Source organism: Streptomyces sp. NPDC000151 (assembly GCF_040301705.1).
Taxonomy (GTDB): Bacteria; Actinomycetota; Actinomycetes; order Streptomycetales; family Streptomycetaceae; genus Streptomyces.
The window spans coordinates 1-55,858 of sequence record NZ_JBEPFC010000024.1 but is presented as its reverse complement, the minus strand read 5'-3'; the positions used below and the strand labels follow the sequence as shown (position 1 = coordinate 55,858).

Here is a 55,858-nt window from a genome sequence, read left to right as displayed (position 1 = left end):
CATCGTGCGCAAGGTGCTCATCGCCAACCGTGGCGAAATCGCTGTCCGCGTGGCCCGGGCATGCCGGGACGCCGGGATCGGGAGCGTAGCCGTCTACGCCGACCCTGACCGGGATGCCCTGCACGTCCGTGCGGCGGATGAGGCTTACGCCCTGGGCGGTGACACTCCTGCCACCAGCTACCTGGACATCGCCAAGGTCCTTGCCGCGGCCGCCGATTCGGGCGCGGATGCCATCCACCCCGGCTACGGCTTCCTCTCCGAGAACGCCGAGTTCGCCCAGGCCGTGCTGGACGCCGGGCTGATCTGGATCGGCCCGCCGCCGCAGGCCATCCGCGACCTGGGCGACAAGGTCGCAGCGAGGCACATCGCCCAGCGCGCCGGCGCCCCGCTGGTGGCCGGCACCTCCGACCCGGTCTCCGGCTCGGACGAGGTCGTCGCCTTCGCCGAGCAGCACGGGCTGCCGATCGCCATCAAGGCGGCCTTCGGCGGTGGCGGCCGCGGCCTGAAGGTCGCCCGCACCCTGGAGGAAGTTCCCGAGCTGTACGACTCCGCGGTGCGCGAGGCGGTCGCCGCCTTCGGCCGCGGGGAGTGCTTCGTGGAGCGCTACCTGGACCGGCCGCGCCACGTGGAGACCCAGTGCCTGGCCGACAAGCACGGCAACGTCGTGGTGGTCTCCACGCGTGACTGCTCGCTGCAGCGCCGCCACCAGAAGCTGGTGGAGGAGGCGCCCGCGCCGTTCCTGACGCAGGAGCAGAACGCCGAGCTGTACCGGGCGTCCAAGGCCATCCTCAAGGAGGCCGGCTACGAGGGCGCGGGCACCTGTGAGTTCCTGGTCGGCCAGGACGGCACGATCTCCTTCCTGGAGGTCAACACCCGTCTGCAGGTCGAGCACCCGGTCACCGAGGAGGTCACCGGGCTGGACCTGGTCCGCGAGATGTTCCGCATCGCGGACGGCGAGGAGCTGGGCTACGACGACCCGCCGGTGCGCGGCCACTCCTTCGAGTTCCGCATCAACGGCGAGGACCCCGGCCGCGGCTTCCTGCCGGCGCCCGGCACGGTCACCAAGTTCGAGGCCCCGGCCGGCCCGGGCGTGCGCCTGGACGCGGGCGTGGAGTCCGGCAGCGTCATCGGCCCGGCCTGGGACTCCCTGCTGGCCAAGCTGATCGTTACCGGTGCCACCCGCCAGCAGGCGCTGCAGCGCGCGGCCCGCGCCCTGGACGAGTTCACCGTGGAGGGCATGGCCACCGCCATCCCCTTCCACCGGACGGTCGTCAAGGACCCGGCGTTCGCGCCGGAGCTGACCGGCTCCACCGAGCCGTTCCAGGTCCACACCCGCTGGATCGAGACCGAGTTCGTCAACGACATCAAGCCGTTCGCGGCGCCCGGCGCCGACGAGGCCGAGACCGACACCCGCGAGACCGTCGTGGTCGAGGTCGGCGGCAAGCGCCTGGAGGTCTCCCTCCCGGCCTCGCTGGGCATGCCGCTGGCGCGCGCCGCGGTGGCCGGGGGCGCCAAGCCCAAGCGCAAGGCCGCCAAGAAGTCCGGCTCCGCCGCCTCCGGCGACGCGCTCGCCTCGCCGATGCAGGGCACCATCGTGAAGATCGCGGTGGAGGAGGGCCAGGAGGTCAAGGAGGGCGACCTGGTCGTCGTCCTGGAGGCCATGAAGATGGAACAGCCGCTGAACGCCCACCGCTCCGGCACCGTCAAGGGCCTGTCCGCCGAGGTCGGCGCCTCCGTCACCTCCGGCGCCGTGATCTGCGAGATCAAGGACTGATCCGCCGGATCGAGGACTGAGCGCGGACGGCAGGACCGTCGTACGCGAGTGAGGGGCGCCCGGCCGGCCGAGCCGGGCGCTCCTCGCGTCGTATGGGGCCCCTGCGGCAGCCCGGCCGGACACCACGGCCACCCGATACCGTTGAGGTGAGCCCTGCCTACGGACGGGCAGGTACAGGAAGGACGGCGATGGCCACCGAGACGGCGCACACCGATTCCGCACGCCCCATGCGTGCCGACGCGCGCCGGAACTACGACCGGCTGCTGGCGGAGGCGCGTACGGCCTTCACCGAGCGCGGCACGGACACCTCGCTGGAGGACATCGCGCGCCGTGCCGGCGTCGGCATCGGGACGCTCTACCGCCACTTCCCCAACCGCACCGCGCTGATGGGCGCCGTCTTCCAGGGGGAGGTGGACGCCCTGCTGACCCGCGCGCGGGAGCTGGGGGACGCGCCGCAGCCCTGCACGGCGCTCGTGGAGTGGCTGCGCGCGATCATCACGCACGCCAGTACCTACCGCGGCCTGTCGCGCGCGCTGATGGCGGCGCCGGCCGACGAGAGCTCCGGGCTGGCACGGTGCAGCCGGCCGATGCGGGAGGCGGGCGGCGTGCTGCTCACCCGCGCCCAGCGGTCCGGCGCCGTGCGGCCCGATGTGGACATCCGCGACCTGATGCAGCTGACCAACGGCATCGCGCTGGCCGCCGAGGAGTCGCCGGACGACCCGGAACTGGCCGACCGGCTGCTGACGCTCACGCTGACCGGCCTGAAGGCCGGCCGGTGAGCGACGGCGTACGAACCCGGCTGTGAGCGGCGTACAGCGACGTAAAGCGACGTACTGAAGCGCGTCCGAGCGGCTGGGACCCCGCGGTTCCCAGCGCTCAGCGCCGTCGCGGCGCCAGGTCGGCGACCCGGCCGCCCTGCGGATCGGCGGTCAGTGGGGCCGAGCGCAGCTGTGGCGCTGCGCCGGGGCCCGCCGTCGGATGACTGCGGCGCTGGCCGGGCAGTGGTACCTCCCTTCTCGGCCCCCGGCGGTCGGCCGCCGGGGTGCCCTCCGCGCCTCCTTGGCCCTGGGCGGCCGCGGCCGCGGCCCCGCCGGCGACCGTGATCTGTACGCCCTGGTCGGCCAGGGCCTGCAGTTCGGTCGCGGCACGGTCGTCGTGGCCGGGCGGCTCGTCGGTCACCAGGCGGGTGATGACGTCGGTCGGCACGGTCTGGAACATGGTGTCCGTGCCGAGCTTGGTGTGGTCGGCGAGGACGACCACCTCGGCCGCCGCCTGCACCAGCGCTCTGTCGACGCTGGCGGAGAGCATGTTGGAGGTGGAGAGTCCGCGCTCGGCGGTCAGGCCGCTGCCCGACAGGAAGGCACGGGAGACCCGCAGCCCCTGGAGGGACTGCTCGGCGCCGCTGCCGACCAGCGCGTAGTTGGAGCCCCGGAGCGTGCCGCCGGTCATCACGACTTCGACGCGGTTGGCGTGCGCCAGGGCCTGGGCGACCAGCAGGGAGTTGGTCACCACGGTGAGGCCCGGTACCCGGGCGAGCCGGCGGGCCAGCTCCTGTGTGGTCGTCCCCGCGCCGACGACGATCGCCTCGCCTTCTTCGACGAAGCCCGCGGCGAGATCGGCGATGGCCGTCTTCTCCGCGGTTGCTAGATGGGATTTCTGCGGAAAGCCGGATTCGCGGGTGAAGCCACCCGGCAGCACCGCACCGCCGTGCCGGCGGTCGAGCAGTCCTTCTGCCTCCAGTGCCCGCACGTCCCGCCGTACGGTCACTTCTGAGGTCTGGACGACGCGGGCGAGCTCACGGAGCGAAACCGCTCCGTTCGCTCGCACCATTTCAAGGATCAATTGGCGACGTTCTGCAGCGAACACGAAACTGACAGTAACGCCAACGACCGTCTGTTTTCAGCAGGTTGCACCAATTATCGGAAGTTGTTCGTCTGCGACACCCGCGAGTGATATAGGGCGGGCGTCCGTGCGAACGTGTTCGCAACGGACGCCCGGCGTCACTCCCCGGCGGTCTTGCGCGTGTGCAACTGCCGTGCGACCTCGGCTATCGAGCCGGACAGCGAGGGGTAGACCGTGAAGGCGCTGGCGATCTGCTCCACCGTCAGATTGTTGTCGACCGCGATCGATATCGGATGAATCAGTTCGCTCGCGCGCGGTGATACGACCACACCGCCCACGACAATGCCCGTGCCGGGGCGGCAGAAGAGCTTGACGAAGCCGTCGCGGATGCCCTGCATCTTCGCGCGCGGGTTGCGCAGCAGCGGCAGCTTCACGACCCGGGCGTCGATCCTGCCGTTGTCGACGTCGGCCTGGCTGTAACCGACCGTGGCGATCTCCGGGTCGGTGAAGACGTTCGCGGAGACCGTCTTGAGGTTCAGCGGGGCCACCGCGTCGCCGAGGAAGTGGTACATCGCGATCCGGCCCTGCATGGCCGCGACGGAGGCGAGCGCGAAGACGCCGGTGCAGTCGCCGGCCGCGTACACGCCGGGCGCCGAGGTGCGGGAGACCTTGTCGGTCCAGATGTGGCCGGACTCCTTGAGCTTGACGCCGGCCTCTTCCAGGCCGACGCCCTCGGTGTTCGGGATCGAGCCGACGGCCATCAGGCAGTGCGTGCCGGAGATCGTCCGACCATCCGAAAGAGTGACCTCGACCCGGTCGCCGACCCGCTTGGCGGAGGCGGCGCGGGAGCGGGACATGACGTTCATGCCGCGGCGGCGGAAGACGTCCTCCAGGACGGCGGCGGCGTCCGGGTCCTCGCCCGGGAGCACGCGGTCGCGGGAGGAGACGAGGGTGACGTTGGAGCCGAGGGCCTGGTACGCGCCGGCGAACTCGGCACCGGTGACACCCGAGCCGACCACGATGAGCTCCTCGGGGAGCTCGTCCAGGTCGTAGACCTGCGTCCAGTTCAGGATGCGCTCGCCGTCGGGCTGCGCGTCGGGGATCTCGCGCGGGTGGGCGCCGGTCGCGACCAGTACGGCGTCGGCGGTGAGCGTCTCCTCCGTACCGTCGGCGGCGGTCACCGTGACCTTGCGGGAGCCGTCCACGGCCTGGCCCGGCTCCAGCCGGCCGCGGCCGCGCAGGACCCGGCCGCCGGCGCGGGTGACGGAGGCGGTGATGTCGTGGGACTGGGCGAGCGCGAGGCGCTTCACGCGGCGGTTGACCTTGCCGAGGTCCACGCCGACGACGCGCGCGGGGCGGTCGATGTGCGGGGTGTCGTCCTCGACGATGATGCCGAGCTCTTCGTACGACGAGTCGAAGGTGGTCATCACCTCGGCCGTCGCGATCAGCGTCTTCGAAGGCACGCAGTCGGTGAGCACCGATGCGCCGCCGAGGCCGTCGCAGTCGACGACGGTCACCTCCGCGCCGAGCTGGGCGCCCACCAGCGCCGCTTCGTAGCCGCCGGGTCCGCCACCGATGATCACGATCCGGGTCAAGGGGATTACGCCTCGCGCTCTCGTTTCCGGCCCACCCGGCGCGGTACCGGCCGGGGGTCCGGGGGTCGCCCCCCGGGGGGATGCAGTACGTACTCCATTGTCCCGCACGCCGCTCGCGCGCTCAGCGCGGGGGCCGCCGTATGGACCGCGGGCCTCATGACCGCAGGCCGGACGCGGTGGCCCCGGCGGATCCACGGGACGCGGCCCGCGCTCCCGTACCCTCTGAGCCATGTCGCTCTACGCCGCCTACGCCGGCAACCTCGACGCGCGGCTGATGTCCCGCCGCGCTCCCCACTCACCACTGCGCGGCACCGGCTGGCTGAACGGCTGGCGGCTCACGTTCGGCGGGGAGCAGATGGGCTGGGAGGGAGCGCTCGCCACGCTGGTGGAGGCACCGCGCTCCCAGGTCTTCGTCGCGCTGTACGACATCGCCCCCATGGACGAGGAGTCGATGGACCGCTGGGAGGGCGTCGGGATGGACATATACCGCCGGATGCGGGTGCGCGTGCACACCCTGGACGGCGACGAGGCGGCCTGGCTGTACGTCCTGAACGGGTACGAGGGCGGGCTGCCCTCCGCCCGGTACCTCGGTGAGATCGCCGACGCCGCGGAGTCGGCGGGCGCACCCCACGACTACGTCATGGAGCTGCGGAAACGGCCGTGCTGAGGGGCCGGCCGACGGCCCTCTCATAGGAAGCCACAACCGCTGCGCCGGAGGTCCGTGACGAGACACATCTACGCGCGTAGGCGATTACCGGCTACCCTCGTCCGCGTGAACGCATCAGTTACCCCGGACCTGGCGAGCGACCCGCGTACCGCCGCCACCGACGCCGCCGACCGCCTGCGCGAGCTGACCGGCGCCGAGACCCACGACGTTGCCCTGGTCATGGGCTCGGGCTGGGCCCCGGCCGCCGAGGCGCTGGGCGAGCCCGAGCACGAATTCCTCGTCACCGAACTGCCGGGCTTCCCGCCCCCGGCCGTGGAGGGCCACGGCGGCAAGATCCGCTCGTACGCCCTCGGCGACAAGCGCGCGCTGGTCTTCCTCGGCCGCACGCACTACTACGAGGGCCGCGGAGTGGCCGCCGTCTCGCACGGCGTCCGTACCGCCGTGGCCGCCGGCTGCAAGACGATCGTGCTCACCAACGGGTGCGGCGGCCTGCGCGAGGGCATGCGCCCCGGCCAGCCGGTCCTCATCAGCGACCACCTGAACCTCACCGCCACCTCCCCCATCGTCGGCGCGAACTTCGTCGACCTGACCGACCTGTACTCGCCGCGGCTGCGCGCGCTGTGCAAGGAGGTCGACCCGACCCTGGAAGAGGGCGTGTACGCCCAGTTCCCCGGGCCGCACTACGAGACCCCCGCCGAGATCCGGATGATCCGCACGCTGGGCGCCGATCTGGTCGGCATGTCCACCGTCCTGGAGGCCATCGCCGCACGTGAGGCGGGTGCCGAGGTGCTGGGCCTGTCCCTGGTGACCAACCTCGCCGCGGGCATGACCGGCGAGCCGCTCAACCACGAAGAGGTGCTCCAGGCCGGCCGCGACTCCGCGACCCGCATGGGCAGCCTGCTCGGCCAGGTGCTGGGCAAGATCTGACCCGGCGGCACGGAACCGGCCAGGAAGCGGCCGGTTCCCGCCGTTCGCGCCGGGCGCGGGGTATGGGTTACGAGCCGGGACACGCGCCGTCCCCGTACCGCCTGGGCACGCGCCGTCCCCGTACACCGGGACACGCGCCGTCCCCGTGCACCCGGGCACGCGCCGCACGCGCGCGCCCGGGTCCGCAGCGTCCGGGAACCGGCACGTGCGCCCCGGGAAGGGAACCAGGGCGTACGCCGGCCCGTCCGTAAGGCACGCGCACGCCCCGGTCCCGTACCGCACCCGTACCGCACCCACAGGCACCCCTCACGCACCCACAGGCAGGAGCATCACCGTGGCAACCGTCCCCGAGGAGCTGGCCGGCCGGGCGAAGGTCTGGCTGGCCGAGGACCCCGACCCGGAGACCCGCGAAGAGCTGGCCAAGCTCATCGAGACCGAGGACACCGACGCGCTGGCGGAGCGGTTCGCCGGCACCCTGCAGTTCGGCACCGCGGGGCTCCGCGGCGAGCTGGGCGCGGGCCCGATGCGGATGAACCGCGCCGTCGTCATCCGCGCCGCGGCCGGGCTGGCCGCGTACCTCAAGGACCAGGGCCAGGGCGACGGCCTGGTCGTCATCGGCTACGACGCGCGCCACAAGAGCGCCGACTTCGCGCGGGACACCGCCGCGGTGATGGTCGGCGCGGGCCTGAAGGCCGCGCTGCTGCCCCGCCCGCTGCCCACGCCCGTGCTCGCCTTCGCGATCCGGCACCTGGGCGCCGTGGCCGGCGTCGAGGTCACCGCCAGCCACAACCCGCCCCGCGACAACGGCTACAAGGTCTACCTCGGCGACGGCTCGCAGATCGTGCCGCCCGCCGACGGCGAGATCGCCGCCCGCATCGCCGCGGTCGGCCCGCTCACCGGCGTGGCGCGCCCGGAGCGCGGCTGGGACGTGCTCGGCGAAAACGTCCTGGAGGCCTACCTGGCCCGTACGGAGGCGGTGCTGACCCCCGGCTCGCCCCGTGACACCCGCGTCGTCTACACGCCGATGCACGGCGTCGGCCGCGATGTCCTCGTGGCGGCGTTCGAGCGGGCCGGGTTCCCGGCGCCGGTCGTGGTGGCCGAGCAGGGCGACCCCGACCCGGACTTCCCGACGGTCGCGTTCCCCAACCCCGAGGAGCCGGGGGCGATGGACCTGGCCTTCGAGGCGGCCCGTACGGCCGCGCAGGCCCCCGACATCGTCATCGCCAACGACCCGGACGCGGACCGCTGCGCCGTCGCCGTACCGGCCCCGGGGACGCCCTCGGGCTGGCGGATGCTGCGCGGTGACGAGGTCGGCGCGCTGCTCGCCGCCCATGTGGTCGGCACGGGCGCGCAGGGCACGCTCGCCACGACGATCGTCTCCTCCTCGCTGCTCTCCCGAATCGCCGCGGCGGCCGGCCTGCCGTACACCGAGACGCTGACCGGCTTCAAGTGGCTGGCCCGCGTCGACGGCCTGCGGTACGCCTTCGAGGAGGCGCTGGGCTACGCGGTGGACCCGGCCGGGGTGCGGGACAAGGACGGCATCACGGCGGCGCTGCTGATCACCGAGCTCGCGGCCGTCCTCAAGCGGGACGGGCGCACGCTGACCGACCTGCTGGACGACCTGGCCGTGGAGCACGGGCTGCACGCCACGGACCAGCTCTCCGTACGCGTCGAGGACCTGTCCGTCATCGCCGACGCGATGCGCCGGCTGCGCGAGCAGCCGCCGGCCGCGCTCGGCGGGCTCGCGGTGGCCGCGGCCGAGGACCTGTCGCGGGGGACGGAGACGCTGCCGCCGACCGACGGCCTGCGGTACACGCTCTCCGGCGCGGGCTCCGTCGCCGCGGGGCGCGTCGTCGTCCGGCCCAGCGGCACCGAGCCGAAGCTGAAGTGCTACCTGGAGGCCGTGGTACCGGTCGCGTCGCGGGAGGGGCTCCCGGACGCGCGGGTCGCGGCGGATGCCGCGCTGGCCTCGGTGAAGGCCGACCTGTCGGCGGCCGCCGGCCTCTGATCGCCCTGGGGGCGGGCCTCCGGGCCCGCCCCATCAGGGGCGCGGGGAACTGCGCGACCAGCCACAACGGCGCGGCACCCGGCGTCCGGGCCGCACCGCCCACCCCCGGATCCGGCCCTCAGGCGCCGGACAGGCTGGATTTTCGCGCCTACAGCGCGACCAGCACCGCCAGCCCGACCCCGCCGACCACGATCGGCGCGATGACCTCGTAAGCCCAGCGGACCGTGACGGCCCCCTGCGCACCCTCGCCGGAGGCGTACCGCTCGCACAGCTCCCGCAGCTCGTCCAGCGACCGGTCCGCCGAAGCCCGCCGCACCTCGGCCGGCTCGGCGCCGGGCCCCGCGGCCCCGGCCTTCGCCGACGCGCGGTTCGCCCGCTTGCGCTGCCGCAGCGAGACCGGGATCGACCACAGCTGGTACTTCTTCTCGCCCGCGAGCACCTCGCAGGAGAAGGACGCGCGCAGGGCGTCCACCGCGGCCCAGGGCAGCACGATCGTGCGGAAGGGGTTCCGTACGGTGAGCCGGTCCTCGTTCGCGCGGACCACGGGACGCAGCGTGTACGCGGTCACCAGCGGCACGGCGAACAGCAGCCCGGCCACCGCCAGCAGGCGGGTGTGCGCGCTGCCGCGCACCAGCGCGTCGATGCCCAGCCAGGCGAGCAGCGCGAGCAGCAGGACGCCGCCGACCAGGGCAGCGGGCGACCGGTAGCTGCGGTCCGCGTAGGGCTGCGCGGGGGTTGTGGAGGAGTTGTCCGGGCTCGTCATAGGGGCGATTGTGCCCGAGAGTCCGGCATTCGGACGTTGCGGTCCGGCATCGATGCGCGGCTTCGGGCGGGGCGCCGGGAATTCCGCGGTTCCACCCGGAGGGGTGACGCATCACTACGCGCGTAGATATGCTCCCCTCGTGACCATGCCCACCACTGTTCCCGCATACGGCAAAGAGGCCGCGGGGCGTCTGGCGACGATGGCGGACGTGACCGCCGACGACCGGGCGCTGCGCCGCTTCCTGCACGGACTCCCGGGCGTCGACGCGGTAGGGCTCCAGGCCCGCGCCGCCGCGCTCGGCACCCGCTCGATCAAGAACACGGCGAAGGCGTACGCCATCGACCTCGCCATCTCGATGATCGACCTGACGACGCTCGAAGGAGCGGACACCCCGGGCAAGGTCCGGGCCCTGTGCGCCAAGGGCGTCAGCCCCGACCCCACGGACCGCACCGTGCCGCAGGTCGCCGCGATCTGCGTCTACCCGGACATGGTGGCGACGGCCAAGGACGCGCTCGGCGCCTCCGGTGTGCACGTCGCCTCCGTGGCCACCGCGTTCCCCGCGGGCCGCGCCGCGCTGCCGGTGAAGCTCGCCGACACCCGGGACGCGGTCGCGGCCGGCGCCGACGAGATCGACATGGTGATCGACCGGGGCGCGTTCCTCTCCGGCCGGTACCTGGACGTCTTCGAGGAGATCCGGGCCGTCAAGGAGGCGTGCGTCCGCGCGGACGGCAGCGCGGCGCACCTCAAGGTCATCTTCGAGACCGGCGAGCTCCAGACGTACGACAACGTCCGCCGCGTCTCCTGGCTCGCGATGCTCGCGGGCGCCGACTTCATCAAGACCTCCACCGGCAAGGTCGGCGTGAACGCCACTCCCCCGGTGACCCTGCTGATGCTGGAGGCCGTACGCGACTTCCACGCGCAGCTCGGGGTACAGGTCGGGGTGAAGCCGGCCGGCGGCATCCGCACGTCCAAGGACGCGATCAAGTACCTGGTCATGGTCAACGAGACGCTCGGCGAGGAGTGGCTGACCGCCGACTGGTTCCGCTTCGGCGCGTCCAGCCTCCTCAACGACCTGCTGATGCAGCGCCAGAAGCTCGGCACCGGCCGCTACTCCGGCCCCGACTACGTGACGGTGGACTGAGACCCCATGGCATTCGAAAAGCAGACTTTCGCGTACGCGCCGGCGCCGGAGTCGCGCGCGGTCGTCGACATCGCGCCGAGTTACGGCCTGTTCATCGACGGCGAGTTCACCGAGGCCGCCGACGGCAAGGTCTTCAAGACCGTCTCGCCCGCGAACGAGGAGGTGCTCTCCGAGGTCGCGCAGGCCGGGACCGCCGACGTCGAGCGCGCCGTGAAGGCGGCGCGCAAGGCGTTCGAGAAGTGGTCGGCACTGCCCGGCACCGAGCGCGCCAAGTACCTCTTCCGGATCGCGCGGCTGATCCAGGAGCGCTCGCGCGAGCTGGCGGTGCTGGAGTCGCTGGACAACGGCAAGCCGATCAAGGAGTCGCGCGACTCCGACCTGCCGCTGGTCGCCGCGCACTTCTTCTACTACGCGGGCTGGGCCGACAAGCTCGGCCACGCGGGCCTCGGCCCGGACCCGCGGCCGTTGGGCGTCGCGGGCCAGGTCATCCCCTGGAACTTCCCCCTGCTGATGCTGGCGTGGAAGATCGCCCCGGCGCTGGCCTGCGGCAACACGGTCGTGCTGAAGCCCGCCGAGACCACCCCGCTCTCCGCCCTGTTCTTCGCGGACATCTGCCGCCAGGCGGGCCTGCCCAAGGGCGTCGTCAACATCCTGACCGGCGACGGCTCGACCGGAGCCGAGCTGGTCGCCCACCCGGGCATCGGCAAGGTGGCCTTCACCGGCTCCACCGAGGTCGGCAAGGCCATCGCCCGCACGGTCGCGGGGACGGACAAGAAGCTCACCCTGGAGCTGGGCGGCAAGGCCGCGAACATCGTCTTCGACGACGCGCCGATCGACCAGGCCGTCGAGGGCATCGTCAACGGGATCTTCTTCAACCAGGGGCATGTGTGCTGCGCCGGGTCCCGGCTGCTGGTGCAGGAGTCCGTCCAGGACGAGGTGCTGGACGCGCTCAAGCGCCGGATGCAGACCCTGCGCGTCGGCGACCCGCTGGACAAGAACACCGACATCGGCGCGATCAACTCCGCCGAGCAGCTCGGCCGCATCAAGGAACTGGCCGCCGCGGGCGAGGCCGAGGGCGCCGAGCGCTGGGCGCCGGCCTGCGAACTGCCCGGTGAGGGGTACTGGTTCGCGCCGACCCTGTTCACCGGCGTCACGCAGGCACACCGCATCGCCCGCGAGGAGATCTTCGGCCCGGTACTGTCGGTACTGACCTTCCGTACGCCGGAGGAGGCCGTGGCCAAGGCGAACAACACGCCGTACGGCCTGTCGGCGGGCATCTGGACCGAGAAGGGCTCCCGCAGCCTGTGGACCGCGGGCAAGCTGCGCGCGGGCGTCGTCTGGTCCAACACGTTCAACAAGTTCGACCCGGCCTCGCCGTTCGGCGGCTACAAGGAGTCGGGCTTCGGCCGCGAGGGCGGCCGGCACGGTCTGGAGGCGTACCTCAATGTCTGATCGGCTGAGCGTCTTCAAGACCTACAAGCTGTACGTCGGGGGCAAGTTCCCCCGGTCCGAGAGCGGGCGGGTGTACGAGGTGACGGACGCAAAGGGGAAGTGGCTGGCCAACGCCCCGCTCGCCTCCCGCAAGGACGCCCGGGACGCGGTCGTCGCGGCGCGCAAGGCGTTCGGCGGCTGGTCGGGCGCCACCGCGTACAACCGCGGGCAAATCCTGTACCGGATCGCCGAGATGCTGGAGGGCCGCCGCGAGCAGTTCGTCGCGGAGGTCGCCGACGCCGAGGGCCTGTCGAAGTCCAAGGCGTCGGCGCAGGTGGACGCGGCCATCGACCGGTGGGTCTGGTACGCGGGCTGGTCCGACAAGATCGCCCAGGTCGCGGGCGGCGCCAACCCGGTCGCGGGCCCGTACTTCAACCTCTCCACGCCGGAGCCGACCGGCGTGGTGGCCGTACTGGCGCCGCAGGAGTCCTCGTTCCTGGGGCTGGTGTCGGTGCTCGCGCCGGCGATCGTCACCGGTAACACCGTCGTGGCGGTCGCGAGCGAGAAGGCGCCGCTGCCGGCCCTGTCGCTGGCCGAGGTGCTGGCCACCTCCGACCTGCCGGGCGGCGTGGTGAACGTACTGTCGGGCCGTACCGCGGAGATCGCCGGGCCGCTGGCCGCGCACCAGGACGTCAACGCGATCGACCTCGCGGGCGTGTCCGGCGACGCGGCGGAGGCGACCGCGCTGGAAACCGCCGCGGCCGACAACCTCAAGCGCGTCCTGCGTCCACAGGCTGTGGATTGGGCCGCCGACCCGGGCACCGGCCGGATGCTGGCCTTCCTGGAGACCAAGACGGTGTGGCACCCGATGGGCGTCTGAGGACGCCGCACGGCGCACGCGAGGGCGCCCGCAGCCGTACGTACGGACGGCTGCGGGCGCCCTGCGCGTATACGGGGCGTCCTACCCCGGCAGGGCCTGCGTCAGCGTGCCCACGACGGGCAGCTGGCCCAGCGAAGCGCCGCTGGTCAGCGGGGCGGTCAGCACCGCCGTGCTGATCGGCTTGAAGTCGGCGATCTGGGTGCCGACGGCGTTGTCCAGCGGGTCGGTGCCGGTGCCGGCGAGGGGGTTCAGGCGGAGGTTCTTGACCGTGCCCAGGCCGCTGCTGGTGGCCTGCTGCAGCGCGCCGACCGTGGAGCTCGTGGCCGCCCGGATGTCCTCCAGGCTCGCCGGGTCGGACTTCCCGTCGGCGGCGGAAGCGGTCGAGGCGCCGGCGGCGAGTGCGGCGCCCGCCACGGACACCGCCAGCCCGGCGCGCAGCAACAGCCCGCGCGCGGTGCGGACATGGTGGGGAGGACGTGCGTGAGAGGCCATGAGCACCTGCCTGTGGATCGCGTGGCGGCGGCGATGCCGACCGCCGCACCGCCGCCGGTGTCCTGATCGTGCGTAATGGGTCGGATGCGCAGCGTAGTTGACGGATGTGTCCACATTCCACCTTGTGCGGCTGGGGTAGCTCACACGGGCGAATGCGGGACAATGGGTGCCCGTGAGCTTTCTCCTCGGTGCACCGTACGCGCGCGTCGTCCTGCTGACCGGCCCCTCCGGCTCCGGAAAGTCCTCCCTCGCCGCCCGCACGGGACTGCCCGTGCTGCGCCTGGACGACTTCTACAAGGAGGCCACGGACGCCTCCCTGCCGCAGCTCCCGGACGGCGGCGGCGCCGACTGGGACTCGCCGCTGTCGTGGGACGCGGCCGCCGCGCTCGCGGCCGTCGAGGAGCTGTGCCGTACGGGCCGCACGGCCGTCCCCGACTACGACATCGCCAGCAGCTCCCGGGTCGGCGAGGGCAAGCTGGAGCTGGCGGGGGCGCCGCTCTTCATCGCCGAGGGCATCTTCGCCGCGGAGATCGTCGCGGACTGCCGGGCGGCGGGCGTACTGGCCGACGCGCTGTGTCTGCGCGGCAGGGCCACCACGACCTTCCGGCGGCGGCTGCTGCGGGACCTGCGCGAGGCCCGCAAGCCCGCGGGGTATCTGGTGCGCCGGGGGCTGCGGCTGCTGCGCGCCGAGCGGTCGGTGGTGGCGCGGCAGACCGCGCTGGGCGCGTACGCCTGCGCGAAGCCGGAGGCGCTGGCGCGGATAGCGGCGGCGGCCCCCGGCCCCCGTACGCCCGCGCCCCGGGAAACCGGCCGGACAGCATGAAGAAGCGGGAATCGGCAGACCCCCCGGCTGCCGGTTCCCGCTCCCTCTTCCCCCGTGCCTCCCCCGTTTTCCCGGCCCCCCTCGGGCCGGCCCCTCAGGCCACCAGCGCGCCGAAGGACTCCTCCTGGTCGCGGCCGAAGCTGAGGACGTCGTCCTCGCGCAGCCGCCGCAGCGAACGCCAGATGCTCGACTTCACCGTGCCGACGCTGATGTTCAGTATGTCGGCGATCTCCGGGTCCGTCCGGCCCTCGTAGTAGCGCAGGACGAGCATCGTGCGCTGGGTCTCGGGCAGCTTGGCCAGCGCCTGCCACAGCACGGCGCGCAGCTCGGTGCCGCGCATCGCGTCGTGGTCGCCGGCCGTCTCCGGCAGTTCCTCGGTGGGGTACTCGTTGAGCTTCCGCCGACGCCAGGCACTGATGTGCAGGTTGGTCATCGTGCGGCGCAGGTACCCGCCGACCGCCCCCTTGTCGCTGATCCGGTCCCACGCCCGGTAGGTCGAGAACAGCGCGCTCTGCAGCAGGTCCTCGGCCTCGAAGCGGTCACCGGTCAGGTGGTAGGCGGTGGCGTACAGGGAGGCGCGGCGCTCCTGGACGTAGGCGGTGAACTCGGCTTCGCTGTCCACGGCCTCCGACGCGGGGCTCCGTTCCCCCGTGGCCTCCCCGTACGCGTTTCCCCCGTCGCTTCCCCCGTTGGTTCCCCCCACGACGGTGTCAACGGCCTCGACCGGCGTCACGAAGAACGCGGCCTGGCGCTGACGCCCGGTGCCGCGAGCGCACCCCCGCCCGATCGCGGCACCGGACTTCTCCCCGGCCCTTACGACATCGTGAAGCCGCGTGATTACTGCGCTGTTGGCGGTGCTGTGCAGTGTGTTCATCTCGCGCCCCCCGTCGGTAGAGCCGGCTCGTTCAGCTGCTTGCCGGGCCGTCTTCCCCACCCGGTGACAGAAACTCTGCCGCGGCAGTTTCATCGCGGTGTCCGCCGACTGTCACAGCCCTGTCACAGGGGGCCGCGCGAGGTTCACAGCGCCCGCTTCGGGCGTACGCCGGGGCGGGTGGGGCGGCTGCGCGGAGGGGCGGGGGACGCCGCCGGTCGAAGTCCGGCCGCGCCATGCGCCAGAATGGCGCACGTGCCTTTCCTGTTGCTGATCGAGGACGACGACGCCATCCGCACGGCCCTCGAACTCTCGCTGTCGCGCCAGGGTCACCGTGTGGTGACCGCGGCGACGGGCGAGGACGGCCTGAAACTGCTGCGCGAGCAGCGCCCCGACCTGATCGTCCTGGACGTGATGCTGCCGGGGATCGACGGTTTCGAGGTGTGCCGGCGGATCCGCCGTACGGACCAACTGCCCATCATCCTGCTGACCGCGCGCAACGACGACATCGATGTGGTCGTCGGACTGGAGTCCGGTGCCGACGACTATGTCGTCAAGCCGGTGCAGGGGCGGGTGCTGGACGCCCGCATCCGGGCGGTGCTGCGCCGCGGCGAACGCGAGTCGAGCGACTCGGCGACGTTCGGGTCGCTGGTCATCGACCGTTCGGCGATGACCGTCACGAAGAACGGCGAGGACCTGCAACTGACGCCGACCGAGCTGCGGTTGCTGTTGGAGCTGAGCCGCCGGCCCGGGCAGGCGCTGTCCAGACAGCAGCTGCTCCGCCTGGTGTGGGAGCACGACTACCTCGGCGACTCGCGCCTGGTGGACGCGTGCGTGCAGCGGCTGCGCGCCAAGGTGGAGGACGTGCCGTCCTCGCCGACGCTGATCCGCACGGTCCGCGGGGTCGGTTACCGGCTGGACACCCCGCAGTGAGCGAACCGGCCCCGGGCCGGCTGCGCGGTGTCGCCTCGGGCCTGCTGCGCTGGACGAGCCTGCGGCTGCGCCTGGTCGTGGTCTTCGCGCTGGTGGCGCTGACCGCCGCGGTCTCGGCGTCCGGCATCGCGTACTGGCTCAACCGCAACACCGTGCTGGACCGCACGCAGAACGCCGCGCTGAAGGACTTCCGCACCCAGCTCGCGGAGCGCACGCGGTCCCTGCCGCTCCATCCGGCCTGCGAGGAACTGCGGGACGCCGCACGCCAGATGGCCGCCGGGCCGCAGAACTACGCGGTGCTGCTGATCGCGGAGGACAGCGAGGGCAAGCCCTGCGCGGCCACCACCGACAAGGACCTGCTCAACCTCACGACCGTGCCGAAGACGCTGCAGAAGGCCGTGGAGCAGCGCCGGCCGGTCGACGCGTCGAACAAGGCGCCGCACCACCTGTACTGGCAGCGGCAGGAGATCGACGACGGCCCGTACTTCGTGGCCGGGGCAAAGATGATCGGCGGCGGCCCGACCGGTTACATGCTGAAGTCGCTGGCCACCGAGCGGCAGGACCTCAACTCCCTGGCGTGGTCGCTGGGGGTGGCGACGCTGCTCGCGCTGGTCGGCTCGGCGCTGCTGGCGCAGGCCGCCGCGACGACCGTGCTGCGGCCCGTGCAGCGGCTCGGCACGGCCGCGCGCGAGCTGGGCGAGGGCAAGCTGGACACCCGGCTGCGGGTGACCGGCACCGACGAGCTGGCCGATCTCTCCCGTACGTTCAACCGGACCGCCGAGCGGCTGCAGCAGCGGGTGGAGGAGCTGAGCGCCCGGGAGGCGTCCTCGCGGCGGTTCGTCGCGGACATGTCGCACGAGCTGCGGACGCCGCTGACCGCGATCACGGCCGTGACGGAGGTCCTGGAGGACGAGGCCGACTCGCTGGACCCGATGATCGCGCCCGCTGTGCAGCTGGTGGTCAGCGAGACCCGGCGGCTGAACGACCTGGTGGAGAACTTGATGGAGGTCACCCGCTTCGACGCGGGGACGGCGCGGCTGGTCCTGGACGACGTGGACGTCGCCGACCAGGTGACCGCGTGCATCGACGCGCGGGCCTGGCTGGACGCGGTGGAGCTGGACGCCGAGCGCAGCATCATGGCGCGGCTGGACCCGCGCCGCCTCGACGTGATCCTGGCGAACCTCATCGGCAACGCGCTCAAGCACGGTGGCTCGCCGGTGCGGGTATCGATCCGTACCGAGGGCGAGTGGCTGCTCATGCGCGTGAGCGATCACGGGCCCGGCATCCCGGAAGAGGTGCTGCCGCACGTCTTCGACCGGTTCTACAAGGCCAGCGCCTCCCGGCCGCGCTCGGAGGGCTCGGGCCTCGGCCTGTCCATCGCCATGGAGAACGCGCACATCCACGGCGGCGAGATCACCGCCGCCAACTCCGAAGAGGGCGGCGCGGTCTTCACGCTGCGGCTCCCGAGGGACGCCTCGCGGCTCGCGTCCGCCGAGCGCAAGCAGCCGGACGGCGACGGCGGCTCGGCGTCGGAGGGCGAGCGATGAGGCGGGCCACGAGGCGGCAGGCCCGGCGGGCCGCCGCTGCCCTGGCGCTGCTCCTGGCCGCCGCCGGCTGCGGCATCCGCGGCACGTCGGTGCCGGTGGACGCGGGCGGCGCGCCCTCGCGGGTGAGCTGCCGGGCCGAGGAGCCGGCCGGGGTGCCCGAGGTGCCGGTCGGCGACCCGGTCACGATCTACCTGGTGTGCGGCTCGGGACTGGTCCCGGTGGAGCGGACCGTGTCGCTGCCCAAGGGCGGTACGTCCGAGGACCGGCCGGAGGTGGCCCGTACGCTCCTGAACGAGCTGCGGCAGCGGCCCGCGCCCGGCGAGGAGGACGCGGGCTTCGACACCGCGGTACCGGACGATCTGACGGTGTCCGGGCCGCGCGCGGGCGACCCGGACGACGCGCTGCGGCTGAACGTCCGCCCCGAGGACCTGCCGTCGTTCGCGCTCGCACAGCTGGTGTGCACGTACGGGACGCGGCTGCCGGTGGACGGGAAGCGGGCCGCCGTGCTCGGCGGCCCGGACACCGCGGCCCCCCGCCACTACAGCTGCTCCGACGCCGTCCTGCGCCACCCCGACATCGCCCGGCACGCCGACTGGGGCAGCCCGGTGCCGGCCCCGGACGGGGCGGACGGGGCGGACGGGAAGGGCTGATCCCCGGTCCCGGACCGGTTCCCACTGTGACCACCCGCACGGAACCGCCGCCGCCGGTCGTGGCGTCTGGTCCGGTGTGCAGCGTCATGACTCCGGCGGGGCCGGGCTCCGTATGCGCGCCGCGGGCTTCGTCCTCCTTCTGGCGCACCTGTCGATCGTCTACTCCGTGATGCTGCGCCCACGCGCGGTGCCCTGGGTACCCGCGGCCAATCTCCGGCCACTGGAGACGATCCGTGCCGCGCTGGCGCTGGGGCCCTGGGAGGCCGTGCACCAGCTGGGCGGCGCGGTGCTGCTGATGGCGCCGCTGGGCGTGCTGCTGCCGCTCGCGGGCGGCCGGCTGACCGCCTCGGCGCTGGGGTCCTTCACCCGTACGGTCTTCACGGGCGCGATGATCGCGTTCGCCGTCGCGGTGCTGCAGGGCACGGTGCCGGGGCGGGTGCCGGACGTGGACGTGGTGCTGCTGAACACGCTGGGGGTGGCGCTGGCGCACCTGGTGGTCGTCCCTGTGGTCAGGGCCCGGCTCCGCCGTCGGGAGTACGCGGGGGTGGCCACTACCCCGACGATCCCCAGGGTCGGTATCGCTCCGCAGGCCGACGTCCTGTCCGGCTCGCGGACCTAGCGTGGAGCTATCGGGTCGCACCGGAAGCGGACCCGGAAACCGAGCAAGGAGTCGAGCCCCATGGCCGCCGCACTGGTCCGCCCCCGCAACAACAGGATGATCGCCGGAGTCTGCGCGGGCCTGGCCCGGCGCTTCGGCACGACCCCCACCACGATGCGCGTGATCTTCGTGCTGTCGTGTCTGCTGCCCGGCCCGCAGTTCCTCGTCTACCTCGCGCTGTGGATCTTCCTGCCGGCGGAGAAGAAGTACAACGAAGCCTGGTGATCCGGTACGGCGAAGACTGGTGATCCACCGCGCACAGCCGCGCCCCGGTCCGTACGGATGACGTACGGGCCGGGGCGCGGTGCGTGGCGGCGTCTCAGCCGCCGAGGGGGAGGCCGCCGCCCAGCCCCTTGGTGACGCCGCCGGCCGGCAGTCCGCCGAGGAGGTTCCCCTTGGCGTTCGTGGTGCTCTTGGTGCCGCCGTCGTCGGAGGACGGCGCCACCTGACCGGTGAGACCCTGCAGCGGGCCGCTGGCGGCACCGGTGACCGGCTCGGCGGGAGAAGCGGCGGAGGCGGTGCCGGCCGCGGTGGCGGCGAAGGCCGCTCCGAGGGCCGCGGCACCGATGATCTTGACGGTTCCCTGCTTCATCAACTTTTGTCCTCGTGACGGGGTTTTGTCCGGCACTTGACGCTAAAGACATGATCGCCCAAGCCGCAAACATCCCACATGCCCGGTTCGCCGCCTCGGCGGACGTCCCGAACTCCCCGCCCCAGCGCCTCACTCAGCGTCAGTACGCCCTGCTCACACGGACGCCGTGGTGCCCTTCGGAAAGAGCCATTCCGACTTCAGTTCGGCATAACCGGGCTTGATCACGTCGTTGATCATGGCCAGACGTTCATCAAAAGGAAGGAAGGCGCTCTTCATCCCATTGACGGTGAACCACTGCATGTCGTCGAACGTGTACTGGAACGTCCTGACCAGGTGCTCGAATTCGCGCGACATGCTCGTGCCGCTCATCAAGCGGTTGTCCGTGTTGACCGTGAGCCGGAACTGCAGCCGGCGCAGCAGCCCGATCGGGTGCTCGGCGTACGAACTGGCCGCGCCGGTCTGGAGGTTCGAGGTCGGGCACATCTCCAGCGGGATGCGCTTGTCGCGCACGTACGACGCCAGCCGGCCCAGCTTCACGCCGCCGTCGTCGTCGACCTGGATGTCGTCGATGATCCGCACGCCGTGCCCGAGCCGGTCGGCGCCGCACCACTGCAGCGCCTGCCAGATGGAGGGCAGCCCGAACGCCTCGCCCGCGTGGATCGTGAAGTGGTTGTTCTCCCGCTTGAGGTACTCGAACGCGTCCAGGTGGCGGGTGGGCGGGTAGCCGGCCTCGGCGCCCGCGATGTCGAAGCCGACCACGCCCAGGTCGCGGTAGCGGTTGGCCAGTTCGGCGATCTCCAGGGCGCGCGCCGCGTGCCGCATCGCGGTGAGCAGCGCGCCGACGCGGATGCGGTGGCCGTTGGCCCGCGCCCGCCGCTCGCCCTCCCGGAAGCCCTCGTTGACCGCCTCGACGACCTCTTCGAGGGTCAGCCCCTTCTCCAGGTGCTGCTCGGGCGCGTACCGGATCTCGGCGTAGACGACGCCGTCGGCGGCCAGGTCCTCGGCGCACTCGGCGGCCACCCTGGCCAGCGCGTCGCGGGTCTGCATGACGGCGCAGGTGTGCGCGAAGGTCTCCAGATAGCGCTCCAGCGAGCCGGAGTCGGCGGCCTCGCGGAACCAGATGCCGAGCTTCTCGGGATCCGTCTCGGGCAGGCCGTCGTACCCGGTCTCGCGGGCGAGTTCGACGATCGTGGCGGGGCGCAGGCCGCCGTCGAGGTGGTCGTGGAGCAGCACCTTCGGCGCGCGGCGGATCTGCTCTGCGGTCGGGAGATGGGTGGTCTGGCTCGTCATTGCGGCACTGTAGCCCCTACGCGCGTAGAACGCACTAGCGATTCAGCCCCTTCTGGGCGGGCTTCGAGCCACCGGGGTACGGCTCGCGGCCGGGCGCCTCCGGGCGCGCCCGGCCGCCCGTGCCACCGATACGGAACAGTGACCCGTACACGGGGTAGGCCACCGACCCCCCGTCTGCCATCGTTCTGCCCATGGATGGGCAATCGTTGTCCGGGCGTACGGCCCGGCTGGGGAAACGACTGGGAGCGGGTACGGGGCAGGCGGGCGGCGCGGTGAACGCGGTCGCCCTCTTACTCCCCGAGGGCGGCGAGACCGGCACCGGGCGCCCCTCGCCGGTGGCCACGCTGACGGCCCGCGCGCTGGCCGCCGGCCTGGCGCGGGCCGGCCGCGGGGACGGGCTGACCACCCACGTCCTGCGCTTCCGCTGCCGCGGCTGGAACGGCGACGCGGCGCACCCCGCGCGGGACGCGGAGTGGGCGGTGGCCGAGGTCGTCCGCCGCTACGGCGACGTCCCGGTCTGCCTGGTCGGTACGGGCACGGGCGCCCGCGCGGCGCTCCTCGCCGCCGGCCACCCGGCGGTCAACTCCGTCCTGGGCATCGCCCCCTGGCTCCCGGCCGGCCCGGACGCCACCCCGCCCGACCCGGTCAAACAGCTCGTCGGCCGCCGCGTCCTGCTCGTACACGGCACCAACGACGAACGCATCGACCCCGACCTGTCCTACCGCTACGCCGAACGCGCCAAGAAGATCAACCGCGACACCTGCCGCTTCGAGGTCCACTCCGACGGCCACGGCCTCCACCAGCACCGCTCCGAAGTCCGCTCGCTCACCGCCGACTTCGTCCTCGGCTCCCTCTTCCACCGCGCCTACTCCCGCCCCGTCCAGGACGCCATGGCCGCACCCCCGCCCCTCGGCCTCCGCATGCCCCTGGCAGCGGGCTTCGGGGCTTCGCTGGGGGTGTGAGCCGGCTCGGGTCGGACTGTCAGTGGGGCGCGGTAGCTTCGGGAGCAGTGTGGCGGAGGTGGGGGAGGGGCCTCGTCACCGGGCTCCCGGGGGCTGCCCCTTGTGGGGAGAGGGAGGGGCCCTGCCAGGAAACAGGCGAGCCGCCCCGCCCTCAGTGCAGCAACTGCCCCCGGCGGCTGAGGAGGAACTTCTTGAACGCGGCCACCGGGGGTGTGTCGACGTGGCCGTCGAGCCAGGCGACGCCGATCTCGCGGACGGCGCGCGGGGCTGTGACGGTCAGTTCGACGACGCCCGGTCGCGGGACCGGCGGGGGCGGCAGCAGGGCGACGCCCAGGCCCGCGGCGACCAGGCCGCGCAGCGTCTCGGCCTCCTCGCCCTCGAAGGCGACCTTCGGGGTGAAGCCGGCCTCGGCGCACAGCGCGTCGGTGATGCGGCGCAGCCCGAAGCCCTCTTCGAGGGTCACGAACAGCTCGTCGGCGGCCTCGGCGAGCCGGATGCGCTTGCGGGTGGCGAGGGGGTGGTCGTCGGGGACGACCAGGCGCAGCTTTTGTTCGTCCAGGCGGCGGGCGACCAGCTCGGGCGCGTCGGGGACCGGCGAGGTCAGGCAGAGGTCCAGATCGCCCGCGCGCAGCCGGTCGAGCATGGCCTCGCCGAAGCCCTGGATCAGCTGGAAGCGGACCTGGGGATGGTCGGCGCGGAAGGTCCGGATCAGGCCCGGTACGGTCTCGGAGCCGAGGGTGTGCAGGAAGCCGAAGGCGACCTTGCCGGCGGCCGGGTCGGCGTCGGCGCGTACGGACTCGGCGGCCCGCTCGATGTCGGTCAGCGCGCGCTCGACGGAGCCGAGGAAGGCGCGGCCGGCCGGGCTGAGGGAGAGCGTGCGGCCGTGCCGCGCGAAGAGCGCGACACCCAGCTCCTCCTCCAGGCGGACGATCGCGCGGCTGAGGGTCGGCTGCGGCATGCCCAGTTCGTACGCGGCGCGGGTCACGTGCTCGTGCCGCGCCACCGCCTCGAACTGGGCGAGGCGGGGCGCCAGTGCCAGCGCCCAGGACGAATCGAGGGTGTCTTTTCTGTTGCGAACCTGCAACAGGGGGCGCTGTGAGCTGTGATCATGCCGCATGGCATCGATTATCGCGTTTCTATGCATTGGACGCATGAAACGCGCCGCCGTACGTTCGAGTCATGCCTCCTGCTGATACCAGGGCGTCCGCCGTCACCCGCGCGGACGCCTCTGCCCTGTCGTCCACCACCGCCGATTCCGCCGCCCCCGCTGCCGACCCCGAGGCCGGCAAGCTGCGGCCCGGGGGCCCCGGCTACCGCCGGATGAGCTTCGCCCTCTTCGCGGCCGGCATCTCCACCTTCGCCCTCCTGTACTCCACGCAGGCGCTGCTGCCCGCCATCTCCGACGACCTCGGGGTGCGCCCGGACCAGGCCAGCTGGACCGTGTCGGCGGCGACGTTCGGGCTCGCGCTCGCGGTGCTGCCGCTGAGCGCCTGTTCCGAGCGGTTCGGCCGCCGCACGATGATGACCGTCTCGCTGTCGGTCGCCGCCGTGATCGCGATGCTGGTGCCGTTCGCGCCCTCCCTCGGATCGCTGATTGCGCTGCGCGGGCTCCAGGGCGTGGCGCTGGCCGGCGTCCCGGCCTCGGCGATGGCCTTCCTGGCGGAAGAGGTACGGGCCAAGGCGCTGGTCGCCGCGGTGGGGCTGTTCGTCGCGGGCAACAGCATCGGCGGCATGTCGGGCCGTATCGTGACCGGCTGGGTCGCCCAGGCCTGGGGCTGGCGGGCCGCGCTGGGCGCGGTCGGCGTGATGGCCGTGGTGTGCGCGGTGGTCTTCCGGCTGATGGTGCCGAAGGCGCGGCACTTCGTACCGAAGGCGGTCGGCCCGAAGGCGCTCGGCCGGACGATCCTCGGCCACCTCTCCGACCCGCTGCTGTGCCGCCTGTACGCCATCGGCGCGCTCTTCATGACGGTCTTCGGCGCGGTGTACACGGTGATCGGCTACCGCCTCGTCGGCGAGCCGTTCTCGCTGCCGCAGGGCATCGCGGGCTCGGTCTTCCTGGTCTATCTGGTCGGTACGGTCTCCTCCGCGGCGGCCGGTCGCCTGGTCGGCCGGCTGGGCCGCCGAGGGGCCCTCTACCTGGCCGTCGGCACGACGGCGGCGGGCCTGCTCCTCTCCCTCGCCGACGTCCTGGTCCTGGTCGTCCTCGGCCTGGTCCTGATCACCGCCGGCTTCTTCGCGGGCCACGCGGTGGCGTCCTCGGCGGTCAGCCGCACGGCCAAGACGGCCCGTGCGCAGGCGTCGGCGCTGTACCAGAGCGCGTACTACATCGGCTCCAGCGTGGGCGGCGCGCTCGGCGCCGCCGCCTTCCACGCCGGCGGCTGGCCCGCCACGGTCGCCCTCGGCCTCCTGGCCATGGTCGCGGCGGCGTCGGTCACGCTGTACGCCACGCGCAAGGCGGTCGCCGAACAGCGCGTCCTGCACCTGCAGAAGGCGGCATAGCCGCCCCCAAGCCCGAAGGGGCCGCCCCGCCACCTGTCCTGGCGGGACGGCCCCTTCGTCTGTTCGTCATCGGTCGACGGGGAAGAGCCCCGTGTCGAGGGTGAGACCGAAGGGAGCGGGCAGGTCCAGTTGATCGCCGAACTTACCGCTCCACAGCACGCGGTAGACGTCGTCCGTGGTCTCGCCGTAGAGGGTGATGGCGGGGCCGGCGGGAGCCCACTGGTCGATGAGAAGGTACAGCGGGACGCCGGCTCGTGCGTACCCCACGGCCTTGGCGATCCGGTCGTTGCGGGCCCCTGTCGTAGGTCACGCCATACCAGCACGCCCAACGGGACCGGTGGCGGTCCACCGGTCCCGTTCACCCGTACGAGAAAACCCCAGGTCAGGCGATACGTTCCAGCACGACGGGGGGCGGCGTGGCGGGCTTGGCTTCGGGGGCGATCAGTACGCCGCCGTCCAGGGCCTCCAGGGCCGCGGGGAACTTTTCCGGGGTGTCCGTGTGGAGGGTGAGGAGGGGCTGGCCCGCGGTGACCGGGTCACCGGGCTTGGCGTGGAGTTCGACGCCGGCGCCGGCCTGTACCGGGTCCTCCTTGCGGGCGCGGCCGGCGCCCAGGCGCCAGGCGGCCAGGCCGACGGCGTAGGCGTCGAGGGTGGTGAGGACACCGGAGGCGGACGCGTGGACGGTGTGCTGTTCGCGGGCCACGGGGAGCGCCGCGTCCGGGTCGCCGCCCTGGGCGCGGATCATGCGGCGCCATACGTCCATCGCGGATCCGTCGGCGAGCGCCTTGGCGGGGTCGGCGTCCCCCAGCCCCGCCGCGTCCAGCATCTCGCGGGCCAGGGCGAGGGTCAGCTCGACCACGTCGGCGGGGCCGCCGCCCGCCAGGACCTCGACGGACTCGCGTACTTCGAGTGCGTTGCCCGCGGTCCGGCCGAGGGGGGTGGCCATGTTGGTGAGCAGGGCGGTCGTGCGTACGCCGTGGTCGGTGCCCAGCTCGACCATGGTCGCGGCGAGTTCGCGGGCGTCGTCGAGGTTCTTCATGAAGGCGCCGGAGCCCACCTTCACGTCCAGGACCAGCGAGCCGGTGCCCTCGGCGATCTTCTTGGACATGATGGAGGAGGCGATGAGCGGGATCGACTCGACCGTGCCGGTCACGTCGCGCAGCGCGTAGAGCTTCTTGTCGGCGGGGGCGAGGCCGGCGCCCGCCGCGCAGACGACCGACCCGACGGAGCCCAGTACGTCCAGCATCTCGGCGTTGGAGAGCTGCGCGCGCCAGCCGGGGATGGCCTCCAGTTTGTCCAGCGTGCCGCCCGTGTGCCCGAGGCCGCGGCCGGAGAGCTGCGGTACCGCGGCGCCGCAGGCCGCGACGAGGGGGGCCAGCGGCAGCGTGATCTTGTCGCCGACGCCGCCGGTGGAGTGCTTGTCGGCGGTGGGGCGGGCGAGCGAGGAGAAGTCCATCCGCTCACCGGAATTGATCATCGCGGCGGTCCAGCGGGCGATCTCCTTGCGGTTCATGCCGTTGAGGAGGATCGCCATGGCGAGGGACGACATCTGCTCGTCGGCGACCTCACCGCGGGTGTAGGCGTCGATGACCCAGTCGATCTGATCGCCGGTCAGCTCGGCGCGGTCGCGCTTGGCGCGGATGACGGAGATGGCGTCCATCGGCTTCCTTTCCGTGATCGCATGCAGTTCAGCGGTACATCAGCGGGACAGGTGTTCCGGGCCGAAGGCGTCCGGGAGGAGGTCGGACAGCGGTCTGATCCCGGACTCCGTGTCGAGCAGCAGGTCGGGGCCGCCGTGCTCGTACAGCAGCTGGCGGCAGCGGCCGCAGGGGATCAGGACCTTGCCGTACCGGTCCACGCAGGCGAACGCGGTGAGCCGGCCGCCGCCGGTGGCGAACAGCTCGGAGACCAGGCCGCATTCGGCGCACAGGCCGAGGCCGTAGGAGGCGTTCTCCACGTTGCAGCCGGTGACGGTGCGGCCGTCGTCCACGAGGGCCGCCGCACCGACGGGATAGCCGGAGTAGGGCGCGTAGGCCCGGGACATCGCGTCCCGGGCCCGTTCGCGCAGCTTCTCCCAGTCGGGAGCGTCGGTCACGTGCGCGAGCCCCCTCGCTGTACGTCGGTCATTTGCCCTGGCCCCTTCGGTACGCCTTGCCGATGGCTTTCGGTGCCCGCAGCCGCTGGGCGGACAGCGACAGGACCAGCAGCGTAGCGATGTACGGCGCGACGGAGACGATTTCCAGCGGGACCGTGTCGGTCGTGGCGTACCAGAGGGCGAGCAGCGCGGCGACGACGAGGCTCGCGATGCCCTGGAGGCGGTGGCCGCCGCGCAGTTTCCAGATCGCGAGGCCGACCAGCAGCACCGCGAGCAGGAGCAGCAGCGCGTGCACGGTGGTGCCGCCGCCGCGCAGCTGGAAGGCGTCCATGAAGCCGAAGAGGCCCGCGCCCATGGCGACGCCGCCGGGCCGCCAGTTGCCGAAGATCATGGTGGCGAGGCCGATGTAGCCGCGGCCCCCGGTCTGGCCGTCCTGGTAGATGTGCACGTAGATGGCGAGGAACGCGCCGCCGAGGCCGGCCAGCGCGCCGGAGACGATCACCGCCGCGTACTTGTACGTGTACACGTTGACGCCCAGCGACTCAGCCGCGACCGGGCTCTCGCCGCAGGAGCGCAGCCGCAGCCCGAAGGACGAGCGCCACAGAACGAAGAAGCTGAGCGCGAAGACGACCGCGGCCAGCACGGCGAGCCAGGAGACGTTGGTGACCAGCGAGCCGAGGATGCCGGCCAGGTCGGAGACCAGGAACCAGTGGTGCTTCTCGATGGACAGCAGCCAGTCGGAGAGGCCGGGGACGGTGAAGGTCGGCATGTCGTCCATCGGCGGCGACTGCTTGTCGTTGCCGCCGGCCTGCGCGGCCGCGCTGCCCTCCGCGCCGAACCACAGCTTGGCGAGGAACTGGGTCAGGCCGAGCGCCATGATGTTGACGGCGACGCCGGAGATGATGTGGTCGACGCCGAAGGTGACGGTGGCGATCGCGTGGATGAGGCCGCCGAGCGCGCCGCCGAGGACGCCGGCCAGCGCGGCCGCCCAGGGCCCGTGCTCCCAGCCGACGAAGCCGGCCGAGAACGCGCCGAGCATCATCATGCCTTCGAGGCCGATGTTGATGACGCCGGAGCGCTCGGCCCACAGGCCGCCGAGCCCGGCGAGGCCGATGGGGACGGCGGCGTTGAGGGCCGCGGTGTACTGCCCTGAGCCGGTGAGGTCGGTCGCGCCGGTGACGACGCGGAGCAGGGAGAGCAGGACGAGGGCGCCCGCGATGATCAGCAGGACCTTGGGGTAGGTCAGCTTCGTGCGAGCGGCGGCGAGCCGGCCGCCCTTGCCGCCGGGGTCCTTCGCGACCGGGGCCGTGAGGTTCTGGCTCACGCGGACACCTCCGCCTTGTCGGTCTTGCGGGCCTGCGCGGCGAGCTCCTCGCCGACCTTGCGCTGCTGGATCCGCAGGCCGTAGCGGCGTACGACTTCGTAGGCGATGACCACGCACAGCACGATGACGCCCTGCATCACGCCGACGATCTCCTGCTCGTAGTCCTCGAACTCCAGCTGGGTGCCGGTGCGTTCCAGGAAGCCCCACAGCAGCGCGCCGGCGGCCATGCCGAGGGGGTGGTTGCGGCCGAGCAGCGCGATGGCGATGCCGGTGAAGCCGATGCCGACGGGGAAGTCGGTGCCGTAGTTGTACGAGACGCCGAGCAGCGTCGGCATGCCGATCAGGCCCGCCGCCGCGCCGGAGAGCAGCATGGACGTGACAATCATGCGCTTGACGCTGACGCCGCCGGCCTGCGCCGCGGACTCCGACCGGCCGACCGTACGGAGGTCGAACCCGAAGCGGGTGCGGCCGAGCACGAACCAGTACGCGAGGCCCACGACGGCCGCGACGACGAGGAAGCCGTCGAGCGGGTCGGGCTGGGTCGGGATGGTGAAGAAGTGGCTGGAGGCCGGCAGGTCCGGGGTGTGGAAGAGGTTGCCGTCCTTCACCGCGAGCCGGCCTTCCTGGAGGAAGTAGCCGATCACGGCGGCCGCGATGGAGTTCAGCATGATGGTCGTGATGACCTCGCTGACCCCGCGGGTGGTCTTCAGTACGCCCGCGATGCCCGCCCAGACCGAACCGACCAGCATCGCCACGATGATGACGATCGGGATCTGCAGGAAGCCGGGCAGGGTGAGCGCGCCGCCGACGACCGCGGCGAAGAAGGCCGCGATGCGGTACTGGCCGTCCACGCCGATGTTGAAGAGGTTCATCCGGAAGCCGATGGCCACGGCCAGCGCGGAGAGGTAGTACGGGACGGCCTTGTTGATGATCCAGACCTGGCTGTCGCTCTTGGAGCCGAAGTCCGCCATCACGGCGTAGGCGTGCAGCGGGTCCTTGCCCGTGGCCAGGATGATCACCGAGGTGATGAGCAGGGCTGCGACGATGGCGAGGACCGGGGCGGCGATGCCCAGGGTCAGCTTCGTACGGTCGAGTTTCTTCACTCCGCAGCGCCTCCCCCGGTCTCCGTGCCGTCCTCGGCGTGCTCCAGGTGGCCGCTGGCGGCGCCGGTCATGGCCGAGCCCAACTCCTCGGGGGTGACGGTGGCGGGGTCCGCGTCCGCGACCAGCCGGCCGCGGAACATCACCCGCAGGGTGTCGGACAGGCCGATCAGCTCGTCCAGGTCGGCGGAGATCAGCAGGACGGCCAGGCCCTCGCGGCGGGCCTCGCGGATCTGGTCCCAGATCTGCGCCTGCGCGCCGACGTCCACGCCGCGCGTGGGGTGGGCGGCGATCAGCAGCTTGGGGTGGTGGCTCATCTCGCGGCCGACGATCAGCTTCTGCTGGTTGCCGCCGGAGAGCGAGGCCGCGGTGACCTCGATGCCGGGGGTGCGGACGTCGTACTCGGCGACGATCCGCTCGGTGTCGGCGCGGGCCGCCTTCAGGTCCAGCAGCCGGCCCCTGGAGTTGGGCTTCTCGGTGACGTGGCCGAGGATGCGGTTCTCCCAGAGCGGGGCCTCCAGCAGCAGGCCGTGCCGGTGCCGGTCCTCGGGGACGTAGCCGATGCCGTCCTCGCGCCGCTTGCGGGTGGGCGCGTGGCTGATGTCCGTACCGTCCAGGGTGATGGTGCCGCCGTCCGGGTCGCGCATGCCCATGATGGCCTCGACCAGTTCGGCCTGGCCGTTGCCCTCGACGCCGGCGATGCCCAGGACCTCGCCCTTGTGGATGGTGAAGCCGATGCCGTCCAGGACGGCCCGTGCGACGCCGTCGGGGTCGGTGGCGCTCAGCCGCAGCCCGTCGACCGTCAGCATCGGCGTCTCGGTGACGGTGGACTCGCGGGTCTCCGGCGAGGGCAGCTCGCTGCCGACCATCAGCTCGGCCAGCTGCTTGGGGGTGGTCTCCCCCGGCACGACCGAGGCGACGGTCGTGCCGCGCCGGATGACGGTGATGTCGTCGGCGACGGAGAGCACTTCGCCCAGCTTGTGCGAGATGAAGAGGACCGTGAGGCCCTCGGCCTTGAGCTCGCGCAGGTTGTCGAAGAGCGCGTCGACCTCCTGCGGGACCAGCACGGCCGTCGGCTCGTCGAGAATGAGCGTACGGGCGCCGCGGTAGAGGACCTTGAGGATCTCCACGCGCTGCCGGTCGGCGACGCCGAGGTCCTCGACCAGGACGTCGGGGCGGACGTTCAGCCCGTACCGGTCGGAGACCTCGATGACGGCCGCGCGGGCCGCCGCGCCGATGCCGTGCAGCTTCTCGGCGCCCAGGACGATGTTCTCCAGGACGGTGAGGTTGTCGGCGAGCATGAAGTGCTGGTGCACCATGCCGATGCCGCGGGCGATGGCGTCGGCGGGGCTCGCGAAGCTCACCTGCTCGCCGTCGATCCCGATGGTGCCCTCGTCCGGCTTCTGCATGCCGTAGAGGATCTTCATCAGGGTGGACTTGCCCGCGCCGTTCTCCCCGACCAGGGCGTGCACGGTGCCGCGCCGGACGGTGATGCCGATGTCGTGGTTGGCGACGACGCCGGGGAACCGCTTGGTGATGCCGCGGAGTTCGACGGCAGGGGCCGCGGCGGGGGCGCGCTCTGCCGGGGGGCTGCTGGACGCTGTGATGGCGCACTCTCCTCGGAGGGAAGGAGCGAGGGCGGGGCGGAGCAGGTCCCCGCCCTCGGACACAGGCTCGTGGAGCTCTTACTTGGCGGGGGTCTCGGCGACCTTGACCTTGCCGTCGACGATCCGCTTCTTGGCCGCGTCCAGCTTGCCCTTGAGGTCGTCGATGTAGCCGCCGGAGGTGGCCAGGCTGACGCCGTCCTGCTTCAGCGTGCGGTGGACGGTGCCGTGCAGCGGCTTGCCGTCCTTGACGCTCTTGATCACATCAAAGACCGCCACGTCGACGTTCTTCACGACGGAGGTCAGGATGTGGTCCTTGTACTTGGCCAGGCCCGGCTGCGCGTACTGGTCGGAGTCCACGCCGATCGCCCAGGCGCCCTTCTTGCCGGCGACCATCTCGATCGAGCCGGAGCCGGACTGGCCCGCCGCGGTGTAGATGACGTCCTTGCCGTCGTCGAGCATGCCCTTGGCCTTGCCCTTGGCGGCCGCCGGGTCGTTGAAGCCCTTGTCGTCGTTGGCGTAGAGGTACTGCGAGGTCACCTTCACCTTGGGGTCGGTGTCCTTGACGCCCTGCTCGAAGCCGGCCTGGAACTTCTGGATCAGCGCGTTGTTCACGCCGCCGATGAAGCCGACCTTCTTGGTCTTCGTCTTCAGGGCCGCGGCCACGCCGGCGAGGTAGGAGCCCTCGTTCTCGGAGAAGTTGATGCCGTAGACGTTCTTGGCGGTGGACGGCGAGTCCACGACCGCGAAGGTGGTCTTGGGGAACTTCTTCGCGACCTTGTTGACGGAGTTCCCGTAGTTGAAGCCGACGCCGATGACGGGGTTGAAGCCGGCCTCGGCGAGGGAGGTGAGCCGCTGCTCGCGGTCGGCCTCCGTCTCGCCGTTCTTGGCGGTCATGAGCTTGGACTTCACGCCCAGCTCCTTGACGGCCTTGTCGGTGCCGCGGGCGGCCGCCTCGTTGAACGAGTGGTCGTCCCGGCCGCCGACGTCGAAGGCGAGGCCGACGCCCTTGTCCTTGCCGGCGGCCTCGGTGGAGGATTCACCGCACGCGGTCAGCGAACAGGCGAGGGCCGCGGAGGCTATACCCGCGGCAGCGATCTTGGTTACCCGGCGCACGAGGGGTCCCCTTCGGCTCGTAGCGCCTCCTACGGCGCTGATTCCGCCGCATCGTAACGCGCGTAGATGCCAGATAAAGGGGTGTCTGGAAGCCGTTATCGGATCGTCGCGAAGCGCGGCCGACGGCTGTGTCTACAGTGCGTTGCGGTCGAGCAACGCGGCGGCCGTGAACAGCTCGACGCCCACCCGTACCGCCTCCTCGTCCACGTCGAAGTCGCCCTGGTGCAGATCGCGTCCGGTCGGGTCGCCGACCGGCTTCACGCCGAGCCGCGCCATCGCGCCCGGCACCTTCTCCAGGTACCAGGAGAAGTCCTCGCCGCCGAGGGACTGCTCGGTGTCCTCCACCGACTCGGCGCCGCGGCGGGCCGTCATGGCGTTCTGCAGCAGCGAGGTGGTCATCGGCTCGTTGACCACGGGCGGCACCCCGCGCACGTACGTGATCTGCGACTTGGCGCGGTGCAGCGTGGCGACCTCGTCGATCGCGGCGTAGACCAGGTCCGGCGCCTGCCGCCAGGCGTCCAGGTCCAGGCAGCGGATCGTGCCGGACAGCTCGGCGCGCTGCGGGATGACGTTGCACGCGTGGCCGGTCTCCAGACGGCCCCAGGTCACGGCGAGCCCGGCCCGGGCGTCGACCCGGCGCGCGATCAGCGCGGGCACGTCGACGGCGACCCGCGCGGCGGCGGTGACCAGGTCGGTGGTCAGGTGCGGGCGGGCCGTGTGGCCGCCGGGGCCCTCCAGCGCGACCTCCAGCCGGTCGCAGGCGGAGGTGATCGCGCCGGTCCGCAGCCCGATGCGGCCCACCTCGACCTTCGGGTCGCAGTGCACCGCGAGGATGCGGCCCACGCCCTCCAGTACGCCGCAGTCGATCGCGTCGGTGGCGCCGCCGGGCAGCACCTCCTCGGCGGGCTGGAACAGCAGCCGTACCGGTCCGGGCAGCAGGCCCTGCGCCGCGAGGTCGGCGAGCACCAGCCCGGCGCCGAGCACGACGGTGGTGTGCACGTCGTGGCCGCAGGCGTGGGCGCGGTCGGGCACCGTGGAGCGGTAGTCGACGGTCTTGGTGTCCGGGATGGGCAGCGCGTCGATGTCGGCCCGCAGCGCGAGCATGGGGCGCCCGGCGGCCGGTGTCGTACCGGGGTCCGTGCCGATGTCGCAGATCAGACCCGTACCGGTGTCCAGCACCCGCGGGGCGAGGCCGGCCTTCTCCAGCCGCGCCTTGAGCGCGGCGGTGGTCCGGAACTCCTGGTTCCCCAGCTCCGGGTGCATGTGCAAGTCCCGCCGGAAGGCGATGAGTTCGGCGCGCAACTCCTCGGTGAGCGCTCCGGGCAGGGAACCGTGTACGGGGCTGGCATCGGCTTCGGGTCCGCGGGACATCAGTTGGTTCACCCGCTGAAGGTTACGGGGCCGAGCGGGGCAACTGTCCGTCGATCAACAAAAGTTCAGCCCGTTAGGGGAAGACAATCTAGGCCGCCCGGCGCATGGACAGGTCATCGAGGGGGTATGACGAAGGGTTTCACGTATCGGCGAAACCCAAACCCCCGACCTGCCGGCGGCACCCGGCCCTGCGGCCGTCAGCAGGTCCCGGCGTAGGTGAGTCGCTGCACGTCACGGGCGGTGCCGGTGACGCCGGAGAGAAATCCCTGGGCGCGCGGGGACGCCTTGGTGGTGAGCCAGGCCGGATCCACGTCGCACACCGCGACCTTCACACCGGTGCCGATCAGCGCGAGCGGCAGGGTGTGCACCACGGTGGACGGGAAGCTGAGGATCGTGCGCCCGATCGGGCCGCGCCGGGCGATCAGTTCGAGCGGCAGGTCGGGCCGGACGATCTCCAGGCCGGTGGCCGCCGCGAGCGCGTGCAGCTTGTCGGCGCTCTCCCTGCGGTGCGCGAAGTAGCGGGTGGCGCCGTGCGTACGGGCCAGGGCGCGGACGGCCGTGAGGTAGTGGTCCGGGTCGACGACGCCGGTCTCCACGAGGGAGGTGCCGACGATGTCGGTGCCGCGGGTGAGCCGGGGCGGGCCGAAGCGGGCCCGGGTCCAGGCGAAGTCGTTGGCGGTGACGCGGACGCCCGGCGGGGGCTCGACGGGCATCGAGGAGAAGACGCCGACGGTACGGCCGTCACTGTCGGGTACGGGGGTCAGCCGGCGGCGTGCGACGGCGGAGAACGGCGCGAAGAGGAGGTCGCGCGGCCCGCGGCTGCCGCCGCTGCGGTGCCAGCGCACCAGCCGCTCGCCGCGCGCCAGCTGGGAGATGAACTCCATGGTCGCGGTGCCGTCGTCGACCACGACGAGGTCCCGGGCCCGGGCCAGCGTCAGCAGCAGCTGGACGTAGCGCGAGAACGGGTCGCCGATGACGATGCGGCGGGCGCGGCGCAGCAGCGGCGCCAGGCCCCCGATGGTCCGCAGGGGGGCGGCAGCGCCGCCGCGCGCCTCCTCCCAGCGGACCGTGTATCCCTCGTCCCGGGCCAGCTCCGCCATCCGGCGCAGCTGGCCGCGGGTCATCGGGTCGTGCGGGGAGAGCACGACGACCGTGATGCCGCCGGCCTGCGCAGCCTGCTCGGTATGCGCCCATTCCAGGACGTTGAGCAGCTGCACGGGGCTCTCGACGAAGGCGAGGGTGGCCCCGGCGGCGTCCGAGTGCCGCCGGGACGCCCTCCAGGGGCGCCGGGCCCCCTCTGCTGCGCTCACGGTGTCGTCGCGCTTCCTGTTCAGACCGAGACCGGCTCGCGGTCGGCCTCGGCGGCCTCGGTCTCGGCGACGACGCCCGCGACGCGGCGGAGCTTCTTCATCGGGCCGAGCTCGCTCTCGTACACCTTCTTGACGCCGTCACCGAGGGACTCCTCGATGGTGCGGATGTCGCGGACCAGGCGGGTCAGGCCGCCCGGCTCGACGGAGGCGGCCTGGTCCGAGCCCCACATGGCGCGGTCCAGGGTGATGTGGCGCTCGACGAAGGTGGCGCCGAGGGCGACGGCGGCGAGGGTGGTCTGCAGGCCGGTCTCGTGGCCGGAGTAGCCGATCGGGACGTTCGGGTACTCGTCCTGCAGGGTGTTGATCATCCGCAGGTTCAGCTCCTCGGCCTTGGCCGGGTAGGTGCTGGTGGCGTGGCAGAGCAGGATGTTGTCGCTGCCCAGGACCTCGACCGCGTGGCGGATCTGCTTCGGGGTGGACATGCCGGTGGAGAGGATGACGGTGCGGCCGGTGGCGCGCATGGCCTTCAGCAGCTCGTCGTCGGTCAGCGAGGCGGAGGCCACCTTGTAGCAGGGCACGTCGAACTTCTCCAGGAAGGCGACGGACTCGACGTCCCACGGGGAGGCGAACCACTGGATGTTGCGCTTCTTGCAGTAGTCGTCGATGGCGCGGTAGCCGTCCTCGTCGAACTCCACGCGGTGGCGGTAGTCGATGTAGGTCATCCGGCCCCAGGGGGTGTCGCGCTCGATGTCCCACTGGTCGCGGGGGGTGCAGATCTCGGGGGTGCGCTTCTGGAACTTCACCGCGTCGCAGCCGGCGTCGGCGGCGGCGTCGATGAGCGCGAAGGCGTTCTCCAGGTCTCCGTTGTGGTTGATGCCGATCTCGCCGGTGACGTAGACCGGGTGGCCGGGGCCGGCGATCCGGTTGCCGAGGCTGCGGAGGCGGTTGTTGCTGGTCATGGAGGAGAGTTCCTTCTTTGTCGGGTGTCTCTCGCAGAGACGGGGGACGGTTGTTCCGGAGGGGTCCGGGACGGGGTGCCTCAGAGAGACGGACCGAGGAGCCAGGAGGCGATCTCACGGATCGCCCCGCTGCCCCCGGGAGTCGAGGTGACGGCGCGGGCCGCGCCCCGCACGACGTCGTGTGCGCTGGAGACCGCCACGGGCCAGCCGACGAGGCCGAAGCACGGGAGGTCGTTCACGTCGTTGCCGACGTAGAGCACGCGTTCGGGCGCGATGCCCTGCTCCTCGCACCACTGCTTGAGCGCGAGGTCCTTGCGGTCGATGCCGTGCAGGACCGGGATCTGCAGCTTCCGGGCCCGCGCCGCGACGACCGGGTTCTGTTCCGTGGACAGGACGAGCAGCTTCAGCTGCTCCGACTTGCGCAGGGCCGCGATGCCCAGGCCGTCGCCGCGGTGCACGGCGACGATCTCCCGTCCGTCGGAGTCGATCAGCACCCGGTCGTCGGTCTGGGTGCCGTCGAAGTCGAGTACGACCGCGTCCACGTCGTCCACGGTGGGCAGCGCCCCGGGGCGGGGACCGTCCAGGAGCGGCGCGAGGGCGCGGGCGCGGGCCAGGTCGTGCGGGTCGTCGACCTCCAGCACGCGTGCCGCGTCGGTGCGCACCAGTTCGGTACGGCCGAAGAAGCGGTGGCCCGCGGTGCGGAAGCCGGCCGCGTCCATGGCGTACGCGGCGCCGGTCTCCAGGAGGTCCTGGGGACGGTCCTGGCGGCGCGGCCGGAAGGACTTGTCGTGGTTGACGCCGTAGCCGCCGGTCTCGGTCCCGACGGTGGTCACGATCGCCTCGCCGCCCTCGGCGCTGCGGGTGCCGGTGGTCCGGGCCGCGGCGTCCGCGTCGTCCGCCGCGTCCCGCCACACGAAGCCGTGGAAGGGGGCGACGGTCAGCGCGGAGTCGGCGCCCTGCTCGACGACCGCGGACGCGACGCCGTCGATGTCCTCGCGGGCGAGGAAGGGGCTGGTGCACTGGACGAGGAGGACCGCGTCGACGGCGGCGCCGTGCTCGGTCTCGTACGCGTCCATGGCGTGCAGGACGGCGGCTTCGCTGGTGGCGGTGTCGCCGGCGATGGCGCCGGGGCGGCGGACGATCACGGCGCCCGCGCCGCGGGCCGTGGCGGCGATCGCGTCGTCGTCGGTGGAGACCACGACGTCCGTGATCAGGCGGGACGCCAGGCACTCGCGCACCGCGCGGGCCACCAGCGGCACGCCGCCGACGGCGGCCAGGTTCTTGGCGGGCACGCCCTTCGATCCGCCTCTGGCGGGGATGACGGCCACCACGGTGGGCCGGTCGGTCTGCGGCATCTCAGGCTCCTTCCGGAGACCGGTAGAGGGGGAAGTTCACAGCTGGCCCCAGCGGCGGATGGCGGGGGCGACGCGCTGCACGCCGTGCCGGTAGGCGCCGCGCGCCGCCTCGCGGACGGTGTCGCGGGCCATCCGGCGCAGCCCGGTCGGCTCATCCGCCTCGGCCGCGTAGCCGGGCAGCGGCTCGCCCGTCGCGTCCAGGCCGTGCCGGGCGAGGATCCCGGGCAGGTAGCCGGGGGCCGTACGGGGCGTGTAGTACGGGGCGAGCGGCGGCAGTTCGGCGGCCTCGGACAGTTCGCTGACGCGCGTGCGGGCCGCGTCGAAGGCGTTCTCGTACGTTCCGTCGGCGCAGACGCCCTGCCGGGCCAGCCACTCCGGGTCCGGCTCGGGCAGGTGGCCGGCGTCCAGCTCGTCCCAGGAGGCCAGGCAGCCGGAGCCGAGGAAGTGGTGGTTGCCCAGCGCCTCGCGGATGCCCAGGTCGGTGAGGACGGCGGTGGGGACGCCGCGGTGCAGGGACTCCAGCGCGGCGGTCGAGGAGACCGTGACCATCAGGTCGGTGCGGTCCAGGACCTCGCCCATGTTCCCGTACACCAGGCGGCAGTTGGCGGGCAGGCCGCCGGGCGTCCGGGCCGCGAGCTTCTGGTACGGGAGTTCCTCGATGTGCGTGGTGTGCTCGCCCGGCTTGCTGCGGAGCTTGATCAGCACCTCGCGGCCGGGGTGCCGGCGGGCGTGCTCGACGGCGCGGCGCAGCAGGTAGGCGCGGTCGTTCCGGTTGTCCGGCACGGAGGGCTGGACGGCGAAGACGACGGTGCGCACCTCGTCCGTACGGTCGTGCCGGGCGCCGCCGAGGAAGGGCAGCGCGCACTCCACGACGCTGCGCTCGTCGGCGTCGACGCCCCGGTAGACCGCGCGGAAGCGGTCCGCGTCGTGGCCGGAGTTGGCGAGCACCACGTCGGCGCCGTGCCGCAGCAGCAGCCCGTCGGCGAGCTTCTCGTAGACGACGCCGACGTAGCCGGTGACGACGACGGGGCGGCGGCCGCTGCCCTCCCAGGCGCGGGCCAGGCCGTGCAGCATCGCCTGCACCGCGCCGCCCACGCAGGACAGCAGGACGACGTCATAACCAGTACGGTCGACGGACCGTACGAAGTCGACCCCGCGGATCTCGCGCAGCGCGTCCGCCCGGGCCCCGACCTCGTCGAGCTGGCGGACTGTCGGCGTGGCGCGGCCGCGGAGCAGGAAGCCGTCGAGCCGGCAGCCGGGCTGGAGACGGTGCGCCGTGAGGGCGCCCCATTTCCACCGGGTGTCCGAGTCGGCGAGCACTGCGACCCGCGGCTGAGAAGGTGTACGTGATGGCACGTCGAAGACGCTAGGAAGCCATTTCGATTCGCGGGCCAACTGAGTCGCAACAACGGGTTAACAGCACATCGACGAACGGAGAACCGGCAGGCCGGAAAGGGCGGTTAACCATTCCGCCATTCTTCGTTCACCCAAGCGCCCCCATACGGCAAAGACGAATGCCGGAGCCGCACCTAACGTCTCCTGAGTGGTTAAGCTCTCCGTCATCGTGCCGTTCTACAACGTGCAGACATACGCGCCCGACACCCTGAGAAGTCTCGCGGCCAACGCCCGTGACGACTTCGAATTCCTCCTCGTCGACGACTGCTCGCGCGACGGGACGCCGCAGATTCTGGAGCGTGCCGAGCGTGAGCTGCCGGGCGCCCGGCTGCTGCGGCACGAACAGAACGGCGGCCTGGCCACCGCCCGGAACACCGGGCTGGACGCGGCCCGCGGTGAATACATCACCTTTCTGGACGGGGACGACTGGCTGGCGCCCGGTTATTACCAGGAACTCCTGGACGCAATGGAAGACCTGGGCTGCGATTTCGTGCGCACCGACCACGTGCAGTGCACGGCGCGGGCCCGTTCGGTGCACCGCGTGCCGCACGGCCGGCGCGGCGTGGTCATGGACCCGCGCGAGCTGATCCTGCCCGCCGACCGCTCCACGTCGGTGGACTACGCGTTCGCCTGGGCCGGGATGTACCACCGGCGGCTGCTGGACGACGGGCTGCTGCACTTCCGGCACGGGCTGCGCACGGCCGAGGACCGGCCGTGGATCTGGCGGCTGCACCGCGAGGCGAAGTCGATGGCGGTGCTCGGGACGCTGGGCGTGTTCTACCGCCGCGGCGTGGCCTCGTCGCTGACCCAGATCGGCGACGTCCGCCAGCTGGACTTCATCCGCGCGTTCGACCAGGTCATCGACGAGACGGCCAAGGACCGGGACGCCGCGGTGCTGCTGCCGAAGGCGGTCCGGACGTATTGCGCGATCATTTCCCACCACCTCGGTTCGATCGAGCGCTTCGAGCCGCAGGTGGCCCGTAAATTGCGTTCGATGAGTGCCGCGGCATTGAAGCGAATGCCGCAGGACGTATTGAAGGAAGCCCTCGATTCCATGGATGTACAGCGCGCTTCCCGGCTGCGTCGGCTCCGCCGCAAGCCGGTCCCGGCGGAGGTGGCCGCCTGATGTCCGCCGCCGGATTCTCCCCGCTGCCCGCCGGGCCGCGTACGCAGATCTTCTTCGCGTCCACGCTGTACGGCGCCGCCACGCTGGCCGCCGCGCTGGACGCCGACCGCTTCGAGCCGGCGGGCCGCCGGATCCTGCTGGTCAGCAACAACGCCGCCATCCCGGAGACCACCACCGCGCTGGACGCGATGCCGGGCTTCGCGCGGCTGCGCGGCCGCTTCGACGAGGTGCGGTCCTGGAACGAGGCGATCAGCCCGTTCCACCCCGGCGGCTGGTCCCCGCGCGCCGACGACGCGCCCCTGTGGGAGCGCCACCTGCGGCTCCTGTGGGACCTGGGTGACTCCCCCGTCGAGCTGATCGTCGAATCCATCCAGGTCAACCCGGCCCTGGCCCTCTGCCAGATCTTCCAGGGCGCGCCGGTCGAGGTCTACGCCGACGGCCTGATGAGCTACGGCCCCACCCGCTCCAAGCTCGACCCGCTGGTCGGCACCCGCATCCGGCGGCTGCTCCACCTGGACCTCGTGCCCGGCCTGAAGCCGCTGCTGCTCACCGAGTTCGGCGTGCCCGCCGAGACCGTGCCCACCGAGCCGTTCCTGGCCGTCCTCGCCGAGCTGGCGGGGGAAGCGGACCGGGCCGGTACGGCGGCGGTACCGGCCGAGGGCGGCGCCCTGCTGCTGGGCCAGTACCTCTCCGCGCTCTCCATCCTCACCCCCGAGGAAGAGGAGGAGCTGCACGTCCAGATGTTGCGCGGGGCCGTGGACCTGGGCCACCGCCGGGTGGTCTTCAAGCCGCACCCGACCGCGCCCGCGCGCTGGTCGCGCGTCCTGGAGCAGGAGGCGGAGCGGCTGGGCGCCGAGCTGACCGTGCTGGACACGCCGCAGCTCGCCGAGGTGCTGTACCAGCGCATGAAGCCCGCGCTGGTCGTCGGCTGCTTCTCCACCGCGCTGCTGACCGCCACCGCGTTCTACGGCCTGCCCGCCGCCCGCATCGGCACGGACCTGCTGCTGGAGCGCCTGGCGCCGTACCAGAACAGCAATCGCGTCCCGGTCACGATCGTCGACGCGCTGCTGCCCCCGCTGACCGACGCGACCGCGGTGGCCCGCTGGTCGCCGCCCACCGAGGGCGAGGTCGCGCGCGAGCTGACCGGCCTGGTCAAGGCGGTCGGCTACGCGATGCAGCACCAGATCTACCCGGACCTGCGGCCGGCCGCCGAGCGCTACCTCGCGGCGCACCTGGACGAGCGCACCTGGCGCTACTTCAAGCGCCGCCGGCTCACCGCGCTGGCGCTGCCCGGCGGCGTGCCGGTCCAGCTGGCGTTCATCCCGCGCAACGCCACGGTGCGCCGGGTCGCCCGGCGGGCCCGCTCCGTGCAGCGCAGGCTGAAGAAGCGGGCCGCGTTCGGATGACGACCGCACCGGCTCCCCCCACGCTCCCGACCGCCCCGTCGGGAGCGCCTGCGCCCACCACCGCTGCTCCTCCGCGCGCCGCCGGCCCCACCCGGCTGCGCGCCCTGGACGGGCTGCGGCTGCTCGCCGCCCTGATGGTCGCCGCGTACCACTACGGCGGCCGGGACGGCGAGATCGGCGACGCCTGGGGCAGTTCGCCCGCGTACCAGTTCCCGACCGCCTCGGGTTTCTTCGCGTACGGCTGCCTCGGCGTCCAGATCTTCTTCGTCATCAGCGGCTTCGTCATCTGCATGAGCGGCTGGGGACGCCCGCTGCGGGCGTTCTTCGCCTCGCGCGTCTCACGCCTGTTCCCCGCCTACTGGGCGGCCGTCATCCTCGTCACGCTCGTCTTCGCACTCCCCTGGGTCGCGTACGAGGCGGTCTCGCCGACCGACGCGCTGACCAACCTCACGATGCTCCAGATGCCGCTGGGCGTGGACCGCGTCCTGGGCGTGTGCTGGACCCTCTGGGCGGAGATGCGCTTCTACGCGCTCTTCGCGCTCTGCGTCGTACTGCCGGGCGCCACCCGCGGCCGCGTCGTGATGTTCTGCGCCGGCTGGACCCTGGCGGCGGTCATCGCGGAAGCCGCGAACAATTCGCTCCTCGACACCGTCCTGATGCCGGAGTACGCGCCGTTCTTCATCGGCGGCATCGGCTTCTACCTGATCCACCGCTACGGCGGCCGGGACACCGCCGGCTGGGCGATCGTCGCCGTCAGCTGGCTGCTCGGCCAGCACTACGCGGTCTCCCGGCTCTGGCACCCGGCGAACATGCCCGACGCGTTCTCCTACCGGCCCTCACTCGGCATCGTCGCCGTCGTCACCCTCGGCTACCTACTCGTGGCGGCGATCGCGCTCGGCAAACTGCGCTGGGCGAACTGGCGCTGGCTGACCGTCGCCGGCGCCCTGACCTACCCCTTCTACCTGATACACGAGCACCTGGGCTGGGTCGCCGTCCACCTCTTCCACCAGACCCTCGGCCTCCCGGCAGCGGCGACGCTCCCCCTGGTACTGACGCTGATGCTCACCCTGGCATGGTGCCTGTACCGCTTCGTCGAACGCCCACTGACACCGCGGCTGAAGCGATCGCTCATGGAGTGAGCGGTTCGCTCGCGGGGCGGCGCTCCACCGCCGCCTCGATCCCCGCCACGACGATGCGCAGGCCGGTCTCGAAGCTGTACTCGAAGTCGCCGAACATCTCCCGGCCCGCGCGTGCCGCGAGCGGATATCGGTCCGCCAGCCGGCGTTCGCGGGCCGCGAGGTCGTATGCCGGGTCGCGTGCCTCGGGGCCGCGCTTCTCCGGCGCGCCCGGCTCGGGGAAGACCGACTGCTCCTCGATGACCAGTCCGATCGTGAAGTTGTACGCGGTCCACCAGGCGCGCGCCGCGTCGCCGAGTGCAAAGCCGGCGTCCGTCAGCCGGCGCAGGAAGCCGTCCATCGGCCCGGCGTAGCTGTCATCCGTCATCCGGGTACCGGAGAAGACCTTGCCGCCGTCCCGGTAGCCCAGCAGCGTGCGGCGCAGCCCGCGGCAGGACGCGGTCAGCAGCTCCTGCCAGGTCATGCCACCTTCACCGCCCTCCCGGCCCCAGCCGGACACGTCGGCCATCCGCCGGAACATCTCGGTGGCCATCTCGTCGAGCAGTTCCTGCTTGTTCTTGAAGTGCCAGTACAGGGCCGGAGCCTGGACGTTCAGCTCCTTCGCGATGCGGCGCAGGGTGAGCCCGTCCAGGCCCACGTCGTTCAGCAGCCGCAGGGCGGTGTCCACCACCTGGGTCCGGTCCAGTCGCGTAGCCATGTTGACAACTTAACACCGTTAAGCCCATCCTCGGCACCATGGCACTTAACAGCGTTAAGGACGGGGAGCCGGGCATGGACGTGGCCGTCAAGAGGGACGTGGGCGTGGACGTGGAGGTACTGATCGCCGGGGCCGGGCCGACCGGCCTCGCGCTCGGCATCGACCTGGCCCGGCGCGGCGTGCGCGCGCTGGTCGTCGAGCGGCAGGACCGGCTCTCCCCCGGCGCCCGCGGCACCGGCCTGCAGCCGCGCACCCAGGAGGTGTACGACGACCTCGGCGTGCTCCCGGCCGTGCGCGCCGCGGGCGGCCCGTACCCGCCCATGGCGACCTGGCGGGACGGCCGGAAGACGGACGTCTTCGAGATGGTCGAGCACGTGGCGCCGACCCCGCACACGCCGTACGCGGAGACGTTGATGATCCCGCAGTGGCGCAATCTTGAGCTGCTGCACGGCCGGCTGGCGGAACTGGGCGGCGCCGTGGCCTTCGGCACCGAGCTGACGGCCATCGGCCAGGACGCGGCCGGCGTCACCGCCGAGCTGGCCTCGGCCGCCGACGGCACGACCCGCACCGTGCGCGCCGCGTACCTGGTCGGCGCCGACGGCGGCCGCAGCGTCGTCCGGCGGCACCTCGGCGTCCCGATGAGCGGCCCGGACCTGGAGCCGGGCGCCGCGCTCCTCGCCGATCTGCGCATCGACGGCCTGGACCGGGACCACTGGCACCGCTTCCCGCAGCCGGACCACGGCTTCGTCATGCTGCTGCCGCTCGCCGGGACGGACCACTTCCAGTGCATGGCGGCACTCTCCGCCGACGAGCCCGACACGGACCCCGAGGCCGTGCGCGCCACCCTCGCGGCCCACACCCACCTCACCGCCGACCAGATCCGCGAGGTGCTGTGGACCTCCGTCTTCCGGCCCCGGGCGGGCATGGCCGAACGGTTCCGCGACGGCCGGATCTTCCTGGCCGGGGACGCCGCGCACATCCACTCCCCCGCCGGCGGCCAGGGCCTGAACACCAGCGTCCAGGACGCCTACAACCTCGGCTGGAAGCTCGGCCAGGTACTGCGGCACGGCGCGCCCGACGCGCTGCTGGACACGTACGGGACCGAGCGGGTGCCGGTCGCCGCCGGCATCCTGGAGACCAGCACCCGGCTGCACCGCTCGGGCTCCCTGCGCCGCGGCCGCGACCTGCACCAACTGACGCTCCACTACCGCGAGTCGCCGCTGACCGGCGAGCACCGCGACGGCCTCGGTCCGGACGCGCTGCGGGCCGGCGACCGCGCGCCGGACGCGCCGTGCGCGGCGCCCGACGGCACACCGTTCCGCCTCTTCGACGCCTTCCGCGGCCCGCACTTCACGCTGCTCGCCTTCGGTGACGCGGAGCCGCCCCGGCCCGCCGCCGAGTGGGCAGGCCACGTCCGCACGTACCGCGTGGGCGGCCGCACCCCCGACCTGTCGGACCCCGAGGGCCACGCCCGACGGGCGTACGGCAGCGGGCTGTTCCTCGTCCGGCCGGACGGTTACGTGGCGGTGGCGGCGGCCGGGCCCGGACCGGTCGCCGCCGCGCTGGCCCGCCACTTCCCGGCCGCCGGGGCGGCGCGGGCCGCCTGAGAACCGGTATTTCGGATGCGCGGTCGGCGCATATGCGCCAGGGTGCCGATCCATGGAAGAGACAGAGACGGAACGGACCGTCCTGCGGCGAGCCGGGGCCACGGACGCGGCGGGCGTGGCCGAGGTGTGGCTGCGGTCGTACGCCGCCGCGCTGCCCGGGGTACGCCGGGCCCACGCGGACGACGCGGTGCGGGCGTGGTTCCGCGAGGTGGTCGTACCGGAGCGGGAGACCTGGGTCGCGGACGCGGGCGGTGAGATCGCCGGGATGATGGTGCTGCACGGCCCGGACGAGCTGGACCAGCTCTATCTCGCCCCCGAACGGCGCGGCCAGGGCCTCGGCGACCGCCTCGTCGCGCTGGCGAAGGAGCGCCGCCCCGCCGGCCTCGCCCTGTGGACCTTCCAGGCCAACCGCCCCGCCCAGCGCTTCTACCTGCGCCACGGCTTCCGCGAGCGGCTCCGCACCGACGGCCGCGACAACGAGGAGCGCGAGCCGGACATCCGGTACGTCTGGACGCCGCCCGCGCATGCGTAAGAGCCTGTGTCTAAACCCTGGTCGGATCAGCGCACGTCGTCTGGTGCGTGCTATCGCAAGGCGCCGGAAGGCCCTCGATGGGGGCACCTCCCTGGCCGTCAAGGCCTTGGGGGAGGAGCTACTAGGGCATTTCGGCAACGCCGCGAGAGTGCGTGCCAGGCGGCGGGCGCCCGGCCGGGGTTTAGACACAGGCTCTAAGCTTGGCTTTTAAGCTCTGGGCCTCTGGGGTGACGTGCCCGATCATGGGTGAATGACTGCCTTTTACCATGTGTGCTTTGTGGTCCCGGACATCGAGCAGGCGATGCACGACCTTCAGCGTGCGGCCGGGGTCGAGTGGAGTGATCCTGTGTCCGACCGGCTCGGTGAATGGGACTACCGCATCGTCTTCACCGCAGGCGGGCCGCCCTTCATCGAGCTCATTGAAGGGCCGCTAGACAGTCCCTGGGACGCGTCCAAGGGAGCCAGGTTCGATCACATCGGCTTCTGGACCAGCGATGTGCGGCACGGTTCCCAGCGTCTGGAAGAAGAGGACATGCCCGTGGACTTCTCCGGCTGCCCCTATGGCCGGCCGTTCGCCTATCACCAGATGGACAGCATCGGTGCCCGGATCGAACTCGTTGACGTCGGCAGGCAGGCCAGCTTCCTCAGCAGGTGGCATCCGGGCGGGAAGCCGATGCCCGCCATCGACGAGACGTTCAGAAGCTGAGCTTTCGTCACGCGATGCAGCCTCGAACGGTGACCCGAACTTGATCGCTCAGACGGGCTTTCGCCGGACAGGCGGACGGCCCTCGCATGAGCATGCGTTCCGTCACAGAACCGCACTCATACGCAGGCCGCAGGCCGCAGGGGGTGAGTCTGCTGCACCACGATGCCCGGGACGAGGTATTCGACTCCACGTCCCACTTTCGGGAGGACACCTACTCTTGTCTGCCCCGCCGCGGTGACACCCTGTTCGAGATCTGCGACGCGATGCTCTGCGAGAACGGGCCGGTGATCTCGCCGGTGGACCTGACGCTGCTGGCCGAGCACCGGCGTGGGCACGGCGCGATGTACGACGCGCTCAATCAGGGCCGCATCGACGTGGCCAGGCTGCGCAAGGCGCTGGCCGTGCTGCCGCAGCCCAAGGCCGCGGGCGGGCGCCTGGTCCTGGCCGTCGATGTCTCCGCGTGGCTGCGGCCTGACGCGCCGACCAGCCCAGACCGTTTGTTCTGTCACGTCTACGGACGCTCGGGACGCTCCAGCGACCAGTTCATCCCCGGCTGGCCGTATTCATTCGTCGCCGCGCTGGAGACGGGCCGCACCTCGTGGTGCCAGCTGTTCGACGCGGTCCGGCTCGGCCCCGACGACGATGTCGCCGAGGTCACCGCGGCCCAGGTCCGCCGCGTCGTGAACGACTTGATCGGCCAAGGCCAGTGGGAGGACGGTGACCCGGACATCCTGGTCGTCTTCGACGCCGGCTACGACGCCCCGCGCATCGCCTACCTCATCGACGGGCTCCCCCTCGAGGTGCTGGGACGGATGCGTTCGGACCGGGTGATGCGCCGTCCGAAGCCCTCGCTGAAGGAGTACGCCCTGGCCTATCCCCAGGGCGGGCGACCGCCGAAGCACGGCAGGGAGTTCCGTTTCGCCAAGCCGGACACCTGGGGTGAGCCGGACTCCGAAGCCGTGCAGGTCACCGACCGGTACGGCACCGCCCAGGCCATGGCCTGGGACCGCATCCACCCTCGCCTCACCACCCGCTCCGCGGGCATCGACCACGACGGCGAACTCCCCGTCATCGAAGGCACGCTGATTCGGCTCCAGGTCGATCACCTGACCCGGCGGAGGTGACCCACTGCCCGTCCGGCTGTGGTCCTCCAGGACCGGCATGAACAGCGAAGACGTCGACCTGCGCCGGCAGGCCTTCCTCCGCAGATTCGATCTTGAACATACTTTCCGTTTTGTAAAGCAGACGCTTGGCTGGACGCGTTCCAAGCTGCGTATTCCCGAGGCCGCGGATCGGTGGACGTGGCTCGTGATCGCGGCGCACACCCAGCTTCGACTCAGCCGCGAGGCCGCGGCCGATCTCCGCCGCCCCTGGGAGAAGCCGACCGAACCCAACCGACTCACCCCGGCCCGCGTCCGCCGCGGGTTCAGGAACATCCGTCGCCACTTGCTCTGCCCGGCCCGTGCGCCTAAACCCTCAACTTCAGACCCAGGACGCCCACCTGGCTCAAAGAACCGACGACCCGCCACCCGCTATGACGTGGGCAAAACGACCAGACGCCCCGAGACCATCGCCGAACATAATCAACTCAAAGCTCACAAACCATAAAAACAAGCTAAGGGCCGCACGAACGGGGTTCCGTTCGTGCGGCCCTTGGCAGCAGGTGAGCTAGACCACCAGCGACAGCAGCAGTACGCAGATGATCGAGACGACGGAGATGACCGTCTCCATCAGGGACCAGGTCTTGACCGTCTGGCCGACCTTCATCCCGAAGTACTCCTTCACCAGCCAGAAGCCCGCGTCGTTGACGTGGCTGAAGAAGAGCGAGCCGGCGCCGACCGCGAGGACCATGAGCGCCGCGTGCGTCGTGCTCATGTCGGCGGCGAGCGGGGCGACCAGGCCGGCCGCGGAGACCGTGGCGACCGTCGCGGAGCCGGTCGCGAGCCGGATGGCGACCGCGATCAGCCAGGCGAGCAGCAGCGCGGGCAGGCCCCAGTCCTTGGACAGGTCCAGGATCATGTCGCCGACGCCGACGTCGACCAGGGTCTGCTTGAAGCCGCCACCCGCGCCGACGATCAGCAGGATGCCGGCGATGGGCGCGAGGGACTTCTCGACGGTGGTGGAGAGGCGGCCCGCGCTGAAGCCCGCGGCCTTGCCCAGGGTGAACATGCCGACCAGCACCGCGACCAGCAGCGCGATCAGCGGCGAGCCGATCACGTCGAAGACGCGCTGCACGTGCTGCTCGGGGTCGTCGATGATGATGTCGACCAGCGCCTTGGCCAGCATCAGGACGACCGGCAGCAGGACGGTGGAGAGCGTCGCGCCGAAGCTGGGGCGCTTCTCCAGGTCCTCGGAGGGGCGTTGCGGGATCATCTTCTCCGGGGGCGCGATGTCCACCCAGCGGGCGGCGAAGCGGGAGAAGACCGGGCCGGCCAGGATCGCGGTCGGGATCGCGACGACCACGCCGAGGGCGAGCGTGACGCCCAGGTTCGCCTTGATCGCGTCGATGGCGACGAGCGGGCCGGGGTGCGGCGGGATCAGACCGTGCATGACGGAGAGGCCGGCCAGCGCCGGGATGCCGATCCGCATGAGGGAGAAGTTGCCGCGCTTGGCGACCAGCAGGACCACCGGGATCAGCAGGACGATGCCGACCTCGAAGAAGAGCGGCAGGCCGACGATCGCGGCGATCAGGACCATCGCCCAGGGCATCATCCGGCGGCTGGACTTGGCGAGGATGGTGTCGACGATCTGGTCGGCGCCGCCGGAGTCGGCGAGCAGCTTGCCGAGGATCGCGCCGAGCGCGATCAGTACGCCCACGCCCGCGACGGTCGAACCGAGACCGTTGGTGAAGCTGGTGATGGCCTTGTCCAGCGGCGCGCCCGCCACCGCACCGAGCACCAGCGAGCCGATGGTCAGCGACAGGAAGGCGTGCAGCTTGAATCTGGTGATGAGAAGGACGATGACGGCGATGCCGACGAGCACGGAGATGCCCAGCTGCGCGTTGCCGGCCGAGGTGATCGGCTCGGCCGCGTCCGCTGCCATCATCTCGACGCTGAGATGGGTCACGGCTTTTCCTTCGGTTGGAGCCCGGTCTCACGATCGGAGCTCAGGGGTACGGCTCGGGACCGGACCCCGGGGGGAAGGGGCCGGTTCAGAGCTCGGGGGTGCGGCTCCTGATCAGAGCTCGGTGGTGGCCGGGGAGGCGCCGTCGAGCTGCCGCAGCGCGGCGACGGCCCGCTCGGTGATCTCTTCCGGAGTCCCGGAGACGTCCACCGCCACGCCCCGCTCGTCGTCGCCGAGCGGCTGCAGGGTGGCGAACTGGGAGTCGAGGAGCGCGGTCGGCATGAAGTGGCCCTTGCGCTCGGCCATGCGGCCCTCGATCAGCTCGCGGGAGCCGGTGAGGTGCAGGAAGACGACGCCGGGGGCCTCGGCCCGCAGCCGGTCGCGGTAGACCCGCTTGAGCGCGGAGCTGCTGACCACTCCGCCCTTGCCGGCCCTGCCGTGCGCCCAGGCGCCGATGGCGTCGAGCCAGGGCCAGCGGTCGGCGTCCTCGAGCGGGGTGCCGGCGGACATCTTGGCGATGTTGGCCGGGGGATGGAAGTCGTCTCCCTCGGCGTACGGGACGTCCAGCGCGGCGGCGACGAGCGGTCCGATCGTCGTCTTGCCGGTGCCGGCGACTCCCATCACGACGATGACATGGGGGGTGCTCATCGCGGTCTACCTCGCTCTTCGTCCTCATTGACTTGGCGTGTCGAGACCACCTGCGTGGCTCGAATGCATCACCCCACTGAAACCCATTAGGTACGACGTATTCAAGAGTCTGTGATGCAAACGTCATACTTATTCTTCCCGGGACCCGGAACGTAGGCTTATCCCATGGAGAACACGGGGCAGGGACTGCATGCCAGGGTGCTGGAGTCCCTCGGGCCGGAGATCGCCGCGGGCGAGCACCGCCCGGGCACTGTTCTGCGCACCGACGAGCTGGCCCAGCGCTACGACGTCTCCCGCACGGTCATCCGCGAGGCGGTCCGGGTCCTGGAGTCCATGCACCTGGTCGAGTCCCGGCGCCGGGTGGGCGTGACCGTACGCCCCACCGAGGAGTGGAACGTCTTCGACCCGCGGGTCATCCGCTGGCGGCTGGCCGGCGCCGACCGGCCCCGCCAGCTGCGCTCGCTCACCGTGCTGCGCTGCGCCATCGAGCCGGCCGCCGCGGGCCTGGCCGCCCGGCACGCCACGCCCGACCAGTGCGCGGCGCTCACCGAGCACGCCATGGGCATGGTCGCCACGTCACGGGGCCAGCAGCTGGAGGCGTACCTCGTCCACGACACGGCCTTCCACAGGACCCTGCTCACGGCCTCGGGCAACGAGATGTTCGCCCGGCTCAACGACGTCGTGGCGGCGATCCTGACCGGCCGCACCCACCACCACGTGATGTTCACCGACCCCGACCCGGCGGCGGTCACCCTGCACGTCCAGGTCGCGGAGGCGGTGCGCACGGGCGACGCGGCCCGCGCGGAGGAGCTGACCCGCGAGATCACCGTCGGCGCGATGGCGGAGCTGGACATCCTCGCGCCGTAGGCGCGCCGGGCACGGGATTCAGAACAGCGGCTGCTGCCCCGGCATCGGCGGCTCCTCCGGGTCGAACAGCTTCTCCGCCGGCGCCATCATGGGCGCCATCCGCCGCGAGCCGGGACACGAGATCAGTTCGAGCCCGGTACGCCGGCCCGGCGGATCGTGCCGGGCGAACCGCCCGCCGACCACGGCGATCTCTCTGGTGCAGACGGGACAGGTGCGACGGGGTGACGACATGAGACCAGTTTGACGCAGGGCGCGGGCAGCACCGCCCGCGCCCACCTGCTCAGAACGCGCCCACCCGCGGAGAACGCGTCCGCTCGCTCAGAACGCGTCCGTCGGGACGTAAGCGCCCCACACCTCGCGCAGGGTGTTGCAGACCTCGCCGACCGTCGCCTTGGCCTTCAGCGCGTCCTTCATCGGGTACAGGACATTGTCCGTGCCCTCGGCGGCCTTCTTCAGGTCGGCCAGCGCCGCGTCCACCGCGGCCTGGTCCCGCTCGGCGCGCAGCTTCTTCAGGCGCTCGGCCTGCTGCGCCTCGATGGCCGGGTCGACGCGGAGCGGCTCGTACGGCTCCTCCTCGTCGAGCGTGTAGCGGTTGACGCCGACCACGACCCGCTCGCCCGAGTCCGTCTCCTGCGCGATCCGGTACGCGCTGCGCTCGATCTCGTTCTTCTGGAAGCCGTTCTCGATGGCGGCGACCGCGCCGCCCATCTCCTCGACCTTGCCCATCAGTTCGACGGCGGCGGCCTCGACGTCGTCGGTCATCTTCTCGACGACGTAGGACCCGGCGAACGGGTCGACGGTGGCGGTGACGTCCGTCTCGTACGCGAGGACCTGCTGCGTACGCAGCGCCAGCCGCGCCGACTTGTCGGTCGGCAGCGCGATGGCCTCGTCGAAGGAGTTGGTGTGCAGCGACTGCGTGCCGCCGAGGACGGCGCCCAGGCCCTGGACGGCGACGCGCACGAGGTTGACCTCGGGCTGCTGGGCCGTCAGCTGTACGCCCGCGGTCTGGGTGTGGAAGCGCAGCATCAGCGACTTGGGGTTCTTCGCGCCGAACTCCTCCTTCATCACCCGGGCCCAAATGCGGCGCGCCGCACGGAACTTGGCGACCTCTTCGAGGATGGTCGTCCGGGCGACGAAGAAGAACGACAGCCGGGGCGCGAAGTCGTCGACGTCCATGCCGGCCGCGACCGCGGTCCGTACGTACTCGATGCCGTCCGCGAGGGTGAAGGCGATCTCCTGCGCGGGCGAGGCGCCGGCCTCGGCCATGTGGTAGCCGGAGATCGAGATGGTGTTCCACTTCGGGATCTCGGCCTTGCAGTACTTGAAGATGTCGGCGATCAGCCGCAGCGAGGGCTTGGGCGGGAAGATGTAGGTGCCGCGGGCGATGTACTCCTTCAGCACGTCGTTCTGGATGGTGCCGGTGAGCTTGGCGGGGTCGACGCCCTGCTCCTCGCCGACGAGTTGGTACAGGAGCAGCAGCAGGGCACCGGGCGCGTTGATGGTCATCGAGGTGGAGACCTTGTCCAGCGGGATGCCGCCGAACAGCACCCGCATGTCCTCGATCGAGTCGATGGCGACACCGACCTTGCCGACCTCGCCGCTGGCGATCGGCGCGTCGGAGTCGTGCCCCATCTGCGTCGGCAGGTCGAAGGCGACGGACAGACCCATCGTGCCGTTCGCGATCAGCTGCTTGTACCGGGCGTTCGATTCGGCGGCCGTACCGAACCCGGCGTACTGGCGCATCGTCCAGGGGCGTCCGGTGTACATCGTCGGGTACACGCCCCGGGTGTACGGGTATGCACCGGGCTCGCCCAGCTTCTCCGCCGCGTCCCAGTCGCCGAGGGCGTCCGGACCGTAAACGGGCTCGATGGGCAAACCGCTCTCGGTGAATCGAGAGCTGCCGGACTCGCGCGCCATGGTGCCTGCCTCCCGCTGTGCTACTGCTCAGTAATCGAGTGCCTTCGCGACGGACTGTAGCGGTGGCCGTGCGCCCCGTGGAGGGGAGCGGCCTAGGACCTTGCTCACAGCACGACTCCCAGCATGACCGCAGGTTCGGCGGGCCGCAGCGCCGGGAAGCATGAGGAGGGGCGGGTGAGACCCCAGGGGTGGGATATGCGTCGCATGCGTCGTAGCAGAACGGTCCACGCGCTGACGGGCACGCTGGCGCTGACCGCCGCACTGTCGGTGACGGCCGGCTGCAAGGAGATGCGGGTACGGCTCGACGACGGCAAGGGCGCAGGGCATGCCGCTCCCGCGCCGCGCGCCTCCCTCCCGACAACACCGGCCGCACCGCCCTCGACGCGCGCGCCCGCGCCCCGGCCGCCGGCGACGCACCCGAAGCCCACCCGGGCCGCCCCGAAGCCGGTGCTCGCCGCAGGCGCCCGCGGCGAACGAGTACGCGAACTACAGGCCCGCCTTCGCCAGTTGAAGCACTTCGACCGGAATCCGACGGGGTTCTACGGCTCCGTCACGGCCGCCGCGGTCACGGCCTTCCAGCGCGCCCAGGGCCTCCCCCGCACCGGCAGCGCGGACGCGGCGACGCTGAGCGCCCTCCGCGTACGGACCCATCACCCGACGCGCACCGAGCTGTACCCGCCCACCAGCCGGCCGGTGGCGGCGCCCGACAAGCGGTGCCTGACGGGCCGGGTGATCTGCATCAGCAAGACGAGTGACACGCTGGCATGGATGGTTGACGGCAAGGTCGTCTCGGCGATGGACGTGCGCTTCGGCTCGCAGTACACCCCCACCCGCGAGGGCACCTTCGGCATCACGTTCAAGAGCCGCCACCACGTCTCGACGATCTACCACACGCCCATGCCGTACGCGATGTTCTTCAGCGGCGGCCAGGCGATCCACTACAGCAGCGACTTCGCGGCCCGCGGCTACACGGGCGCCTCCCACGGCTGCGTCAACGTCCGCGACGAAAAGAAGCTCGCCGCCCTGTTCCAGCAGGTCAGCCCGGGCACGAAGGTCGTCATATACAAGTAGGCGGCGGGCCGTGCGGGCGTCCGGCGCGGCAGGTGTGACGTTTTTGGCGACCGTGACGCTGTACGTACTGAAGCCGACTGGTCATCGGCTGCGCGGGAGCCGGGGTTCCCCCCGTACCTACGGCACCGCGCGTTCGGCGCGAGCGGGGCACGTTCCCCCGGCCCCGCTCGCGCCCTTTCTTTGCGCCCAAGCCGGCGCCGCTCCCCCGGAGGGGGCTGGGCGCCCCAGGGGTTGCTCAATGGGTGGTTGCGGTGGAAGCGCTCGGCGTTGGCTCGGGCGTGGCCGTCAGGGTGGGCGCGGGAGCCGGGGAAGTCGTCGGAGCCACCTCTGGGTGGCTTGCGTCGTCGCCCGCCTTGCTGCCGTCGCCCGACTCGTGGCCGCCGGAGGAGTCGTCGCCGCCGGACGTGTCGCCGCCCGAGGAGTCGCCGTCGGAGCCGGTGGAGCCGCCGGAGCCGGTGGAGCCGGAGCCGCCGGTGAGGCCGGAGCCGGAGGTCGGCCCTGAGCCGCCGAGGCCGCCCGTGACGCCGTTCTGCTGGAGGTACTGCTTGCAGAGGGCGTGCAGCTTCTCCGCGCCGCCCACCGCGCGCTCCAGGCGCCGCCGGTCGCCGGGCGAGGTCCGGCCCGCTTCGTAGTCACGGCAGAGCGCGAGCACCGCCGCCCGCCGCTTCGCCGTGCCGGTGCCCAGGCCGCCCCCTCCGGGGGTGAGCTGCGGCAGCGGGTCCTTCGAGGCGCCGCCGCCCTTGTGACCGGGCGTCGGCGTGCCGTCCGACGAGCCGGGGGACGTGGGCGTGGCGGGCGCCGAGGAGTCCGGGCTCGCGTCGGGCGATCGCCCGGCGTCGTCCGAGGCATCCGCTCCGGGGCCCTGGCTCTCCAGCAGGCTGGGGGTGACGGCGGCCGTGGCGCTCGGGGACGGGTCGGCGTGGCCGCCGTAGAAGGGGGTGGGGAGGACGCCGGTGCCGGCGGCCACCGCGACGCCGCCGAGCGCGCAGCCGGCGAGGGCGACGGCGAGGCCGCGCCGGAACGGGCGGCCGATGCGAGTGCGTTCGGTGGTGCGGGACGCGCCGCCGCCGGGCACGGACCGCACCACGGGTATGCCGTCCTCCGCGGTGGCCCGCGCCGCGCCGCCGGCCGCGGCAGTGTCGCGCGTAGACCGTCCCGCCGAAGCCTGGCGGAACGCGGCGGCAGCGGCCTCCTCGCCGGGCAGCGGGGCGTCCGCCGGCGGGTGCGCGCCGGCCACGGCTGCGGCGTTGAGCAGGTCGTTCAGTTCGTCCGCGCCGAAGCCGCCGCCGGCATCGACCCGTTCGCCGCGCAGCAAACTCTCCGCGGCGTTCTTGTCGAGCCAGCTGTACCGGTCGTCGGCCATCACATGTCCTTCTGCGTCCGTGCGGCCGTTTCCGTCACACCTGGTACGTACGATTCCGTTCCGCCGGTCCGACAACCGCGGCGCGGGAAGGGCACACCTCCCACGGGCCCGCCGGCCGGCCTGCTCCCTGGTACAGGACGGTCCGGAAGCCCTTCCGGTTGCCCGTCCGGCACGGCTCCTTCGCGGGCGGCCGGGCCGTCCTCGCGGTCGGTGATCAGCTCGGCGAGCCGGCGCAGCCCGCGGTGGGCGGCCGTACGGACCGCGCCCGGGCGCTTGCCGAGCACCCCGGCCGCGCTCTTGGCGTCCAGCCCGACGACCACCCGCAGCACGACGGCCTCGGCCTGGTCCTGCGGGAGCTGGGAGATCAGCCGGAACGCGCGTCCGGTGCCGAGCGACTCCAGGGCCTCGTCGACCGTGTCGGACGGGCCCGGCTTCTCTGTGAGCTCGCTCTCGTCGCCGCCGATGGCCGGGCGGCGGCCGCGCATACGGATGTGGTCCAGCGCGCGGTTCCGGGCGATGCGGGCCGCCCAGCCGCGGAAGCGGTCGGCGTCACCGCTGAAGCGGGCGAGGTCCCGGGTGATCTGCAGCCAGGCTTCGGAGGCGACGTCCTCGGCGTCCGCTTCGCCCACCAAGGTCCGTACATATCCCAGCAGACGGGGATGTACGGCCCGGTAGACGGTACGGAAGGCCGTCTCGTCACCGTCCTGTGCCGCCTGTACGGCGACCGTCAACCGGCTGTCGTCCGGCTGAGTGTCGTCCCCTTGCACGGGTCCATCCTGTCGCACGCGGAGCATCCGCCGCCCGGTCGTTGCTGCCTACGTCTGCTGCCGGCGTCCGGCTACCGCAGGTAAAGGAACTGCTTCTGGCGCCGACGGTATCCCGTGGTGCCCCCTACGCCGAAGTAAGTACGCCTGGCGCCCGTCCGCCGGGCCCGCAGGGCCGCCGCAGGACGCGTGGCAAGCGCACCGACCGGCGCGGACCTGCACGTTACGGGCATCGGCCGCCCTGCGTCCAGAGTCGCCGGGATGCGGTCGTCCGTACGGCGAGTGACGCCACTGTGACGCTTTCGGGCCCGGTGGCGCTGTAGAGGATGAGGGCCCGGTGCGGCCCTCCCGCGAACGACGGCCGGGGCCTCTCCTGTGGGGGGTGGCGGCCCCGGCCGTCCCCCTTCTGTTCTTTACTTGTTCGCCTTGTGCGGCGGCTTCGCCCGCTTCCCGGGCTTCCCCGTGTGCGACTGCTTCGCCGTGTGCCCCCGCCCCTGTTCCTGCCGGGGCTTCGGGGGCTCTCCCTTTTCCTGATGAGGCTTCGGCCGCTTCGCGGGCTTCGTGTGCTTCGGCCCCTGCTTCGCCTTCGGCCCCGGCTTCGGTTTGCCGTGGTGGCCGTGATGGCCGTGGTGGCTGTACTTCCCCGGTCCCTCCGGCGTCCGTGGGGTTTCCGTGGAGGGCCGCGGCGGACGGAGGAGCGGGACGTTGGGGCGCGCGGGCAGGGACGGGCGGCCGGACGGGGGTACGGCGTGGCCGGGCGCGGTGGGGGACGGGGCGGGGCGCTCCGGGGTACTGCCGCTGAACGTACCGACCGACGCCACCGCCACGCCGCCCAGCAGCGCCGTCGCCAGCAGCGCGCCGAGCGCGGCACGTACCGGCCGCCCGGTACGCCACGGGCGCCGGTCGCCCCGCAGCCGGTCGCCCCGCAGCCAGGCGCCCCGGCGTCGAGTGTCCGCCGCGGACGCCCGGGCGTCCCGGGCG

51 protein-coding genes and 2 pseudogenes are annotated in these 55,858 nt (G+C 72.1%); 25 read left to right on the top strand and 28 right to left on the bottom strand.

The annotated features are described in order from the left end of the window. The first annotated feature begins 4 nt into the window (after positions 1-4). Together ABT381_RS10805 and ABT381_RS10800 are read left to right on the top strand one after the other, a co-directional pair. Positions 5-1,774, top strand: a complete 1,770-nt coding sequence (locus ABT381_RS10805) for an acetyl/propionyl/methylcrotonyl-CoA carboxylase subunit alpha (RefSeq protein WP_351590916.1) — start codon at positions 5-7, stop codon at positions 1,772-1,774. A gap of 188 nt (positions 1,775-1,962) precedes the next feature. Continuing rightward, positions 1,963-2,553 carry a TetR/AcrR family transcriptional regulator gene (locus tag ABT381_RS10800; RefSeq protein WP_467754444.1) on the top strand — a complete coding sequence of 197 codons (591 nt, stop codon included), beginning with the start codon at positions 1,963-1,965 and terminating at the stop codon, positions 2,551-2,553. A 97-nt stretch (positions 2,554-2,650) separates the two neighbouring features. On the opposite strand, the gene ABT381_RS10795 is transcribed toward ABT381_RS10800, so the two are convergent. Both ABT381_RS10795 and ABT381_RS10790 read right to left on the bottom strand, forming a co-directional pair. Then, entirely contained in the window at positions 2,651-3,640 is a 990-nt protein-coding gene (locus tag ABT381_RS10795; RefSeq protein WP_351590913.1) for a DeoR/GlpR family DNA-binding transcription regulator, read from the bottom strand. Between the two features lie 134 nt (positions 3,641-3,774). Then, a complete protein-coding gene (locus tag ABT381_RS10790) occupies positions 3,775-5,211 on the bottom strand; it encodes an NAD(P)H-quinone dehydrogenase (protein ID WP_351590910.1) in 1,437 nt (478 codons plus the stop codon). A 229-nt stretch (positions 5,212-5,440) separates the two neighbouring features. On the opposite strand from ABT381_RS10790, the gene ABT381_RS10785 reads away from it, so the two are divergent. The 3 genes from ABT381_RS10785 to ABT381_RS10775 all read left to right on the top strand — a co-directional run bounded on the left by ABT381_RS10785 (position 5,441) and on the right by ABT381_RS10775 (position 8,813). After that, a complete protein-coding gene (locus ABT381_RS10785; RefSeq protein ID WP_030254019.1) occupies positions 5,441-5,878 on the top strand; it encodes a gamma-glutamylcyclotransferase family protein in 438 nt (145 codons plus the stop codon). A 105-nt stretch (positions 5,879-5,983) separates the two neighbouring features. Continuing rightward, entirely contained in the window at positions 5,984-6,805 is an 822-nt protein-coding gene (locus ABT381_RS10780) for a purine-nucleoside phosphorylase (protein WP_351590906.1), read from the top strand. 334 nt (positions 6,806-7,139) lie between these two features. Then, positions 7,140-8,813 carry a phospho-sugar mutase gene (locus ABT381_RS10775; RefSeq protein WP_351590903.1) on the top strand — a complete coding sequence of 558 codons (1,674 nt, stop codon included), beginning with the start codon at positions 7,140-7,142 and terminating at the stop codon, positions 8,811-8,813. A gap of 148 nt (positions 8,814-8,961) precedes the next feature. On the opposite strand, the gene ABT381_RS10770 is transcribed toward ABT381_RS10775, so the two are convergent. Further along, positions 8,962-9,576 carry a PH domain-containing protein gene (locus ABT381_RS10770; protein ID WP_351590901.1) on the bottom strand — a complete coding sequence of 205 codons (615 nt, stop codon included), beginning with the start codon at positions 9,574-9,576 and terminating at the stop codon, positions 8,962-8,964. Positions 9,577-9,721: 145 nt separating this feature from the next. Between ABT381_RS10770 and deoC the strand changes: the two genes are divergently transcribed. From deoC to ABT381_RS10755, 3 genes are read left to right on the top strand one after another with little or no spacing between them, the layout of a single operon-like run. Beyond that, positions 9,722-10,717 (top strand): deoxyribose-phosphate aldolase, encoded by a 996-nt coding sequence (deoC, locus tag ABT381_RS10765; RefSeq protein WP_351590898.1) that lies wholly within the window; start codon positions 9,722-9,724, stop codon positions 10,715-10,717. A gap of 6 nt (positions 10,718-10,723) precedes the next feature. Next, positions 10,724-12,169, top strand: coding sequence for an aldehyde dehydrogenase family protein (locus ABT381_RS10760; protein ID WP_351590896.1), 1,446 nt, complete (start codon positions 10,724-10,726; stop codon positions 12,167-12,169). Beyond that, a complete protein-coding gene (locus ABT381_RS10755; RefSeq protein WP_351590894.1) occupies positions 12,162-13,028 on the top strand; it encodes an aldehyde dehydrogenase family protein in 867 nt (288 codons plus the stop codon). Before ABT381_RS10760 ends, ABT381_RS10755 begins: the two co-directional genes overlap by 8 nt. A gap of 81 nt (positions 13,029-13,109) precedes the next feature. On the opposite strand, the gene ABT381_RS10750 is transcribed toward ABT381_RS10755, so the two are convergent. Further along, positions 13,110-13,520 carry a hypothetical protein gene (locus ABT381_RS10750; protein ID WP_351590892.1) on the bottom strand — a complete coding sequence of 137 codons (411 nt, stop codon included), beginning with the start codon at positions 13,518-13,520 and terminating at the stop codon, positions 13,110-13,112. A gap of 172 nt (positions 13,521-13,692) precedes the next feature. Between ABT381_RS10750 and ABT381_RS10745 the strand changes: the two genes are divergently transcribed. Further along, positions 13,693-14,343: a uridine kinase family protein gene (locus tag ABT381_RS10745; protein ID WP_351590889.1), complete on the top strand. Its 651-nt coding sequence runs from the start codon at positions 13,693-13,695 to the stop codon at positions 14,341-14,343. A gap of 94 nt (positions 14,344-14,437) precedes the next feature. On the opposite strand, the gene ABT381_RS10740 is transcribed toward ABT381_RS10745, so the two are convergent. Beyond that, positions 14,438-15,217, bottom strand: coding sequence for a SigE family RNA polymerase sigma factor (locus ABT381_RS10740; protein ID WP_351590886.1), 780 nt, complete (start codon positions 15,215-15,217; stop codon positions 14,438-14,440). 252 nt (positions 15,218-15,469) lie between these two features. Here ABT381_RS10740 and afsQ1 point away from each other — a divergent pair, with 252 nt between their 5' ends. The 5 genes from afsQ1 to ABT381_RS10715 all read left to right on the top strand — a co-directional run bounded on the left by afsQ1 (position 15,470) and on the right by ABT381_RS10715 (position 19,227). Next, entirely contained in the window at positions 15,470-16,147 is a 678-nt protein-coding gene (afsQ1, locus tag ABT381_RS10735) for a two-component system response regulator AfsQ1 (RefSeq protein ID WP_131124765.1), read from the top strand. Then, a complete protein-coding gene (locus ABT381_RS10730) occupies positions 16,045-17,694 on the top strand; it encodes a sensor histidine kinase (RefSeq protein WP_467754445.1) in 1,650 nt (549 codons plus the stop codon). The genes afsQ1 and ABT381_RS10730 overlap by 103 nt, the downstream gene beginning before the upstream one ends. Next, a complete protein-coding gene (locus ABT381_RS10725; protein WP_351590879.1) occupies positions 17,691-18,344 on the top strand; it encodes a hypothetical protein in 654 nt (217 codons plus the stop codon). Before ABT381_RS10730 ends, ABT381_RS10725 begins: the two co-directional genes overlap by 4 nt. A 76-nt stretch (positions 18,345-18,420) precedes the next feature. Next, positions 18,421-18,963, top strand: coding sequence for a VanZ family protein (locus ABT381_RS10720; RefSeq protein ID WP_467754446.1), 543 nt, complete (start codon positions 18,421-18,423; stop codon positions 18,961-18,963). Between the two features lie 60 nt (positions 18,964-19,023). Beyond that, positions 19,024-19,227: a PspC domain-containing protein gene (locus tag ABT381_RS10715; RefSeq protein WP_351590876.1), complete on the top strand. Its 204-nt coding sequence runs from the start codon at positions 19,024-19,026 to the stop codon at positions 19,225-19,227. Positions 19,228-19,321: 94 nt separating this feature from the next. Here ABT381_RS10715 and ABT381_RS10710 read toward each other — a convergent pair whose 3' ends face one another. Then, positions 19,322-19,594, bottom strand: coding sequence for a hypothetical protein (locus ABT381_RS10710; protein ID WP_351590873.1), 273 nt, complete (start codon positions 19,592-19,594; stop codon positions 19,322-19,324). Between the two features lie 153 nt (positions 19,595-19,747). Next, a complete protein-coding gene (locus tag ABT381_RS10705; protein WP_351590870.1) occupies positions 19,748-20,884 on the bottom strand; it encodes an adenosine deaminase in 1,137 nt (378 codons plus the stop codon). Between the two features lie 191 nt (positions 20,885-21,075). Between ABT381_RS10705 and ABT381_RS10700 the strand changes: the two genes are divergently transcribed. Continuing rightward, positions 21,076-21,846 (top strand): alpha/beta hydrolase, encoded by a 771-nt coding sequence (locus tag ABT381_RS10700; RefSeq protein ID WP_351590867.1) that lies wholly within the window; start codon positions 21,076-21,078, stop codon positions 21,844-21,846. A gap of 151 nt (positions 21,847-21,997) precedes the next feature. Here the strand turns inward: ABT381_RS10700 and ABT381_RS10695 are convergent, their stop codons facing one another. Continuing rightward, entirely contained in the window at positions 21,998-22,963 is a 966-nt protein-coding gene (locus ABT381_RS10695) for a LysR family transcriptional regulator (RefSeq protein ID WP_351590864.1), read from the bottom strand. Between the two features lie 62 nt (positions 22,964-23,025). On the opposite strand from ABT381_RS10695, the gene ABT381_RS10690 reads away from it, so the two are divergent. Further along, on the top strand, positions 23,026-24,345 hold the full coding sequence (locus ABT381_RS10690) for an MFS transporter (protein ID WP_351590861.1): 1,320 nt from the start codon (positions 23,026-23,028) through the stop codon (positions 24,343-24,345). 66 nt (positions 24,346-24,411) lie between these two features. Here the strand turns inward: ABT381_RS10690 and ABT381_RS10685 are convergent, their stop codons facing one another. The 12 genes from ABT381_RS10685 to ABT381_RS10630 form a co-directional block, all read right to left on the bottom strand. Further along, positions 24,412-24,612 (bottom strand): hypothetical protein, encoded by a 201-nt coding sequence (locus ABT381_RS10685; protein ID WP_351590858.1) that lies wholly within the window; start codon positions 24,610-24,612, stop codon positions 24,412-24,414. A 115-nt stretch (positions 24,613-24,727) separates the two neighbouring features. Beyond that, a complete protein-coding gene (locus ABT381_RS10680) occupies positions 24,728-26,005 on the bottom strand; it encodes a thymidine phosphorylase (RefSeq protein ID WP_351590855.1) in 1,278 nt (425 codons plus the stop codon). A gap of 39 nt (positions 26,006-26,044) precedes the next feature. Continuing rightward, the gene (locus ABT381_RS10675; RefSeq protein WP_351590965.1) at positions 26,045-26,389 is read right to left on the bottom strand and encodes a cytidine deaminase; all 345 of its coding nucleotides are present in this window, start codon (positions 26,387-26,389) and stop codon (positions 26,045-26,047) included. Positions 26,390-26,468: 79 nt separating this feature from the next. Further along, entirely contained in the window at positions 26,469-27,764 is a 1,296-nt protein-coding gene (locus tag ABT381_RS10670) for an ABC transporter permease (protein ID WP_351590852.1), read from the bottom strand. Further along, positions 27,761-28,867, bottom strand: coding sequence for an ABC transporter permease (locus ABT381_RS10665; RefSeq protein ID WP_351590849.1), 1,107 nt, complete (start codon positions 28,865-28,867; stop codon positions 27,761-27,763). Before ABT381_RS10665 ends, ABT381_RS10670 begins: the two co-directional genes overlap by 4 nt. Then, positions 28,864-30,534, bottom strand: a complete 1,671-nt coding sequence (locus ABT381_RS10660) for an ABC transporter ATP-binding protein (RefSeq protein ID WP_351590846.1) — start codon at positions 30,532-30,534, stop codon at positions 28,864-28,866. The genes ABT381_RS10665 and ABT381_RS10660 overlap by 4 nt, the downstream gene beginning before the upstream one ends. A gap of 15 nt (positions 30,535-30,549) precedes the next feature. After that, the gene (locus ABT381_RS10655) at positions 30,550-31,584 is read right to left on the bottom strand and encodes a BMP family lipoprotein (RefSeq protein WP_351590843.1); all 1,035 of its coding nucleotides are present in this window, start codon (positions 31,582-31,584) and stop codon (positions 30,550-30,552) included. A 132-nt stretch (positions 31,585-31,716) separates the two neighbouring features. Continuing rightward, on the bottom strand, positions 31,717-32,955 hold the full coding sequence (locus ABT381_RS10650) for an amidohydrolase (RefSeq protein ID WP_351590962.1): 1,239 nt from the start codon (positions 32,953-32,955) through the stop codon (positions 31,717-31,719). A gap of 197 nt (positions 32,956-33,152) precedes the next feature. Then, positions 33,153-34,172: a hypothetical protein gene (locus tag ABT381_RS10645; protein ID WP_351590959.1), complete on the bottom strand. Its 1,020-nt coding sequence runs from the start codon at positions 34,170-34,172 to the stop codon at positions 33,153-33,155. A gap of 113 nt (positions 34,173-34,285) precedes the next feature. Then, positions 34,286-35,224, bottom strand: a complete 939-nt coding sequence (locus ABT381_RS10640) for an N-acetylneuraminate synthase family protein (RefSeq protein WP_351590840.1) — start codon at positions 35,222-35,224, stop codon at positions 34,286-34,288. A gap of 80 nt (positions 35,225-35,304) precedes the next feature. Continuing rightward, entirely contained in the window at positions 35,305-36,579 is a 1,275-nt protein-coding gene (locus ABT381_RS10635) for a cytidylyltransferase domain-containing protein (protein ID WP_351590837.1), read from the bottom strand. A gap of 36 nt (positions 36,580-36,615) precedes the next feature. Beyond that, on the bottom strand, positions 36,616-37,899 hold the full coding sequence (locus tag ABT381_RS10630) for a DUF6716 putative glycosyltransferase (RefSeq protein WP_351590956.1): 1,284 nt from the start codon (positions 37,897-37,899) through the stop codon (positions 36,616-36,618). Between the two features lie 223 nt (positions 37,900-38,122). Between ABT381_RS10630 and ABT381_RS10625 the strand changes: the two genes are divergently transcribed. The 3 genes from ABT381_RS10625 to ABT381_RS10615 are packed head-to-tail and all read left to right on the top strand — an operon-like array spanning position 38,123 to position 41,645. Then, a complete protein-coding gene (locus ABT381_RS10625; protein ID WP_351590834.1) occupies positions 38,123-39,100 on the top strand; it encodes a glycosyltransferase family 2 protein in 978 nt (325 codons plus the stop codon). Further along, positions 39,100-40,506, top strand: a complete 1,407-nt coding sequence (locus tag ABT381_RS10620; RefSeq protein WP_351590831.1) for a polysialyltransferase family glycosyltransferase — start codon at positions 39,100-39,102, stop codon at positions 40,504-40,506. The genes ABT381_RS10625 and ABT381_RS10620 overlap by 1 nt, the downstream gene beginning before the upstream one ends. Continuing rightward, positions 40,503-41,645: an acyltransferase family protein gene (locus tag ABT381_RS10615; protein WP_351590828.1), complete on the top strand. Its 1,143-nt coding sequence runs from the start codon at positions 40,503-40,505 to the stop codon at positions 41,643-41,645. The genes ABT381_RS10620 and ABT381_RS10615 overlap by 4 nt, the downstream gene beginning before the upstream one ends. Here the strand turns inward: ABT381_RS10615 and ABT381_RS10610 are convergent. Beyond that, positions 41,635-42,339 (bottom strand): TetR/AcrR family transcriptional regulator C-terminal domain-containing protein, encoded by a 705-nt coding sequence (locus ABT381_RS10610; RefSeq protein WP_351590825.1) that lies wholly within the window; start codon positions 42,337-42,339, stop codon positions 41,635-41,637. The two genes, ABT381_RS10615 and ABT381_RS10610, sit on opposite strands and share 11 nt — an antisense overlap. 74 nt (positions 42,340-42,413) lie before the next feature. On the opposite strand from ABT381_RS10610, the gene ABT381_RS10605 reads away from it, so the two are divergent. The 4 genes and pseudogenes from ABT381_RS10605 (at position 42,414) to ABT381_RS10590 (ending at position 46,792) form a co-directional block, all read left to right on the top strand. Next, positions 42,414-43,946, top strand: coding sequence for an FAD-dependent monooxygenase (locus ABT381_RS10605; protein ID WP_351590954.1), 1,533 nt, complete (start codon positions 42,414-42,416; stop codon positions 43,944-43,946). 52 nt (positions 43,947-43,998) lie between these two features. Beyond that, complete coding sequence (locus ABT381_RS10600; RefSeq protein ID WP_351590823.1) at positions 43,999-44,478, top strand: GNAT family N-acetyltransferase; 480 nt, start codon at positions 43,999-44,001, stop codon at positions 44,476-44,478. Positions 44,479-44,728: 250 nt separating this feature from the next. Beyond that, complete coding sequence (locus ABT381_RS10595; RefSeq protein ID WP_351590821.1) at positions 44,729-45,184, top strand: VOC family protein; 456 nt, start codon at positions 44,729-44,731, stop codon at positions 45,182-45,184. A 149-nt stretch (positions 45,185-45,333) separates the two neighbouring features. Continuing rightward, a pseudogene (locus tag ABT381_RS10590) lies at positions 45,334-46,792 on the top strand (NF041680 family putative transposase). Positions 46,793-46,852: 60 nt separating this feature from the next. On the opposite strand, the gene ABT381_RS10585 reads toward ABT381_RS10590, so the two are convergent. Both ABT381_RS10585 and ABT381_RS10580 read right to left on the bottom strand, forming a co-directional pair. After that, positions 46,853-48,250 carry a GntP family permease gene (locus tag ABT381_RS10585; protein WP_351590819.1) on the bottom strand — a complete coding sequence of 466 codons (1,398 nt, stop codon included), beginning with the start codon at positions 48,248-48,250 and terminating at the stop codon, positions 46,853-46,855. A 111-nt stretch (positions 48,251-48,361) separates the two neighbouring features. Then, a complete protein-coding gene (locus ABT381_RS10580; RefSeq protein ID WP_351590817.1) occupies positions 48,362-48,895 on the bottom strand; it encodes a gluconokinase in 534 nt (177 codons plus the stop codon). A 165-nt stretch (positions 48,896-49,060) separates the two neighbouring features. Here ABT381_RS10580 and ABT381_RS10575 point away from each other — a divergent pair, with 165 nt between their 5' ends. Then, positions 49,061-49,762: a FadR/GntR family transcriptional regulator gene (locus ABT381_RS10575; protein ID WP_351590815.1), complete on the top strand. Its 702-nt coding sequence runs from the start codon at positions 49,061-49,063 to the stop codon at positions 49,760-49,762. Positions 49,763-49,780: 18 nt separating this feature from the next. Here the strand turns inward: ABT381_RS10575 and ABT381_RS10570 are convergent, their stop codons facing one another. Continuing rightward, the gene (locus tag ABT381_RS10570; protein WP_351590814.1) at positions 49,781-49,993 is read right to left on the bottom strand and encodes a hypothetical protein; all 213 of its coding nucleotides are present in this window, start codon (positions 49,991-49,993) and stop codon (positions 49,781-49,783) included. 87 nt (positions 49,994-50,080) lie between these two features. Beyond that, the gene (locus tag ABT381_RS10565; protein ID WP_351590812.1) at positions 50,081-51,679 is read right to left on the bottom strand and encodes an acyl-CoA mutase large subunit family protein; all 1,599 of its coding nucleotides are present in this window, start codon (positions 51,677-51,679) and stop codon (positions 50,081-50,083) included. Positions 51,680-51,874: 195 nt separating this feature from the next. Between ABT381_RS10565 and ABT381_RS10560 the strand changes: the two genes are divergently transcribed. Further along, positions 51,875-52,750, top strand: a complete 876-nt coding sequence (locus ABT381_RS10560; RefSeq protein ID WP_351590809.1) for a L,D-transpeptidase family protein — start codon at positions 51,875-51,877, stop codon at positions 52,748-52,750. A gap of 235 nt (positions 52,751-52,985) precedes the next feature. On the opposite strand, the gene ABT381_RS10555 is transcribed toward ABT381_RS10560, so the two are convergent. The 3 genes and pseudogenes from ABT381_RS10555 to ABT381_RS10545 all read right to left on the bottom strand — a co-directional run. Continuing rightward, a complete protein-coding gene (locus ABT381_RS10555; protein WP_351590806.1) occupies positions 52,986-54,113 on the bottom strand; it encodes a hypothetical protein in 1,128 nt (375 codons plus the stop codon). Further along, positions 54,113-54,907, bottom strand: coding sequence for an RNA polymerase sigma factor (locus ABT381_RS10550; RefSeq protein ID WP_351590803.1), 795 nt, complete (start codon positions 54,905-54,907; stop codon positions 54,113-54,115). The genes ABT381_RS10555 and ABT381_RS10550 overlap by 1 nt, the downstream gene beginning before the upstream one ends. Before the next feature lie 383 nt (positions 54,908-55,290). Beyond that, positions 55,291-55,858 (bottom strand): annotated as a pseudogene (locus ABT381_RS10545) (hypothetical protein); the annotation flags it as partial.

Excerpts from the sequence above, each read along its gene's own strand:
- ABT381_RS10800 (WP_467754444.1), top strand. The coding sequence starts at position 1,963 with ATGGCCACCGAGACGGCGCACACCGATTCCGCACGCCCCATGCGTGCC.
- ABT381_RS10785 (WP_030254019.1), top strand. The coding sequence starts at position 5,441 with ATGTCGCTCTACGCCGCCTACGCCGGCAACCTCGACGCGCGGCTGATG.
- ABT381_RS10770 (WP_351590901.1), bottom strand. The coding sequence starts at position 9,576 with ATGACGAGCCCGGACAACTCCTCCACAACCCCCGCGCAGCCCTACGCG.
- deoC (WP_351590898.1), top strand. The coding sequence starts at position 9,722 with ATGCCCACCACTGTTCCCGCATACGGCAAAGAGGCCGCGGGGCGTCTG.
- ABT381_RS10760 (WP_351590896.1), top strand. The coding sequence starts at position 10,724 with ATGGCATTCGAAAAGCAGACTTTCGCGTACGCGCCGGCGCCGGAGTCG.
- ABT381_RS10755 (WP_351590894.1), top strand. The coding sequence starts at position 12,162 with ATGTCTGATCGGCTGAGCGTCTTCAAGACCTACAAGCTGTACGTCGGG.
- ABT381_RS10750 (WP_351590892.1), bottom strand. The coding sequence starts at position 13,520 with ATGGCCTCTCACGCACGTCCTCCCCACCATGTCCGCACCGCGCGCGGG.
- ABT381_RS10740 (WP_351590886.1), bottom strand. The coding sequence starts at position 15,217 with ATGAACACACTGCACAGCACCGCCAACAGCGCAGTAATCACGCGGCTT.
- ABT381_RS10725 (WP_351590879.1), top strand. The coding sequence starts at position 17,691 with ATGAGGCGGGCCACGAGGCGGCAGGCCCGGCGGGCCGCCGCTGCCCTG.
- ABT381_RS10715 (WP_351590876.1), top strand. The coding sequence starts at position 19,024 with ATGGCCGCCGCACTGGTCCGCCCCCGCAACAACAGGATGATCGCCGGA.
- ABT381_RS10710 (WP_351590873.1), bottom strand. The coding sequence starts at position 19,594 with ATGAAGCAGGGAACCGTCAAGATCATCGGTGCCGCGGCCCTCGGAGCG.
- ABT381_RS10705 (WP_351590870.1), bottom strand. The coding sequence starts at position 20,884 with ATGACGAGCCAGACCACCCATCTCCCGACCGCAGAGCAGATCCGCCGC.
- ABT381_RS10700 (WP_351590867.1), top strand. The coding sequence starts at position 21,076 with ATGGATGGGCAATCGTTGTCCGGGCGTACGGCCCGGCTGGGGAAACGA.
- ABT381_RS10695 (WP_351590864.1), bottom strand. The coding sequence starts at position 22,963 with ATGCGGCATGATCACAGCTCACAGCGCCCCCTGTTGCAGGTTCGCAAC.
- ABT381_RS10690 (WP_351590861.1), top strand. The coding sequence starts at position 23,026 with ATGCCTCCTGCTGATACCAGGGCGTCCGCCGTCACCCGCGCGGACGCC.
- ABT381_RS10680 (WP_351590855.1), bottom strand. The coding sequence starts at position 26,005 with ATGGACGCCATCTCCGTCATCCGCGCCAAGCGCGACCGCGCCGAGCTG.
- ABT381_RS10675 (WP_351590965.1), bottom strand. The coding sequence starts at position 26,389 with ATGTCCCGGGCCTACGCGCCCTACTCCGGCTATCCCGTCGGTGCGGCG.
- ABT381_RS10650 (WP_351590962.1), bottom strand. The coding sequence starts at position 32,955 with ATGTCCCGCGGACCCGAAGCCGATGCCAGCCCCGTACACGGTTCCCTG.
- ABT381_RS10640 (WP_351590840.1), bottom strand. The coding sequence starts at position 35,224 with ATGACCAGCAACAACCGCCTCCGCAGCCTCGGCAACCGGATCGCCGGC.
- ABT381_RS10635 (WP_351590837.1), bottom strand. The coding sequence starts at position 36,579 with ATGCCGCAGACCGACCGGCCCACCGTGGTGGCCGTCATCCCCGCCAGA.
- ABT381_RS10620 (WP_351590831.1), top strand. The coding sequence starts at position 39,100 with ATGTCCGCCGCCGGATTCTCCCCGCTGCCCGCCGGGCCGCGTACGCAG.
- ABT381_RS10615 (WP_351590828.1), top strand. The coding sequence starts at position 40,503 with ATGACGACCGCACCGGCTCCCCCCACGCTCCCGACCGCCCCGTCGGGA.
- ABT381_RS10610 (WP_351590825.1), bottom strand. The coding sequence starts at position 42,339 with ATGGCTACGCGACTGGACCGGACCCAGGTGGTGGACACCGCCCTGCGG.
- ABT381_RS10605 (WP_351590954.1), top strand. The coding sequence starts at position 42,414 with ATGGACGTGGCCGTCAAGAGGGACGTGGGCGTGGACGTGGAGGTACTG.
- ABT381_RS10600 (WP_351590823.1), top strand. The coding sequence starts at position 43,999 with ATGGAAGAGACAGAGACGGAACGGACCGTCCTGCGGCGAGCCGGGGCC.
- ABT381_RS10595 (WP_351590821.1), top strand. The coding sequence starts at position 44,729 with ATGACTGCCTTTTACCATGTGTGCTTTGTGGTCCCGGACATCGAGCAG.
- ABT381_RS10580 (WP_351590817.1), bottom strand. The coding sequence starts at position 48,895 with ATGAGCACCCCCCATGTCATCGTCGTGATGGGAGTCGCCGGCACCGGC.
- ABT381_RS10575 (WP_351590815.1), top strand. The coding sequence starts at position 49,061 with ATGGAGAACACGGGGCAGGGACTGCATGCCAGGGTGCTGGAGTCCCTC.
- ABT381_RS10570 (WP_351590814.1), bottom strand. The coding sequence starts at position 49,993 with ATGTCGTCACCCCGTCGCACCTGTCCCGTCTGCACCAGAGAGATCGCC.
- ABT381_RS10565 (WP_351590812.1), bottom strand. The coding sequence starts at position 51,679 with ATGGCGCGCGAGTCCGGCAGCTCTCGATTCACCGAGAGCGGTTTGCCC.
- ABT381_RS10560 (WP_351590809.1), top strand. The coding sequence starts at position 51,875 with ATGCGTCGCATGCGTCGTAGCAGAACGGTCCACGCGCTGACGGGCACG.
- ABT381_RS10555 (WP_351590806.1), bottom strand. The coding sequence starts at position 54,113 with ATGGCCGACGACCGGTACAGCTGGCTCGACAAGAACGCCGCGGAGAGT.
- ABT381_RS10550 (WP_351590803.1), bottom strand. The coding sequence starts at position 54,907 with ATGCTCCGCGTGCGACAGGATGGACCCGTGCAAGGGGACGACACTCAG.